38 protein-coding genes and 1 tRNA gene are annotated in these 46,070 nt (G+C 37.1%); 15 read left to right on the top strand and 24 right to left on the bottom strand.

Translation table 11 applies throughout. The features are described from left to right. From F3G75_RS00750 to F3G75_RS00705, 10 genes are all read right to left on the bottom strand, one after another. Positions 1-383, bottom strand: a 383-nt coding sequence (locus F3G75_RS00750) for a P-loop NTPase fold protein (RefSeq protein WP_149716628.1), incomplete at its 3' end; no start/stop codon positions are given. Then, the gene (mshL, locus tag F3G75_RS00745; RefSeq protein WP_149716196.1) at positions 376-1,896 is read right to left on the bottom strand and encodes a pilus (MSHA type) biogenesis protein MshL; all 1,521 of its coding nucleotides are present in this window, start codon (positions 1,894-1,896) and stop codon (positions 376-378) included. The genes mshL and F3G75_RS00750, both read right to left, overlap by 8 nt. Next, positions 1,874-2,287: a hypothetical protein gene (locus tag F3G75_RS00740; protein WP_188115368.1), complete on the bottom strand. Its 414-nt coding sequence runs from the start codon at positions 2,285-2,287 to the stop codon at positions 1,874-1,876. Before F3G75_RS00740 ends, mshL begins: the two co-directional genes overlap by 23 nt. Then, on the bottom strand, positions 2,287-2,934 hold the full coding sequence (locus F3G75_RS00735) for a pilus assembly protein PilO (RefSeq protein ID WP_087585878.1): 648 nt from the start codon (positions 2,932-2,934) through the stop codon (positions 2,287-2,289). Before F3G75_RS00735 ends, F3G75_RS00740 begins: the two co-directional genes overlap by 1 nt. Continuing rightward, positions 2,931-4,451 carry a C4-dicarboxylate ABC transporter gene (locus F3G75_RS00730; RefSeq protein WP_149716195.1) on the bottom strand — a complete coding sequence of 507 codons (1,521 nt, stop codon included), beginning with the start codon at positions 4,449-4,451 and terminating at the stop codon, positions 2,931-2,933. Before F3G75_RS00730 ends, F3G75_RS00735 begins: the two co-directional genes overlap by 4 nt. 59 nt (positions 4,452-4,510) lie before the next feature. Continuing rightward, positions 4,511-5,380 carry a GTPase Era gene (gene era, locus F3G75_RS00725; protein ID WP_149716194.1) on the bottom strand — a complete coding sequence of 290 codons (870 nt, stop codon included), beginning with the start codon at positions 5,378-5,380 and terminating at the stop codon, positions 4,511-4,513. Further along, entirely contained in the window at positions 5,377-6,699 is a 1,323-nt protein-coding gene (gene hslU, locus F3G75_RS00720; RefSeq protein WP_149716193.1) for an ATP-dependent protease ATPase subunit HslU, read from the bottom strand. The genes era and hslU overlap by 4 nt, the downstream gene beginning before the upstream one ends. 8 nt (positions 6,700-6,707) lie before the next feature. Beyond that, positions 6,708-7,241: an ATP-dependent protease subunit HslV gene (gene hslV / locus F3G75_RS00715; protein WP_002940451.1), complete on the bottom strand. Its 534-nt coding sequence runs from the start codon at positions 7,239-7,241 to the stop codon at positions 6,708-6,710. Further along, positions 7,242-7,688, bottom strand: coding sequence for a 50S ribosomal protein L9 (gene rplI, locus F3G75_RS00710; protein ID WP_103618499.1), 447 nt, complete (start codon positions 7,686-7,688; stop codon positions 7,242-7,244). A gap of 24 nt (positions 7,689-7,712) precedes the next feature. Beyond that, complete coding sequence (locus F3G75_RS00705) at positions 7,713-8,936, bottom strand: argininosuccinate synthase (protein ID WP_149716192.1); 1,224 nt, start codon at positions 8,934-8,936, stop codon at positions 7,713-7,715. Between the two features lie 201 nt (positions 8,937-9,137). Between F3G75_RS00705 and F3G75_RS00700 the strand changes: the two genes are divergently transcribed. The 6 genes from F3G75_RS00700 to F3G75_RS00675 are packed head-to-tail and all read left to right on the top strand — an operon-like array spanning position 9,138 to position 14,713. Next, positions 9,138-11,240: a TonB-dependent receptor domain-containing protein gene (locus F3G75_RS00700; protein WP_223154398.1), complete on the top strand. Its 2,103-nt coding sequence runs from the start codon at positions 9,138-9,140 to the stop codon at positions 11,238-11,240. Further along, on the top strand, positions 11,234-12,061 hold the full coding sequence (locus tag F3G75_RS00695; RefSeq protein WP_149716190.1) for an alpha/beta hydrolase: 828 nt from the start codon (positions 11,234-11,236) through the stop codon (positions 12,059-12,061). The genes F3G75_RS00700 and F3G75_RS00695 overlap by 7 nt, the downstream gene beginning before the upstream one ends. A gap of 33 nt (positions 12,062-12,094) precedes the next feature. After that, positions 12,095-12,340: an RNA-binding S4 domain-containing protein gene (locus F3G75_RS00690; RefSeq protein ID WP_149716189.1), complete on the top strand. Its 246-nt coding sequence runs from the start codon at positions 12,095-12,097 to the stop codon at positions 12,338-12,340. Next, positions 12,340-12,738: a tRNA (adenosine(37)-N6)-threonylcarbamoyltransferase complex ATPase subunit type 1 TsaE gene (gene tsaE, locus F3G75_RS00685; RefSeq protein ID WP_149716188.1), complete on the top strand. Its 399-nt coding sequence runs from the start codon at positions 12,340-12,342 to the stop codon at positions 12,736-12,738. The genes F3G75_RS00690 and tsaE overlap by 1 nt, the downstream gene beginning before the upstream one ends. Then, entirely contained in the window at positions 12,731-13,459 is a 729-nt protein-coding gene (gene lptB, locus F3G75_RS00680; RefSeq protein ID WP_002940487.1) for an LPS export ABC transporter ATP-binding protein, read from the top strand. Before tsaE ends, lptB begins: the two co-directional genes overlap by 8 nt. 3 nt (positions 13,460-13,462) lie before the next feature. Then, positions 13,463-14,713, top strand: coding sequence for an RNA polymerase factor sigma-54 (locus F3G75_RS00675; protein ID WP_223154403.1), 1,251 nt, complete (start codon positions 13,463-13,465; stop codon positions 14,711-14,713). A gap of 7 nt (positions 14,714-14,720) precedes the next feature. On the opposite strand, the gene F3G75_RS00670 is transcribed toward F3G75_RS00675, so the two are convergent. Genes F3G75_RS00670 through F3G75_RS00660 form a run of 3 tightly spaced genes read right to left on the bottom strand, consistent with a single transcriptional unit; the run spans position 14,721 to position 16,560 of the window. Then, a complete protein-coding gene (locus F3G75_RS00670) occupies positions 14,721-15,455 on the bottom strand; it encodes a hypothetical protein (RefSeq protein ID WP_149716186.1) in 735 nt (244 codons plus the stop codon). Positions 15,456-15,493: 38 nt separating this feature from the next. Further along, positions 15,494-16,324, bottom strand: a complete 831-nt coding sequence (locus F3G75_RS00665) for an adenylosuccinate lyase (RefSeq protein ID WP_149716185.1) — start codon at positions 16,322-16,324, stop codon at positions 15,494-15,496. A gap of 50 nt (positions 16,325-16,374) precedes the next feature. Next, a complete protein-coding gene (locus F3G75_RS00660; RefSeq protein ID WP_149716184.1) occupies positions 16,375-16,560 on the bottom strand; it encodes a hypothetical protein in 186 nt (61 codons plus the stop codon). A gap of 110 nt (positions 16,561-16,670) precedes the next feature. Here F3G75_RS00660 and F3G75_RS00655 point away from each other — a divergent pair. The 3 genes from F3G75_RS00655 (at position 16,671) to F3G75_RS00645 (ending at position 19,441) form a co-directional block, all read left to right on the top strand. Next, positions 16,671-16,747: transfer RNA gene (locus F3G75_RS00655), tRNA-Arg, on the top strand. 316 nt (positions 16,748-17,063) lie between these two features. Next, the gene (locus tag F3G75_RS00650) at positions 17,064-18,452 is read left to right on the top strand and encodes an ATP-binding protein (RefSeq protein ID WP_149716183.1); all 1,389 of its coding nucleotides are present in this window, start codon (positions 17,064-17,066) and stop codon (positions 18,450-18,452) included. After that, entirely contained in the window at positions 18,449-19,441 is a 993-nt protein-coding gene (locus tag F3G75_RS00645; RefSeq protein WP_149716182.1) for an O-methyltransferase, read from the top strand. Before F3G75_RS00650 ends, F3G75_RS00645 begins: the two co-directional genes overlap by 4 nt. Here the strand turns inward: F3G75_RS00645 and F3G75_RS00640 are convergent. Then, positions 19,423-20,466 carry a DNA cytosine methyltransferase gene (locus tag F3G75_RS00640; protein ID WP_149716181.1) on the bottom strand — a complete coding sequence of 348 codons (1,044 nt, stop codon included), beginning with the start codon at positions 20,464-20,466 and terminating at the stop codon, positions 19,423-19,425. The genes F3G75_RS00645 and F3G75_RS00640 overlap by 19 nt on opposite strands. A 581-nt stretch (positions 20,467-21,047) precedes the next feature. Here F3G75_RS00640 and F3G75_RS00635 point away from each other — a divergent pair. Further along, positions 21,048-21,782: a hypothetical protein gene (locus F3G75_RS00635; protein WP_021091403.1), complete on the top strand. Its 735-nt coding sequence runs from the start codon at positions 21,048-21,050 to the stop codon at positions 21,780-21,782. Here F3G75_RS00635 and murG read toward each other — a convergent pair. Together murG and F3G75_RS00625 are read right to left on the bottom strand one after the other, a co-directional pair. Next, positions 21,774-22,796: an undecaprenyldiphospho-muramoylpentapeptide beta-N-acetylglucosaminyltransferase gene (gene murG / locus F3G75_RS00630; RefSeq protein ID WP_149716180.1), complete on the bottom strand. Its 1,023-nt coding sequence runs from the start codon at positions 22,794-22,796 to the stop codon at positions 21,774-21,776. The two genes, F3G75_RS00635 and murG, sit on opposite strands and share 9 nt — an antisense overlap. Beyond that, positions 22,793-23,953 carry an FtsW/RodA/SpoVE family cell cycle protein gene (locus F3G75_RS00625; RefSeq protein WP_149716179.1) on the bottom strand — a complete coding sequence of 387 codons (1,161 nt, stop codon included), beginning with the start codon at positions 23,951-23,953 and terminating at the stop codon, positions 22,793-22,795. Before F3G75_RS00625 ends, murG begins: the two co-directional genes overlap by 4 nt. Before the next feature lie 92 nt (positions 23,954-24,045). On the opposite strand from F3G75_RS00625, the gene murI reads away from it, so the two are divergent. Then, positions 24,046-24,834: a glutamate racemase gene (gene murI, locus F3G75_RS00620; RefSeq protein ID WP_149716178.1), complete on the top strand. Its 789-nt coding sequence runs from the start codon at positions 24,046-24,048 to the stop codon at positions 24,832-24,834. 72 nt (positions 24,835-24,906) lie between these two features. Here murI and F3G75_RS00615 read toward each other — a convergent pair whose 3' ends face one another. From F3G75_RS00615 to pbpC, 8 genes are all read right to left on the bottom strand, one after another. After that, positions 24,907-25,497: a DedA family protein gene (locus F3G75_RS00615; protein ID WP_149716177.1), complete on the bottom strand. Its 591-nt coding sequence runs from the start codon at positions 25,495-25,497 to the stop codon at positions 24,907-24,909. Between the two features lie 127 nt (positions 25,498-25,624). Continuing rightward, a complete protein-coding gene (locus F3G75_RS00610; RefSeq protein ID WP_107788926.1) occupies positions 25,625-26,404 on the bottom strand; it encodes a MetQ/NlpA family ABC transporter substrate-binding protein in 780 nt (259 codons plus the stop codon). 75 nt (positions 26,405-26,479) lie between these two features. Beyond that, positions 26,480-27,262, bottom strand: a complete 783-nt coding sequence (locus F3G75_RS00605; RefSeq protein ID WP_107788927.1) for a MetQ/NlpA family ABC transporter substrate-binding protein — start codon at positions 27,260-27,262, stop codon at positions 26,480-26,482. Positions 27,263-27,521: 259 nt separating this feature from the next. Beyond that, positions 27,522-28,196, bottom strand: a complete 675-nt coding sequence (locus F3G75_RS00600; RefSeq protein WP_021086223.1) for a methionine ABC transporter permease — start codon at positions 28,194-28,196, stop codon at positions 27,522-27,524. After that, on the bottom strand, positions 28,196-29,152 hold the full coding sequence (locus F3G75_RS00595) for a methionine ABC transporter ATP-binding protein (RefSeq protein ID WP_103628210.1): 957 nt from the start codon (positions 29,150-29,152) through the stop codon (positions 28,196-28,198). The genes F3G75_RS00600 and F3G75_RS00595 overlap by 1 nt, the downstream gene beginning before the upstream one ends. After that, positions 29,152-31,776, bottom strand: a complete 2,625-nt coding sequence (locus tag F3G75_RS00590; protein WP_149716176.1) for a valine--tRNA ligase — start codon at positions 31,774-31,776, stop codon at positions 29,152-29,154. Before F3G75_RS00590 ends, F3G75_RS00595 begins: the two co-directional genes overlap by 1 nt. A 120-nt stretch (positions 31,777-31,896) precedes the next feature. After that, entirely contained in the window at positions 31,897-37,017 is a 5,121-nt protein-coding gene (locus F3G75_RS00585) for an alpha-2-macroglobulin family protein (RefSeq protein WP_149716175.1), read from the bottom strand. Between the two features lies 1 nt (position 37,018). Continuing rightward, complete coding sequence (gene pbpC / locus F3G75_RS00580) at positions 37,019-39,187, bottom strand: penicillin-binding protein 1C (RefSeq protein ID WP_149716174.1); 2,169 nt, start codon at positions 39,185-39,187, stop codon at positions 37,019-37,021. A 65-nt stretch (positions 39,188-39,252) separates the two neighbouring features. On the opposite strand from pbpC, the gene F3G75_RS00575 reads away from it, so the two are divergent. The 4 genes from F3G75_RS00575 to F3G75_RS00560 are packed head-to-tail and all read left to right on the top strand — an operon-like array spanning position 39,253 to position 45,811. Further along, positions 39,253-41,286, top strand: a complete 2,034-nt coding sequence (locus tag F3G75_RS00575; RefSeq protein ID WP_149716173.1) for an ATP-dependent helicase — start codon at positions 39,253-39,255, stop codon at positions 41,284-41,286. A 54-nt stretch (positions 41,287-41,340) separates the two neighbouring features. After that, entirely contained in the window at positions 41,341-42,534 is a 1,194-nt protein-coding gene (locus F3G75_RS00570) for an efflux RND transporter periplasmic adaptor subunit (RefSeq protein WP_149716172.1), read from the top strand. Continuing rightward, positions 42,535-44,463 (top strand): MacB family efflux pump subunit, encoded by a 1,929-nt coding sequence (locus tag F3G75_RS00565; protein ID WP_149716171.1) that lies wholly within the window; start codon positions 42,535-42,537, stop codon positions 44,461-44,463. 1 nt (position 44,464) lies between these two features. Next, positions 44,465-45,811: a TolC family protein gene (locus F3G75_RS00560; protein WP_149716170.1), complete on the top strand. Its 1,347-nt coding sequence runs from the start codon at positions 44,465-44,467 to the stop codon at positions 45,809-45,811. Positions 45,812-46,070 lie beyond the last annotated feature (259 nt).

Below are 46,070 nucleotides of genomic sequence, written 5' to 3'. Positions count from 1 at the left end.
ATTTGGTTTTGTAAAATTTCATCTTTATTTTTAAATTCTTTTGAGTAGTATGCGACAAAACTTTCAAAATTATTTATATTATCAAGTTTATTTCCGTATATATCTTCACAAAGAGCTTCTATAAATGTAGCCTCGCTAAAAAAAGGATGCGGGAAAAAAATTAATTTTTTATCCTTTTGAAGATCAGAGGCTATCTTGTTTAACAAAAAGGTCTTTCCACTACCAGGCTTGCCATAAAAAAGTATAAGCTTTAATGGCTTTTTTAGAGCCGAGACGATCTTATTGTAACAAGTGATTGAGTTATCTAGATTAACAAAATCAGCTACTTCATCTTCGTTGATAAAGATATCTTTTATATCTGTATAAATATTCTTGTTATTCATAGATCGTTTTAGAAAAACCTAAGTCTTTTAATGATTGATTAAGTGGCTTTTTTTTATCAAAATCAACTACATGAGGAGTGATGACAAAGATAAGTTCTGTTGTTTTTATATTGTCTCTTGTGCTTTTAAAGACACCACCTATAAGTGGGATGTCAGAAAGAAGAGGCACAGAAGTATTATTTTTACCCTTTGTCTGGCCTATTAATCCACCAAGAATAATAGTGTCACCGCTATCAACTTGAACAACAGTTGATAGCTTCTTTTGCACCGTATCTGGAGCAATCTCTCTTAACGCATTTTGTCTTGTGTCGTCTTCAGCGTATTTAAAGTTACTAAGCGATGGATTGATTCGAAGCATGATTTTGTTATTATCAGAGACTTCTGGTAATAAATTTAATAATATGCCTATAAAAACAGAGTATTGTTTGTAGGTAGTTGTTAGTCTATCACTATTGCTGTTTCCATTGTCAGTTTTTTGTTGAACACGGTAGTTTATGTTATCACCAACTGAGATTAGTGCTTGCTGATTATTAAGTGTTGTTACTTTTGGACTTGATATAACCTTTGTCTTTCCATTTGTTTCAAGAAAATTTATCATTCCATCAAGGCTAAAATTTAAATTAGCTGCGATATTTAATGTACGTCCAAATCCATCGCTTAGGCTATTGCCTTTATTTGTCCAAGTAGTACTTGAGCTTGGATTGTTTCTTGAATTGCCAATGTATGTATTAAATCCAAGTTCAAATTTACTCCAGTCAACGCCTTGCTTGTATTCATTATTTAATTCAACTGAGATAATAGAAACATCAATAATTACTTGTTTTTTTAGTCTTTTTTGCATTTCATCTATATATTTTTCGACTCGCTTAAGTTGAGAAGGGGTAGCTGTAACAGTGATAAGGCCTGCGTTTTGATTTATGATAGGATCAGGCGCTGTGATATGTTCGCTACTATTATTTAAAATAGCTTTAAGCTCAGCATCTAGTTTTTCCCAAAAGTCAAACCTTTCAGTAGTTTTTATAAGGTTGCTTGAGCCTTGAGAACTATCATCTTGGGAATTATCGCTACTACTTGAACCACTAGAGATTTCAGATGGAGTAGCATCCACTGAAGCTTGGGTGACAGCAGTTCCTTCTCTAATAGAAGTTATATAGTCTAGTTTAAAAATTTGAGTTTTTAAAGATGAAATTTTTAATACATTATTTGAAAACTCGTAGCTTAAATTTTTCTCACTTAAAAGCAGGTCAAAAACTTCGCTAAGACTCATATTTCTGATATTAACGCCAAAAACTTTATCTTTTAGCTCTGTTTTGCTATAAGTGTCCTTTGCAACAATACTAAAGTTACACATCTCTGAAAGCTGATTTAACACATCTACTAGTGCAACATCATCTGAAATTTTCATATTAAAATTCTTGCTTAAACAACTACTCTCATTAGCACTAGCATAATTCATATTCAAGCAAATGAGTGCACCCATTATTAATATTTTATTTAATCTTAATCTCAACATTTTTACTTCCATTTTTTAAAATTAGCTCTTGTTTTTCATCGCCTTTTACTAAAAAAACGCTATTTTTAGTAATGTTAGCTATTTTGTAGCCATCAACAATATCACCGACAGCATACCACTTGGAATCAATATTTGCTTTATTTAATAAAATTGCTTTTAAACTAAGCCCTTTTGAAGCCTGAGGGGCAATTGATGAATTTTGATCTGTTACCGTCTTGATAGGTTCTTGTTTAAAAGGATTTTTTATGCTCGAAAGCTCAATATCGCTAAGACCGCTTCTTTTTTCCTTTATTTTTTCAAAAATTTTATCATAAGAGTCCATTTCCTCTTGAAGCTGATTAGCAAAAGCAATATTTAAAAATAAAAAAGCCAATAAAATTTTTATTTTCATTAGTATTTCATCCCCCAAACAGATATTGAGATCTTAGCGCCAAGCTCTTTTTGGGTAGAATTTACATCCATTTTATGAAGATCAACTACTAGCTTTGATTCTTCAAGGCCATTTATATATGAAAGCATATCTTTAAAACCTCCCAAAAATGTCAAGTCAATATTTAAAATTTGCTCAATCTTTTGGAAATTTGGCTCTTTTATATCGCTTTTTAACTCTAAAATTTTTATATTATTTTGCTTTGCTAAAGATACGATGTTGTCTAAAAAATTTGCCCAATTTTGATCGTTAAATAATAAAAATGATAGTTCTTTTAGCTTTGAATCAAAATGAGCATTAAATTTTAAAACGCTAGAATATTTGCCTTTTAGCGCTTCAAGTATTTTGGACTCTTCATTTATTTTAAAATTTTTATCCCCGCTAGGTGAGCTGGTTGATCTTAAATAATCTCTTGTTCTTGAAAGATCATTGCTAATTTTAGTATGCGAATTAAATCTTTCATCATAAAAATCTTGCGACGGATCAAAGCAAAGCATATAAACAATATAAATAATAATTAAGGCTGAACCCAAAAAAATTATATTTGTTTCGCTTTGTTTTTTTGCGTCAAAATACTTATCTATTTTACTTAAAACGTCTTGTCTCATTGTCTAATCTCTATACTTATATTACTTTCATACTCGTTGTTTTGCCTATCTTCTTTAATTTTTTTTGTATTTACTGAATATTTAGGCATCTTGCTAATATCTTTTATTAGCTGCGTAATCCTTTTTTCATTATCGCTAACAACCGTTACAGTTAAATTTTTATCGTTATTTTTAATATTTGTTATAAAAACGCTATTATTGTTTATCATATCGGTAATTTCAAAAAGATTTAAACCTTTCATTACGTAATGATCTTTTTTGTTTTCAATTTCTTGAAGCAATCCTTTTCTAAAATTTAACTTTTCTTCCTCTTTATCAGTTAATCCTTTTATATCGTTTTGCTCTTTTTTTAGTCTTTCAAGAGTACTTCTTATTTGTGCTGCTTGCGCATTAAGCACATCAAGCTCATCGCTTAGTCTTTGCGAATCTCCTTCTAAAATACTACCAGCTATATAATTATAAAGCGGGTAGGACATGCTTAGGCAAAAAGCAGCGGCACATGTCAGTATAAATTTACCACTTTTTCTTTTTGTAAACGGATCAGGTCTAAGCAAATTTGAGAAGTTAAAATCAGCATTAAAGGCCTCTTTTTTGTAAAAATTTGCATACAAAGCCATCATGTTATATCGTTCACTAATGGCTAAATTTTTAGAATTTATTACAGTGCTTGTATTTAATTTCGTAGCATTTGTGCCGAGCTTTGTATTGATAAATTTTTCAAAACGCTCTATTTTATAGTCGCAGTCAATATAGATATTTTTTATATTTATGCTATAGATTCTATTGACAACATTTATCGTGTCATTTACGTAAAATATATAGTCCTCAAAAACAGTATTTAGATCGTAGCTAAAGCCTTCTTCATTGCTATCTAAAAGTCCTCTTGTCTTTAGGATGTCTAAAAAGCTTTCTAGGCTTACTCTTTCGCCGCTTTGCTCTATAAATTTATCTTTTAGATAATTTAGTGTGTATCTTAAACCTCTTGATGTAAGGTATTCTCCATTTACATAAATGCTTATAAATGCTTCATCGGCCCTAAATGTCAAAAAACAATCACTCTGAGTACTAGGAAGTAAGCCTTTTTTATATATAGCACTATATAAAAGTGGCTCTACAACAACATAATCTATAAAAGGTACTCTTTTAGAAATATTTTTAAAAATTTTATTTATCGTTTCATTTGTAGCAATAAAAACATTAAAAATTCTATCTTCTTTTTCAACATTACTTTCAAAATAAACTATTTTATAGTCAATCGCAGGATCAAGAGAGAGCTCTTCGTAAATTTTTATTGAGATATTATTTTCAATATCCTCATCATCTATTGTTCTTGATATATTTATGGTAGCTGTTATTATATCTTTGTACTCGATGTAAGATATAAAAAAGTCTCGCTTTAGAATATTCTTTGAAAGACTTAGCGTATCGACATTGCTATTAGAAAATCTAAAACCTTCATATTCATAAGGGTCTAGTGTAACGATTGGATTATCGTTAATTTTTCTAAGCTTTAACATAAAAATTTACCTCATAATGCTCTAATTGGGCTGTATTTTAATATTTTTACAATAAAAAATCAATATCCAATTATTTTATTAAGGCTCTTTTCTTCTTTACTCCAGCCTTTTTTAACGACTACATCGAGCTTTAAAAAGACCTTTGATCCGGTTAAATTTTGTATTAACTTTCTTGCAAAAATTCCTATTCGTTTTATTGTTTCACCATTTTTGCCGATGATCATACTTTTATGAATTTCACGCTCCGTGATGATACTTGCATAAATTTCAGTAATACCTGGTTTTTCTTTGACGCTTTTTATGATCGCATCACTAAGATATGGGATCTCGTCGCTTAAATTTTCATAGATCGCTTCAAGTATAAATTCTCTAAAAATTTCTTTCTCATTTGTCGGCGTAAGAAATTCTGGATCGTAAAAGTACTCATGCTCTGGCAAAAGTTTGCAAATTTCATCAAGTAGTGGTTTTTTATATGTAGGCTGCTTGGTACTAAAAGTAAGCAAAGATGCAAATTTATCTTGAAATTTCTGATATTGAGTGATCTTTTCTAATACTTTTGCGTTTGAGCTTTCATCTACTTTTGTTAGCACTAGTATGTGTGGTTTTTCAGGTTTTAGAGCTAAAAATTTTTCATAGTCCTCTGTGTCATCATGGATGGGCGCTAAAAATACGATGAGATCGCAGTCTCCCATCGATTTTATAGCTTGGCTAATTAGCAGTTGATTTATTGCCTTGTTGCTCTCATGAAGTCCTGGCGTGTCGGTGAAGATGATCTGATCTTCACCATTCATCACGATGCCATTTATCTTTCTGCGAGTTGCATTTTGCTTGTGTGAAACGATGGCAATCTTTTCGTTTAGTAGCGCATTTAAAAATGAGCTTTTGCCAGCATTTGTGCGTCCTATGATGCTAACAAAGCCTGATTTCAAAGTATATACCTCGCTAGATCTTGATCCTCAACCACGTCTTTTAGGCGCTCTTTTACAAGCTCTTTTGTCACATTTATCTTCTCGCCGCTCTTTTCGCTAGCCTCAAAGCTGATATCTTCTATCACGTGCTCGATCACCGTATGAAGGCGTCTAGCACCGATATCTTCCATCTTTTCATTTGCAGCATGAGCGATCCTGGCTATCTCTTTTATCGCTTCATCGTCAAATTCTAGCTCGACATTTTCAGTTGAAAGAAGTGCGATGTATTGCTTTAAAAGCGAATTTTTTGGCTGAGTTAAAATTTGATAAAGCGCGTCCTCATCAAGGCTATCAAGCTCGACTCTTAGTGGGAAACGACCTTGAAGCTCTGGGATGAGATCGCTTGGTTTGCTTATATGAAAGGCGCCAGCTGCGATAAACAAAATGTGATCTGTCTTTAAATTTCCAAATTTAGTATTTACATTTGAGCCCTCAACGATCGGTAGTAAATCTCTTTGTACGCCTTCTTTACTAGGATCTTGCCTGTTTGAGCTACCTGAGCCAACGGCCACTTTATCGACCTCGTCTATAAAGATGATACCTTCGTTTTCAGCTCTTCTTAAAGCCTCAGTTTTTATGCTCTCAAGGTCTAAAATTTTATCATTTGCTTCGCTTTGAAGAGCTTTTTTAGCGTCTTTTACCTTCATCTCTTTTTTGATATTTTTGCCACCGATGCCAATTATCTTTATAAAGCTCTCTTGCATCTGCGCCATGTCAGGTGGCACATTTGAGCCAGCTTCAAGTGGGTTTTGCTGTACCTCGATCTCGATGCTTAGCTCGTCAAGCTCGCCGTTTCTTAGCCTATTTAGCATCTTTTCATAGCTCTTTGCGTACTCTGCTTGCTTCTCCTCGCTTGCTCCTTTTGGCAATGGTGGCAGTAGCTTTGAGACGATCTTTTCTTCGATGTAGGCGTTGATTTTATCTTGATTTTTTTCACTTTGCTCGTTTTTTACGAGATTATATGATGCCATAGCAAGATCTCTTACCATACTCTCAACATCACGGCCAACAAAGCCAACCTCGGTATATTTGCTAGCCTCGACCTTGATAAATGGTAGTCCCATCATCTTTGAAAGACGCCTTGCGATCTCAGTTTTACCAACGCCAGTTGAGCCGATCATCAAGATATTTTTTGGCATGATGTCATCTTGCAAGCTCTTTTCAAGCTTCATGCGGCGGTAGCGGTTGCGAAGTGCGATCGCTATGATCTTTTTGGCGTCCTTTTGGCCGATCACATAGTCATCTAAAAATTTAACAATTTCTCTTGGTGTTAAGTTCATTTTCTCTCTTATTCTAAAACATAAGTTTTGATGTTTGTATTTGTATAGATGCAAATTTCTCCGGCGATCTTAAGGCTCTCTTTGACTAGCTCCTCTTCGTCGATATCGGCAAATTTATCTAAGGCACGAGCCGCCGAAAGTGCGTAGTTGCCACCACTTCCGATAGCTGCTATCTTGCCATCTTCTGGCTCTACAACATCCCCAGTGCCACTAAGTAAGAAAATTTTATCCCTATCAAGCACAAGCATCATCGCTTCAAGCTTTCTTAGATACTTGTCTTTGCGCCACTCTTTGCTAAATTCTATCACCGCCTTTAGCAAATCACCCTTCGTATGCTCCAAATTTTTCTCAAACATATCAAAAAGATTAAACGCATCAGCAGTGCTACCAGCAAAGCCAGCTAGAACTTTGCCGTTGTGAATTTTGCGAATTTTTACGGCATTGCCTTTTAAGACGGTGTTGCCAAAGCTCACTTGTCCGTCGCCGCCGATGACCGCTTTATTTTTGCCTTTGTAGGCTAAGATAGTTGTCGCATGAAACATCTACTCTCCTTGCACATCAACCTTCAAGCTCGCATTTATCGAGTGTCCAAGCTTTACATGAACGTCATAAAGGCCAACTGCTTTTAGGTGAGCGTCCATATCGATCGCTTTTTTCTCAACAACTAAATGATGCGTTTTCTCAAGCTCTGCCGCGATCTCCTCTTTTGAAACTGAGCCAAAAAGCGAGCCATTTGCGCCAAGAGTTTTTTTGATGACAACTGTCACTTTTTCAAGCTCTTCTTTAAGCTTTTCTAAATTTGCGATCTCGTATTTTAGCTCTTCAGCCTTTCTTTTTTGAGCTGCTTCATATTGGCGAAGAACGTCTGGAGTAGCTGCTTTTGCAAAGCCTTTGCCGATTAAGAAGTTATTGCCATAGCCGTCTTTTACCTCTTTTATCTCGCCAGCTTTACCAAGCGCCTTTACATCTTTTATTAATAATACTTTCATTTTTATCCTTTTAAATTTTATTTCTTAGTCAAATTTTCGCCCATTTTTGCGTGCGATGATGAAGCGAAGCGCGTTTAGTTTGATAAATCCAGCTGCATCTTTTTGATCATAAACGCTATCTTCTTCAAATGTGCAGTATGCCTCGCTAAATAGATTATCATTTTTACTGCTTCTGCCAAGGATAGTCACATTGCCTTTATAAAGCTCAACTTTAACTGAGCCATTTACGTGTTCTTGGCTCTTGTCAATGAGAGCTTGAAGCATATTTCGCTCAGGTGACCACCAGTAGCCGTTGTAAATTAGCTCGGCGTATTTTGGCATGATCTCATCTTTTAAGTGAGCTGCACCGCGGTCAAGCGTGATGCTCTCTATCGCTCTGTGAGCTTTTAGCATTATCGTGCCACCAGGTGTTTCGTAGCAGCCGCGGCTCTTCATACCAACAGAGCGGTTTTCTACTATGTCAAGTCTGCCGATGCCGTGTTTTGCCCCAAGGCGGTTTAGTTCGGTTAAAATTTCAGCTGGGCTCATTTTTTTGCCATTTATACTAACCGGATCGCCTTTTTCATAGCCGATCTTGATGATTTCGCTCTTATCTGGGGCATTTTTAGGGTCAACGCTCCATCTCCACATATCATCTTCTGGTGCGTGGCTCGGGTCTTCAAGTACTAGGCCTTCATAGCTTATGTGAAGTAAATTTGCGTCCATTGAGTATGGGCTCTTGCCTGGTTTTTTGGTTATATCTATGCCGTTTTTCTCAGCGTATGCCAAAAGTTTTTCACGGCTATTTAGATCCCACTCGCGCCATGGGGCGATGATAGTTAGGTTGTCGCCGAGTGCGTAGTATCCAAGCTCAAAGCGAACTTGGTCGTTGCCTTTGCCTGTTGCTCCGTGGCTCACGCCATCAGCGCCAACAAGCCTTGCGATCTCGCTTTGGCGTTTTGCTATTAGCGGGCGCGCTATCGATGTGCCAAGCAGATACTCGCCCTCGTAGACTGCATTGGCTCTAAACATTGGAAATACATAATCACGTACAAATTCTTCTCTTAAATCTTCAATAAAAATATTTTCAGGCTTCACGCCAAGTGCTAAGGCTTTTTTGCGTGCAGGCTCTAGCTCTTCGCCTTGTCCGATATCAGCTGTAAATGTGACTACTTCGCAGTTATATTCATCTTGAAGCCATTTTAAAATGATACTTGTATCAAGTCCGCCAGAGTATGCTAAAACCACTTTTTTTACGCCTTTTTTCATAGCTCTTCCTTTTATTAAAATGGTCGTATTTTAGCCTAAATTGATTAATTTTTAATAAATTAATTTAATGAATAATGTAAGTTTTTTCTTAGAAAATTTTATAAAAAAGATTACTATTTAAAATTATGATAATTAATATTGTTTTAAAAGATACTTTGTTAAATTTCAAACCTTTTCAAATTAAATTTTAAAAGGATAGTCGTGAGAAAAACAAAATTTATTGCCATCTGCCTTAGTATTTGTGTGGCAAATTCTCTCTTTGCAGCAGAGCATAAAGATAATAACGAAACAAAACTTGATGGCATTGTAGTAAGTGCTAGTGGCTTTTCGCAGCAGATCAAAGAGGCTCCTGCGAGCATAAGCGTGATAAGCGGCGATGAGCTTACAAAAGATAGCTTTACTTCGCTCCACTCTATCGCTCAAAAGGTGCCAGGCGTAAATGTCGTTGGCGGTGAGGATGGTCCGGCTAGCGGTATCTCGATACGCGGTATGGAAAGCTCTCAAACACTAGTTTTAATTGATGGTAAAAGAGTAAATTCAAGTAGCGCCAACCCAAAGGGCGGAGCAGGGGATATGAACTCAAATTTCATCCCGCCAGCCGAGGCGATCGAGCGTATAGAGGTCATCCGTGGCCCTATGAGCTCGCTTTATGGTAGCGACGCGGTTGGAGGCGTTATCAATATCATTACCAAAAAGGACTTTTCAAAATTTAGCGGCAACGTCGGCATCTCAACCACGATAAACACTCACAAAGGCATAGGAGATGGTAGGCAAGGCGACTTTTATCTAAATTTACCTCTTTATAAAGAGCTTTTCGCACTTCAGCTTTGGGGATATAAAAAGCTAAGAGATGAAGATGGTTACATCGGTGGCTATCAAAAGAGCGATAAGAGAAATTTAAGCGCAAAACTTTGGATCACGCCAGATGAACATAATAAATTTTACATCCTTGGCTCAAACGAAAGGCATGATTACTCACGCACCATTGGCAAGTCAGCCGATCCAGATATAAGAAAAAAAGCTTTAAACGCATATGATTATGAGAAAAAGAGCTATGGTGTGGGTTATCTTGGCGAATTTGATAGCCTAAACGCCGATCTTAGCTACATCTATGATCAGACACAAAGAACGAGCCTTTTTGATAAATTCATACCTGCAAAAGCTAAAAATCATAACTTTAACTCTAAATTTACAACGTTTTTTGGTGCGCATACACTCACTTTTGGCTATGATTTTAGCAAGCAAAATGTCGGCACGACCTTCATCGTCTCAAACGCCTCAAAAAATGGCCTTGAAAGCCCAAAAAGCTACTCAATGAGCGAGCATGCAGGATTTATCGAGGATGAGTGGCAAATTTTAGAAGAGAAGCTATTTTTAACGCTTGGCTCAAGGCTTACGCACAACGAATTTTTTGGCAACCACCTCTCGCCAAGAGTCTACCTAGTCTATAACGCCACAGATACGCTAAGTTTAAAAGGTGGCGTAGCAACTGGCTATAAAACGCCAAATGTAAATCAAATTTCTCCTGTGGTCGGCACTATCCAAGGCGGCTGGAAAATAGTTGATTTTGGAAACAAAGATCTAAAGCCAGAAAAAAGCATAACTTATGAAGTTGGTGTATATTATGACAATCAGGCTGATTTTAGAGGCTCGGTAATGTTTTTTAAAAATGAATTTAAAGACAAGATCCTAGATACCGACGGCAGTAATGTAAATAGAATTTCAGCCTTTGGTACTTGCTCAGGTGCGCCAAGTGTTAATTGCCCTGGCTGGGGAACTTACTTTAACATTGAGGGTGCGACCGTTTGGGGAGTGGAGCTAAGTGGCGACTATGACATCCTTTCAAATCTAAATCTAAGCTCAAACTACACCTATAATAAGTCAAAGATAAAAACTGGCAACCCAACGATAAATACGCCAAGAGGCCCTATGAAATTTAGTGAGACAAATCTTGGCAGACTTGATGCAAAAAGCCTTACAGCAACGCCAGAGCACGCATTTCATGCAACACTTGCTTATAAGCCAATTAAGAGCGTAAAAACATTCTTCACCACAAACTATGAGAGTAAGCTTACTAGCGTGAAATTTGGCCCTGGCAACAAAGTGAGTGAAAATGACAAAAATTTACTCACATTTGATACAGGTGTAAGCTGGGATGCAAATAAACACCTAACACTTAGCCTAAATGCCTACAATATCTTTGATAAAGTAAGATACGATGAGGCGCTAGCAGACGACGGCAACTACTACTGGTATCCGCAAGAGGGCAGGAGATTTTGGTTTAAGGTCGCTGCAAAATGGTAAGAGCCTTTAAATTTTTGCTTTTTACGCTTGGTGTGACTCAAATTTTGCACGCAGGGCCTAGTCAAACGCCAGAGCCATTAAGCGAGATGGCTGCTCGTAAATTTGAAATTTCAAGCTTTAAAATGAGCGCAAATGGTGAAATTTATAAAATTTTCACAGCCAAGCTAAAGGGGCAAGATGAGTTTAAAAACGTGCTTTTCTTGCTTGACGCAAACGCCCAGTTTAACATGCTTTTAAACGAATTTGATGGCAAGGCTGCCCCGCTAATAATAGGCATAGGATATGACACGAACAAAAGCTACGAGGTAGAAAAACGCACGAGAGACCTCACCCCAAAGGCAGAGGGTGAGGAGTTTAGCAAAGGTGGTGGCGCAGATGCGTTTTACCACTTTTTAACTAGAAATTTAGTGCCGTTAATTGATGAGAAATTTAACGTGCAAAATAGCCAAAAAAGCCTTTATGGACACTCTTTTGGCGGCCTTTTTACGCTCTATGCGATGCTTAAAAATGAGGGCATATTTTCAAATTTCTTTATCGCTTCACCATCTCTTTGGTGGGGTGGGTCTGAAATTTTAAAGCAAAATGTGAGTGGGGATAAATTTAAAGAGAAACTAAAGGCTAAATTCGTCTTTCTTAGCGTTGGCGAGCTTGAAAAGAGAAAGGGCAAAACTGACAAAGCTGGCATTTTAAAGGCGAGCGATCTAGCCCAAATTTTAAAGCAAAGTGGCATAAATTCTCACTTTGAGCTTTTTAAAAATGAAACCCATGGCAGCGTCATACCTCTAAATTTAAAAGAGCTTTTAAAATATCTAAAGGATTAAAAATTTAAGGCTATTTTTGTTAAAATCCGCCGCATGAGAGTAGATAAATTTTTAAACGTAGTAAATATCACCAAAAGGCGTGCCGTTAGCGAAGATATGTGTAAAAGCGGCGTTGTGAGCATAAACGGCATGCAGGCAAAAGCAGCAAAAGATGTTAAGATAGGCGACGTGGTTAGCATCAAATTTCTAGCTCGTGAGGCGAGATATGAGGTGCTGGCGATCCCAACTACAAAAAGCATACCAAAAAGCGCCCAGAGCGAATATGTAAAAGAGCTTTGATGGTTTTTGAGCTTTTAGAAAATGAGCTTGACCGGCTTGTGCAGGTGCTTCCAAAAAGTGGCGTGGTGCTACTAAGTGGCGATCTAGCAAGTGGTAAAACGACGCTTGTAAAGGCGATCATCAAGGCTCACGGTATAGAAGATAGCGTGACGTCGCCGACATTTTCTTTGATGCAAATTTATGGTAAAGATATCTACCACTACGACATCTATCAGATCGGATTTGATGGAATGGCTAAAAATGGCCTTTTTGAAAATTTGTTTGAAGAGGGGCTTCATCTAGTAGAGTGGGGCGATGAAAATTTAGAAAAAGCTCTAAAGAAAAACGGCGAGAGCTATACATTAGTAAAAATTTCTCCTAGCAAAAATGGCAGAAAATACGAGGTTATAAGTGCATAAACTAGAAGTAAAAGATCTAAAAAAGACGATAAAAAAAAGTGAGATCATAAAAGGTATATCTTTAGAGGTAAATAGTGGCGAAGTGGTGGGGCTTCTTGGGCCAAATGGCGCTGGAAAGACGACCACTTTTTATATGATCTGCGGGCTCATCTCGCCAACTAGCGGAGATGTTTTTTTAAACGACGAAAAGATCACAAATGTCCCGCTTCATAAAAGAGCACACCTTGGTATTGGCTATTTGCCGCAAGAGTCAAGCATATTTAAAGAGCTAAGCGTAGAAGAAAATTTGCTCCTTGGCGCTGAAATTCTAAATCAAAGCAAAGAAGATATCTCTAAAAGAGTAAATGAGATGCTTAATATGCTAAACATTGAGCCTATTCGCCTAAGAAAGGGTGTTAGTCTAAGTGGTGGCGAGCGCAGACGCTGTGAGATCGCTAGAAGTCTCATCATAAAGCCAAAATTTTTACTGCTCGATGAGCCATTTGCAGGCGTCGATCCTATCGCAGTTAGCGACATCCAAAGTATCGTTAGAGACCTTAAAAAGCTAGGCATCGGCGTTTTGATAACAGATCACAACGTCCGTGAGACACTAGCTATTTGCGACAGAGCTTACGTTATCAAGGACGGTTCGCTACTAGCAAGTGGCAGTGCGAGCGAAGTAGCAAACAATAAGCTCGTAAGAACGCACTATCTTGGCGAAGAATTTAAGCTACTTGAGTAGATGATGCTAAGGCAAAAGCAAACTTTAGCGCCAAAGATCAAACTAAACCAAACGCTAAGAAGTTGGCTTCCCATCCTTCAAAGCGGGCTTGATGAGCTAAAAGAGACGCTCGAGCCTTTTATAAAAGACAATCCTTTTGCCACGATCGAACATAAAAATTTAGAAAAAAGTGAAAAAAAGCGAAATTTTTTTGAACACGTTAGTAGAAATTCGGTCAGTGAGAGCATCGAGGCTTTAAGCATTTATAAAGAAAGCCTCTATGAAAAGCTAATTAGTCAGATCAATCCACCACTTTTTCCCACACAAAAGTCACAAGATATCGCATATAAGATCATTGAGTGTTTAGATGACGAGGGATATTTTTCTTATGATGATGAATTTTTTGCGGGTTTTAATGAAGGTGAAGTGGAGCGGGTTAGGGCGAGATTTGCCTACCTTGAGCCATGTGGCGTGGGCGCAAAGGATGTGAAAGAGAGCTTTTTGTTTCAGCTTGGCGAGGCAGAGTCAAGCGAAGAGATCATAGAGTGCGCAAGAAAGATCATCTTAAATTTTGAAAATATAGAAAAACTTAGAAAGCTTAAATTCTATGACGACGCGCTAAAGATCATAAAAAAATTTAAAAATCCCCCAGCTATCGAGTATCTAGAAGAGGCGAGCCAAAAGGTGCCTGATATCTTCGTACTAAGCACAAGTAGTGGCATAAGCGTGCAGATAAATGATGAGTATTATCCTAAAATTTTGGTTGATACTGAGGGATTAGACGAGAAAGAGGCTTTTGTAAGCTCGCGCATAAAAGAGGCTAGCGAGCTCATAGATGCCCTTGAGATGAGAAAAGCGACGCTTTATAAGATAGGGCTCATGATAGTTGAGTATCAGTATGACTACTTTTTGGGTGGTGACATAAAACCCATGAAGCTAAAAGACCTAGCAGATGAGCTTGGGCGTAATCCATCAACCATATCAAGGGCGATCGCAAACAAATATCTAAGCTGTTCAAGAGGCACGGTCGCACTTAAAAATTTCTTTTCAACTGGCTTTGACGAAGAGACTTCAAACGCCGCGATAAAAGAATTTTTACTAGAGCTCATTAAAGACGAAGATCACAAAAAGCCACTTTCTGATCTAAAAATTCAAGAGCTAATCCAAGCTAAATTTAACATCCAAATCGTTCGCCGAACTATCACAAAATACCGCAAAATTCTAAACATCGGCAGCTCAAGCCAGCGAAAAAGAGTCTATCAGATAAACGGCTAGCTACCACTCATACAGCAAAAAGTATGGCCTTACGCATCTGTGTAAAAAGCTCACTACTAAGCTCATCATACTCTTTAGCACGTTTTTTATGCCGTGCCAAGCCTGCTGCGTCGTCATTCCAAGAGCCCATACCGCCAAATACATCAGCTAAGCTTGCCGCAGCAAAAAGGGCTAAATTTTTCTTTGGCATAAGCGGTGCATTAAATATCTTTTGATCATCATTGCTTGAAGATCTAAGTGATTTTAATGCCCTGCGAAAACACTCACCAAAATTCTCACACTCTATCTCATCTGCAAAGGCTGCTATCTTGGTAAGTGTGTCCACAAAAGCCTCTGTGTTGTCACTGAAATTTTCTAAATTTACATCTTTTTCAAGACCAAATTCTTTATATATTATGTCCCAGCCTCTTTGATCTTTGTTGTATTTCCAGTAGGGTGCGAAGCGGCTTATGTGCTCTTTAAAAATGCAAATGATCGATTTTGCGGTAGAGTTTGAAAAGCTAAGCAATAAACGTTCATCTGATGAGCCAGTTAAATTTGCAACAAGTCTTACATCGCTTAATCCAAGTTTTAATGCGTGCTCAAACCACTTATTTACGCCATTTGCCCTATGGCCTGAGAGAAAGTAAAAATTTATACTATTTTCGTAGCTAGTGCCATTATATAGGATAGGAGAATTTGACTTTATGGCCTGCTTTGCGGCAACAATAATGGCGCAAATATTAAACATTTCACCATTCATTTTTGCTCTCTTTAATAGCCATTGTGGTAAGCCGTGTTCTAGCCAACCATTACAAAATTTTCTTGATTTTTAAAGTATGGTTTTAGGCTCTCATAAGCAGATTGAATATTTTTAAATTTCTTTGCGTATTCTTCTTGTATGAGAGGATTTTTGTTGGCGTGCCTATCTGGGTGATAGATATTTACGAGCGAAAGGTAGCTTTGTCTGATGGTTTCAAAGTCATCATCTTTTTTGCAACCCAAAATCTCAAAATTTTCCTCAAGCAAATTTGCAAGCACAGAAAATCTGCTTACAAATTTACTTGAGCTTTTTATTTTTATACCTTGTTTAAAGGCTTTGTAGTCTTTTTCATCATAGATAAAATTTACGCTAAATTTTGGATAGCTTCTTTTGTAGAGCAGTTTGTTTAATGTGTTTATGTCGTTGTCATTTGAGATGGTGATGTTTAAAAAATTATCATTTTTGCTAAAAGTAACATTGCTTTTTACCAGACTCTCGCTGATGTAGCTAGCAAAATCTCTGCAAAGTGCATCTTTTAGTTCAAACTTGACTTCATTTTTTAAAAATTTTACGTTTAGGCTAATGACTGGAGTTAGGGTATTTTTTTGAACAAAGCCAAGCTTTATGGTTTTATAGTTTGCAAAACGAATATCAAGCTTATCATCACTTTGCTTTTCATAAAGTTTTTTTATAAATTTTAAAAAGCACTTGCGTTGTGGGATCTCGCTCTCTTCATAAAACGAAATAACCTTATTTTTATTAGATAAAATTTTTGTAAAATTTCTGCTTATCATATCTCTAAGCTCACGAAACAAAGTGTCATTATCGGTTAAAATGCTTAGAGATTCTAATGTTTGCGTAACTTTCATTGCCTACTCCACATAAAATATTACATGTTTTAGCAATAAGCATTCCAAATTTATATTTTTCTTATATCTTGATCTTTAATGTACTCTGCAAATTCGTTTTTTAGTTTATTCTCTTTATACGAGATCGCCTCTTCTTTTGTATGAGAAACGGCTTCTTTTTGAGTTTTTTTGATCTCACCTTGCTCTTTAGTAAGTTCTTTTTTTATCTCTTTTAAACTATCGAAAAAATCATTCATCTTTGCTCCTTTTGTTTTTATCAGATTTTACTAAAACAGTTATAAAATTAAAATGAATACAATTTTTCTTTAAGGAAAGTTTGGCTAATATCTCGACTTAACTTTCTTGTGCGCTCGTAGCTCAGCTGGATAGAGCATTTGATTGCGGTTCAAAAGGTCAGAGATTCGAATTCTCTCGGGCGCACCATCTTCCTGTTTTTTAAATTTCTTTTTATTTTTTTTCATCATTAAAATAGTATTTTTATTGTCTTTTGTTTATAATTTTGCTTAACTTTAATTTTTTTGGTTTTTAAGAACTTGTTATGAATAATAACTTATATAAAACTTGTTTTAAAAAAAATAGTGGAACGTGCAAGCTAGTGTGGAATATAAAAATAGCCTATATTCCAGCTTATGTGAATAAAGATTTAAGCAAAATATTTTAAAGAGTCGGGAACTTTTAGAGACTTTCGAAAAATTTAAGAGATATAAATATAAAATAAGGCAGCAAAAAGGAGCAAAAGATGATAGATAATAAAACAATAAACGGCTCTCCGGCTAAGAGTTTTTTCGTTCACATGCTTACTAGAGATATAGACCTAGACGATGCGGTTTTAGATCTGATAGACAACTCTTTAGACGGGTTGCTTAGAGTAACGGGCGGAGACGTCTCGCAGTATCGCGAATACAGCGTAAGTATAAGCATAAAAGAGGATGAATTTATAATAGAAGACGACTGCGGGGGCATACCTACGGAGGTCGCTAAAAAATACGCCTTTAGGATGGGCAGACCCGGCGAGCTTAGCGGCGGAGAGAAGCTGCCTACGGTCGGACTATACGGTATAGGCATGAAAAGATCCGTTTTTAAAATGGGAAAAGATATAAAAATAACCACGAAAAACGATAAGGATACTTTTTGCGTAAAGATAGATAAAAAATGGCTAGAAAACGACGACGCGTGGGATCTTACGATGTCGGAAGCCGAAGAAAAAATAGAGGAAAGAGGGACTAGGATAGTCGTAAAAGATATAAACCCGGGCGTTTCGACTCTATTTAGCAGTTCGTCGTTTGCTAGTTCTTTATTGAAAAAAATATCGGTGTATTACGCTTTCGCTCTAAAAAACGGTTTTAAAATAGTGCTAAACGACGTCGAAGCAAAAGGCAAGGATATAAAATTTTTATTCGGTAAAGAAGATAGTTTAAATATGAAGCCGTATTTTTACCAAAAAGAAGAAGACGGGCTAAAAACGACTATAATATGCGGATTAATAGGACAGCCGGACGAATACGATCCGACTAAGGATATCCCGGAGGGGCCGCAGGGGGATAGGATAGACGCGGGATGGACGATAGCTTGCAACAATAGGGTCGTGGTGTATGCCGACAAGACGATGCTTACCGGATGGGGAGACGGTCTGCCTAAGTTTCACTATCAATTTAACTCTATAGTAGGAATAGTAAATTTCGAGAGCGACGATCCGTCTAAGCTACCGATGACGACTACGAAAAAGGGCGTCGATACGACGTCGGATCTGTTTTTTGAAGTTAGGCAAAAAATGATAGAGGGGGCTAGGTATTTTAAAGACTATACTAATAAATGGAAAAACGATAGAAGCGCCGAGCGTAAAGAGGTTATCGAGCAAAGCGAATATATAGACATAGAGAAAGTCATACCGCTCATGATAAAAGACCCCAAGCGGAACGGCACGACGTATAAACCTATGAGCTTGCCGATCCCCGAATCCAAAAAGAAAGACGATAGTAAAACGACGATAAAATTCGAGGCCGATAAAAAAATGATAAAGGAGGTCGCCGCGTCTTTTACGGATTCGGACGAATACGACAAGAACGAAATAGGGCTAAAGTGTTTTGAGAGCGTATATAAGAGAATAAAACGCGGGTTAAGCGTATGAGCTCGGGAAGCAGCCTGCCGTATCACCTTAGGATACGAAAAGAGATAGAAAGATACCTTTTTATCGAACAGATACGTTTGATACTGCTTTATCTAAAGGAAAAACCTAGCGAATACTCTTACGTAAGTATGGCCGGGCCTTTTTCTTGGGATTTTAAAAAGATGTACGAATATTTCGATTTTAAGTATTTTATATCGTACGAGACGGAGGAAGAAACCTTTAAGAGACAAAAATTTAACGCGCCTTTTTCAAAAATAGTATATAAAAACGAGGGTATAGAGAATTTTATAAACAGCTACCCCGATTTTGAGAAAAAGCGCGGAGGATATCGAGAGAGGCTCGGTAAAGTCGTCGCGTGGCTAGACTATACGGATTTTAAAGAACACTGCATTAAAACGTTTAAAGAGGCCGTAGAAAAAGTCGACGTAGGCAGTATCGTAAAAATTACGGTAAACGCCAATCCTGCGGATATAGCGAAAGGCGGCCGCGACGACGTTAACGACAAAAGACTAGAGGTGCTTCAAAAAAGATTAGGCGGCTCGTTTAACGAATTTATATACAAAAAAGAGGTTTTTACGCATAAAGAATATCCTAAGGCGGTACTAAGGCATCTGTTAACGATAGCCGAAGAGGCGTCGCCCAGAGGAAGCGATAAGAAGTTTTTGCCCACGTCTTCGTACATATATCAAGACAACGCGCTTATGCTTACTTTGACGGGAACTATAATAAAAAAAGACGACGAAAAAGCATTTTTAAAAAGCCCCGAATTTTCAAAATGGGATTTTAGAATAAAAAAAGTAGAAGGCGAATACGCTTATGAAGAAATTAACGTACCTTTTTTGTCTCAAAAAGAGGTTTTAAAATTAAACCCTAAACTACCAAGAAATAACAAGAGTGGGAAAATCGCCCTAGACGGCATAAGTGAAGACGAGATGGAAAAATACGTTAGATTTCATAAATTTTATCCGATTTATTTAAAGACGTTGTAGGTTTTTAAATGAGCTTTGATGCTACGGCCTATGTGCTCGCCTAGCTTAGGGGGGACGGCGTTGCCTATATATCTCGCTAGCTTCTTTATAGAGACGTCTTTTTCGTCTTTAAAAAATACGTAATTTTTAGGGAAAGACTGCAGTAGGGCGCCTTCTCTTAAAGATATGGCTCTATTTTGCTCGGGATGCCCGAATCTACCGGTCCCGTAGCTATAAAACTGCGTAGTGAGAGTGGGAGCTACGTCGTTCCATGCCATCCGCCCGTAAACCGATTTATAACTTTTCCCGGTAGGTTTTTTATAGCATTGCGGCAATATATCGGCATCCCAATCTTCCCACGTGCCGCCGGGCTTGGATTGCTTTATCCTTTCGACGTTTACGGGAGAAAGGGCGGAAGATATATGTAGCGGATCGTCGCGGTTTTCCGTCGCGCCGGCTCGGATCCGCGGCAAATCGCCTATAACGTCTTTTATAAAAATTTTTTCTTTTTTAGACTCCGCAAATTTAATCTCTCCGAGTTTCGACGCTAGCAGCAGCAGCCTTAATCTTCTTTGCGGCACGCCGTAATCCGAAGCGTCGTGTACTTTATAGGTTACGTTATAGCCCATATCGGACAAATCTTTTACGAAGTCTAAAAAAACTTTTTCTTTTTTTAACGACGGCACGTTTTCCATCGATACTATTTGGGGTGCCGTTTGTCTGATTAATCTAGAAAATTCGTATAAAAGCCCCCAGTCTCTATGAGAGCTCCTGTCTTTTTTGTTTTTTTGGTGGCTAGAAAACGGCTGGCACGGGGCGCATCCAACCAATATCTTAACGTCGCAGTCGCCGAAAATATTATTTAATTCGCTTCCGTCAACGTCTTTAACGCTTTTATATATAAAATCCGTTCGGTTATTCGTTTCGTAGATGAATTTACAGCTAGCGTCTAAATCTATTCCGGCTTTTACTTTGATACCGGACGACTGGAGACCGTATGTCAGTCCGCCCACTCCACAAAAAAGATCAATTGCCGAAATTCTCATTTTTTACTTTCACCCTCTAAAAATACTTTTGCAATTCTACAACAAAATACCTAAAAATAGTAAAAGAACATAAAATATTTAGATAGCGGCGTCATACAAAAATATACGTTTTTTAGGAAACTTATAGTCTAAACTATCGTCAAAAAACGAAGAGAGGATTTGAATGGATAATAGATAAATTTAAACAAAAAACCTTTAGAAGTCCTGAAAACCGTAAAGAAAGATTTTTAAAATACAAATAAGAATACATCTACTACGGGTGGTATCAATTGATATACCATGTAAAAATTCATAAAGGAAAATATAAGGGCTGTACCTTAGGCTCAAAGGTAAGTAGAATCTAGGAGATGCATAGGCAAAGGAGTTAAAGAACTTTATTGATAAAATTTGAATCTACAGTTTCACTTTAGGTATTTGTATAAACATAATATATAGTATAGAGATTGCGGAATATATAATCTCAAAAGAACAATTACTTGCAAAAGAGGTAGTGAAATTATGAGCGACCCATCTTTTTAATTCTTAATGACAAACTTCATAATTTTTATAGTAAAATAAGCAAAAAAATTAAAAGAGAAAAAATGGATTTTCAAAATATTCAAAAACAAATTTCGGTACTAAAAGAAAGTTTGACAGCATTAGAACAAAATAGTGAGCACGAGATCGGCTTGGCAGTTGGAGTTGTTGAGTTTAATAAAAATGCTGATGAACTTAAAAAAAAGCTTACAAATTTAAAAGGTGAAAGCGATTTCTTTAAAAGTGTCTTCAATACAGAGGACTATTATGAAAACATTAGTACTTATTTGGAGCAGATAAAGAGAAGCTTAAATTATAAAATTGAGAAAAACGGTGTGAGCTTTAAGGCAAATGAAAATTTACAAGAAAGCTATGTCGCCATTTTAAATATAATAGAAATTTTGGTAGCAGAGTATCAAATACAAAACAAAAATAAAGCAAAAAATCTCTTTTCTAGGACAACAGATACTACTCAAATAAAATCACTACTTGCGGAGCTAAATACTCTACAAGAGCGTATACATAATGTTTTGCATATTCATTCTAGGATAGTTTCAAATGTTATTTTGCAAAATTTTAAGATAATTTATACGTTCTTTTATAATTGTATTAAGGCTGCGAAGCAACGCAAAGATGAGCTTTTGTTGGTGGAGATCGCGGGCATAACTGACAAGATAATAACTATGATAAAACCAGTCTTTAGTGCAAAAATTTTAAACACAAATGAGCTTATTTATCACTACTTAATCTTTGAGCTAAAAGAACTAAAAGCTTGTGCGATAGGCGAGGAGCTAGTTTAAAATTTTATCAATTATCTCTTTTGCTCCATTTGGCAAAAGGATCTCTTTTAGAGCTTTACTGCTTTTGTTTAGATCAAAATTTTCTATCATTCTTATAACTTCATCTTTGTCTAAATTTTCTCCATTTTGCAAGCAAATTTCAACAATGCCCTTATCTTTTAAAAATTTAGCGTTATAAAGCTGATGATTACCAGCAGCATAAGGAAATGGCACAAAGATAGATGGAAGGGCGTTTGCACAAAGCTCCCAAAGCGAGCTAGCTCCAGCCCTTGATATGGCAAGGTCAGCCTTGCTCATCTTATTTTCTATCTCTTTACTAAATTCAAAAATTTCTAAATTCGTTTCATTAAAGCCAAGTTCATCATATCTTTTTTTAAGTTCATCAAAGCCGTTTTTACCACATTGATGAATTATATTTATGCCCTTTTCTTTAAGATATGGAGCTAAATTTATAGCTAGTTCATTTATCGCTTTTGCGCCTTGCGAGCCGCCCAAAAACAAAATAGTCTTTAGCTCCTCTCTCACTCTTGCACTATCGAAAAATTTCTTTGCCACAGGGTAAGGGTAGGGCGAAACTTCATCATAAGAGCTAAAAAAGCCTTTCGCGTAGGGCTTTAAAATTTTATTTAATTTGCCCATTACAGCATTTTGTTCGTGGATAAAAAGTGGTACTTTTGAGATAATGGCTGCAATAGCCGCTGGAGCTGCTGAATAGCCACCAACGCTAATGACTGCCTTAACGCCATTTTGCTTAAAAATTTTCCTACATTTTAGAGCAAGATTTACGATATTTGTTAGTGATTTTAGTTTAGCAAAGCCTCTCTTATTTACAACGCCACTACTTGGTAAGAAAAATTTTTGTAAAAAATTCTCGTCATTTTCAAACCAAAATTTATCCTGACCACTAGTTGAACCAATAAAAATAGGCTTAATGCCACGAGCATTAAGCTCCTCACAAAAGCTTCTTGCGATCGCTAAATGCCCACCAGTGCCTCCACCGCAAATAATAATCATAATTTTGCCCTTTTGCTAACCATCAAAACCATGCCGATACCGATACAAATCGCAAGCACGGAGCTACCACCGTAACTAAGGAATGGTACAGCAATACCTTTGATAGGCGTGATCGATGTGATGCCATAGCTATTCATTAAAAATGAAAACGATAAGATAAGCCCGACACCAAGCGTAAATAAATGATAGACCTTATTTTCGCTTCTAGCTGAAATTCTAAAAATTCTATAAAGTAGCGTTATAAATATAGCTACGATACACAAAATACCAAATACACCGACCTCTTCAGCGATACCAGCTAGCACAAAGTCAGTATGGACCTCACTTAAAAAGCCGAGCTTAAAGATACCAGCGCCAAGCCCTTCGCCAAAAAATTCGCCATGCTTTATAGCGTTTAATGAGTGAGAAATTTGATATGGCTCTGGCGCATCAGCCACTCTTAATACATCTGCAACGCTGTCAGGCAAGAAAGAAAGTACCATATTTTGTATCGTGCCCCACCATGACTTTATACGTAAAATTCTATGCTCAGAGCTGATTATCGCTACTGTCATAACAAAAGCAGCTCCTAAGATACCTATACTAAAAAGTCTTGCACTTGCTCCTGCGAAAAGTGCCATCGTTACAAATGTAAGTGCCAGCACAACCACTTGACCAAGGTCATTTTGCATAACAGCGATAAGAAAGATGGCAACACCAAAAAGAATAATATAAGGCATAAGTATCTTAATCTCATCTAGCAAGGTTCTTTTGCCTTCACTAAATTTTCTAGTAAAACTCCAAGCCAAGAAGTAGACAAAACCGATTTTAAAAAACTCAACTGGAGCTAGCGAAAAGCCAGGTAGCCTAATCCAACGCCTAGCACCACCAGCGTCAGTTACCATTGAAGCTGGCAATGCATGCATTAGCCCCATGGCGATACCGCAAGATATAAGAAGGCCAAACCCTATCCAAACAAGCGTCTTTTCGGGATTGAGCCTAGAGAGCCACCACATAATGAAAATTCCGATACAACCAACAATAAGCTGGCGGATGAAAAAGTGAAACTCGTCGTAATTAAAAAATAAAACCGTAAAAACTGGCAAAGATAGTGAAAAAATAATGCTTATAGCGATCAAAGTCGAACAAAGATAGAAAATGATCTTATCAACTGCCAAAATTTAACTCCAAGTTTAAAAAGTGCCAAAGTATAATAAAAAACGGCTTACAAAGATATTATTTGCTATAATTGCAGGCTTTAAGGATGGGCATGAAGATAGGTATATTTGACTCGGGGCTTGGCGGACTGAGTGTCTTAAATGAAGCTTTAAGCAAGCTTAGCGAGCATGAATTTTTATATTACGCAGACGTTAAAAATGTCCCATACGGACAAAAGAGCAGGGATGAGATCTTAAAATTTAGCTTTGATGCGGTGAAATCTCTCACAGAAAATGGCGCAAACGCCGTTGTAGTAGCTTGTAATACGGCAACAAGCGTGGCGATAAAAGAGCTTAGAGCAAATTTAAATGTACCCATAATCGGCATGGAGCCAGCTGTAAAAAAAGCTCATGACTTAAGCCATAATGATGCCTTAAAGACGCTTGTCATAGCCACTCCGGTCACCGTAAATGGTGCAAAACTAAAAGAGCTGATCGCAAATTTACACGCAAAAGATAAAACTGAGCTGCTCGCTCTACCACGCCTTGTAAATTTTGCTGAAAATGGGGAATTTGACACCGAGAATGTAAAATCATATCTAAAAGAAGAGTTAGCTAAATTTGATCTAAGCAAATTTAGCTTTTTGGTGCTTGGCTGCACGCACTTTAACTATTTTAAAGATAGTCTAAGAGAAATTTTGCCGCCAAATATAAGCATAATTGATGGCAACGAAGGGACAATAAACCGCCTTATAAGTGAGCTTGGAATAAAAATTTCTACTTTAAATAAAGCCCCAAAAGTTAGATTTTTCTATTCTGGTGATGAAGTATTCAGTAAATTTGAGCTAGATAAAATTTCAAGAAATTTAGCTAGATTAGAGAAGATGAGGGCGATCTGCTAGGTTAAATCTAACTAAATATCACAAGTAAAAATTTTATAAAATACATTAAATTTTACATAATTTTATATGTATTTAGCCTTTTCTTTGCTTTATTATATAGATGGCACTTATTACTGCAACAACAGCTAAAAGAGCGATCGTGATTATTAAAAGTGTTTGTTTGCTAGGATTTGAACCTAGAAAATAGCCAACTCCAAGCAAAACAGCACACCAAATCCCAGCTCCAAGTGTGGTAAATAGACAAAATCTAAATATATTCATCTTGGCAAGTCCAGCTGGTAGGCTGATGTATTGGCGAATGCCAGGAATCAGACGTGAGTTAAATGTAGAAATTTCGCCGTGTTTATTGAAAAATGCTTCAAATTTATCCATTTTTTCGTGAGTGATTCCCACAAATTTGCCGTATTTTAAAACGATTTCACGCCCCAAAAAGTAGCAAAGATAGTAGTTAAAAATAGCTCCAAGCAGGCTTCCAAGCGTACCTGCAAGAAAGGCCAAAATTAAACTCATTTCACCTTTATGCGCCAAATAACCAGCTGGTATCATCGCTACCTCACTTGGAAATGGAAAAAATGAGCTTTCTAAAAACATCATCACAAATATGCCAGCATAACCCCAGCTACTTACACTAGCAACTATAAAATCAATAACATCATGCAGCATTTAAATTCCTGAAAAATTTTAAAGTGAGCCATTTTAGCAAAGCATAGCTTAAGCTTTTTGACAAAAATAAAGAGAGTTAAAACAAGATGAAAGTAGAAACAAAATAGGGCGAAAGCTCGCCCTATTTTTAAAATGCAGGTATAACCTCGCCTTTGTAGCGAGTAATGATGAAATTTTTAGTATCAGGGCTAAGCACCGCATCAATCAAAGCTTTGATCTTAGGATTGTTTTCATTGCCAGCCTTTGTGACGATGATGTTAGCGTAAGGACTATTAGCGTCTTCAAGCAAAAGTGCATCTTTTGCCACGCTCATACCAAGATCAAGGACGAAATTTGTACTAATGGCAGCGATATCGACATCATCAAGCGTTCTTGGTATCTGAGCACCTTCAAGCTCTACAAATTGTAAATTTTTAGAATTTTTAGTTATGTCATTTATAGTTGCAACTTTTACGTTTTTATCGATCTCGATAAGGCCAGCTTTTTCTAAAATTCTAAGCGCTCTGTTGCCATTTGATGGATCATAAGCGATCGCAACTTTTGCACCATCTTTTAACTCTTTTATGTTTTTTATCTTTTTAGAGTAAAAGCCAAGTGGCTCGACATGGACATTTGCAACACTTACAAGATGCAAGCCTCTAGCCTTGTTTTGCTCCTCAAGATATGGTAAATGCTGAAAGAAATTTGCATCCAAGCTGCCATCTTCTGTGGCGACATTTGGGATAGAGTAGTCTGAAATTTCAGAGATAACAAGGTCGTAGCCTTTATCTTTTAGCTTTGGCTTTACAAATTCTAAAATTTCAGCGTGTGGTACTGGCGAGACGCCGACTACGATAGTGTGGTCCTTGTCGGCTGCGTGAAGGCTTAGAGCAACTAAAGATGCGATTAAAAGTTTGATAAATTTCATTGTTTTTCCTTTTTTGTTTGGTTTAAGCGACGCTAAAAAGGTAAAAGCTTTTACGTCGCTTATTTAAAATTTTAATTAAAATGCTGGAAGAATAGCGCCGTTATATTTTATCTCGATAAATTTCTTAACTTCTGATGAGTTTATTGCTTTATCAAGAGCCTTTATTTTAGGGCTATTTTCGTTACCAGACTTTACTACAACGTAGTTTACATACGGGCTATTTTTGCTTTCAAGCACAAGCGCGTCTTTTACCGGATTAAGATTAGCATTTAGAGCATAGTTTGTGTTAATAACCGCGATAGTAACGTCATCAAGCGTTCTTGGCACTTGAGCAGTCTCGATCTCTTCAAATTTAAGCTTTTTAGGGTTATCAACTATATCAAGCGGAGTTTTTAGTGGATTATCGTTTAGCTTAATAAGTCCAGCATTTGCAAGGATATCTAAAGCACGGCTTTCATTCGTCGGATCATTTGGGATAGATACGGTCGAACCATCTTTTAGATCTTTGATGTCTTTTATCTTTTTAGAATAAACGCCCATTGGCTCGAGGTGCACGCCAACTGTTTTTACAAGGTGAGTGCCTTTGTTTTTGTTAAATTCGTCCAAATATGGAAGGTGTTGAAAGAAATTTGCATCTAAATCGCCATCTTCTGTTGCAAGATTTGGCGTGGTGTAGTCGTTAAATTCTTTAATCTCAAGCGTATAGCCATCTTTTGCCAAAATAGGCTTTACAACCTCTAAAATTTCAGCATGAGGGATAGGTGTAGCACCAACGATTATTGTTTTTGATTTATCAGCTGCATTTGCACTTACACTAAGACCAAAAGCAACTAAAGAGGTAAGAAGTAGTTTTTTCATTTATTATCCTTTTTTAAAATTTGCCAAGCACCAAAAAAGGATAAATTTAAGCTAGAGGATTAAATTTCTTTTTAAGCGCTTAAGCTAGTTCTAAGCACTTAAAAAGAAATTTTGTGCTTAGAGATTAGTCTTTCGACAACGCGTTTTTTACTAGGCGGCACATGTGGCACATATCTGATTTCATCTTTTATCCTTTCAGCTAAAAATTAATTCGGGCAATTTTAAGGAAAAAAGCTTAAAATCAGATAAAAACAAAGGCCTATTTTTTAGAAATTTTATATAAGTAGTTACCTAAAACTTGAAAAATTTGAACCATAATGATAAGAATAACCACGGTGTAGAGCATGATATCTGGACGAAATCTTTGATATCCGTAGTTTATAGCAACAGATCCTAGTCCGCCACCGCCAACCGCACCAGCCATCGCTGAAAAGCCGATATTTACAATAAGCGTTAGCGTAAATGCCGAGATAATGCCAGGAAGTGCTTCTACAAACATGACTCGAAATATGATCTGAAATTTCGAGCTTCCAAAGCTTTGGGCAGCTTCAATTATGCCTTTATCAACCTCTTTTAGAGCATTTTCAATGAGCCTTGCTACAAACGGAGCTGCGCCAATAGTTAGCGGAACGATCGCAGCCGTAGTGCCGATACTTGTGCCTACGATCATTTTTGTGACAGGAAAGAGCACGATGATTAAAATGATAAACGGAAAGCTTCTAAGCACGTTTATAACGATATCTAGTACAAAATAAAGCTGTTTGTTTGGCTTTAGTCCATCTTTATCTGAAAGTATGAGCAAAACCGCAGGTATTAGGCCTATGGCAAAGGCGAGTAGGGTGGAGACTATGCTCATATATAACGTCTCGCCGATAGCTGGCAAAAGTATCCTAGAAAATACATCTGGAAATTTAGAAAAATCAATACCAAACATCAAGCAACCTCCCATAAAACGCCACTTTGCTTGATGTAGTTAAGTACGTTTTCTTTATCTTTTTCATCTATGTTTATGACAAGCGAGCCAAGAACATTTTCGTTTAGCTTCTCAAGTTTGCCCCAGACTATGTTAAAGTCGATATTTAGGCTTCTTGCCATGTGTGTGATCACGCTGTTTTGAGCCACTTCTTTTGGGAAAAATAGCCTGATATTTGTGCCAGTGCTTGGCAAAATTTCAACTTCACCCAAAAACTCTTTCATCTTCTCATCTGGCTTTAAAAATAACTCTTCAATGCTTCCAGAGCCTATGATCTTGCCACCTTCAAGTAAAATGGCACGTTTTGCGATCGATTTTACCACTTCCATCTCGTGCGTGACGATGACGACGCTGATGTCTAGCTCTTTGTTTATCTTTTCAAGCAGCTCTAAAATTTGATTTGTCGTGTTTGGATCAAGAGCCGACGTCGCCTCGTCGCTTAGTAAAATTTTAGGATTTAAAGCAAGCGCTCTAGCGATAGCAACACGCTGTTTTTGGCCGCCACTTAACTCGCTTGGATAGCTTTTTGCCTTGCTTTCAAGACCGACTAAATTTAAAAGCTCTCTTACTCTTTTTTCAGTTTCGTCACTTTTATAGCCCCAAAATTTAAGCGGAGTAGCGACGTTTTCAAAGACGTTTTTTCTAGCCATCAGGGCAAAATGCTGAAATATCATCCCAACATCTCGCCTTAAATGTCTCTGCTGCGTCTCATCTAAATTTTTTATCTCTTTATCAAAGACTTTTAAGCTGCCACCTTGATAGCTTTCAAGCCCGTTTATGCACCTTAAAAGCGTTGATTTACCAGCACCACTATGTCCCACGATAGCAAAAATTTCACCCTTTTTAACCTCTAAATTTACATCAAAAAGGATCTGTGTATCACCATAAAACTTGCTTAATTTCTCTATTTTTATCACTATTTTTCTCCAAGAGCTTCTAATTCTTCACATACTTTTTTAAATTTAGCCTCAGCGCTTTGCAAAGCCTCTTTGTTTGTCTCTATAACTTCTTTTGGTGCGTTTGCCACGAAATTTTGATTATTTAACATACCTGAGAGCTTAGCTATCTCTTTTTCAAGCTTTGTCTTTTGAGACCTTAGCCTTATGATGATACCGCTCATATCAAGCCCTTCAAGTGGGACAAATGCCTCTAAATTTTCGCTCACATCTCTTATTGAGTTTTCGATCTTTTCATTTACAAAGCCTATCTCTTCGCATTTTGCAAGCAGTTTGATATACTCTTTGACCTCGTCAAGATCTATTTTTTCATTAAATTTAACAAAAGCTTTTGCTATCTTTGAGTTGCCAAGATCGATGGTAGCTTTTGCACGACGAATAGCAATGATCGCCTCAATAACTAGCTCAAATTTCTTCTCAACATCTAAATTTCGCTCTTTTACCTCTGGATAGCTCATCACCATTATTGATTTTGCGTTTTCAAGTTGTGTGCCGCTAAGCTCTTGAAATAGATACTCCGAGAGAAACGGCATGAAAGGATTTAGTAGTTTCATCGCCTCTTTAAATATGCTTCCAAGCTCTTTTACGCTCGCTTTATCGGCCTTGCTTAGCTCGATGCCCCAGTCACAAAACTCATCCCAAAAGAATTTATAAAGTGTGTTTGCTGCGTCATTGAAGCGGTAGGCGTCGATATTTTCACGTACCTCTCTTACGCACTCGTTAAAGCGGCTATTCATATAAATTCCAAGCTTTGTTTGAAGCTTGATATCTTCTAAATTCTCAAATTTGCTCTCATTTAGCATGAGATATTTGCTTGCGTTATAAAGCTTGTTGGTAAAATTTCTTACCTGCTTCATCTTGGCGTCACTTAGCTTGATATCGCGTCCTTGAACGGCTAGAAGCGTTAGCGTAAAGCGCAATATATCGGCGCTATACTCATTTATGCTATCAAGCGGATCGATGACGTTGCCAAGGCTTTTACTCATCTTTCTACCAAACTCATCCTTTACAAGCGCGTGCAGGTAGATATCATCAAACGGCAGTTTACCTAGGGCATTTTCACCCTGAAACATCATCCTAGCAACCCAGAAAAATAATATATCAAAGCCAGTGATTAGCAGGTTGTTTGGATAAAACTCAGCCAAGTCGCCTTCAAACCACTTTTCGTTTTTTAACTCATTATCATTGCCCCAGCCAAGCGTGCTAAATGGCCAAAGACCAGAGCTAAACCATGTATCTAACACGTCTGGGTCTTGGTAAAAATTTTTACTTTTACACTTTTTACACTCGTATGGCTCATCCTCATCGGCCCACATATGACCGCAATCATCGCAGTAAAATACTGGAATTTGATGTCCCCACCAAAGCTGGCGTGAGATACACCAATCTCTTAGCTCTCTCATCCATGCGTTAAAGCTGTTTATCCAGTGTGGCGGATAAAATTTAGCAAGGCCCTCTGAGACCTTTTGTATCGCCTCATCTGCGATCTCTTTTTTGACAAACCACTGCTTTGAGATATATGGCTCGACGACGTTTTTGCAGCGGTAGCAGTAACCTACTTGGTTTTCGTAGTCTTCTATCTTTTCAACATTGCCAAGTTTTTCAAGCTCAGCTACGACGATATCTCTAGCCTCAAGCCTTTCAAGACCTGCAAATTTATCGCACTTGTCGTTTAAAATACCCTTTTCATCAAATACAGTGATAAACTCAAGGTCGTGCCTTTTACCAACTTCGTAGTCGTTTTGATCATGCGCAGGCGTGACCTTAACAAGGCCCGTTCCAAATTCCATATCAACATGCTCGTCTGCGATGATCTCGATCTCTCTATTTATGATAGGTAGAACAACCTTTTTGCCGATTAAATTTTTATAGCGCTCGTCATTTGGATTTACCATTACGGCGGTGTCACCAAAGTAAGTTTCTGGACGGGTTGTAGCCACAACAACAAATTCGCTTGGCTTATCTGCGAAGTAATATCTCAAATGATAAAGCTTGCCTTTGTTCTCCTTGTGCTCGACCTCGATGTCAGAAAGCGCACCATCATGCGTACACCAGTTTATCATGTAGTTTTTCTGGACTATTAGTCCTTTGTCGTATAAATTTACAAAGGCTTTTTTTACAGCTTTTCTTAAGCCCTCATCCATGGTAAATCTCTGGCGTGACCAAGCCGGAGTGATGCCAAGCTTACGCATCTGATGCACGATCATGCCACCGCTTTTTTCTTTCCACTCCCACACTTTTTCTACAAATTTCTCGCGTCCAAGCTCCTCTTTTTTGATGCCTTGAGCTAAAAGCTGCTTTTCAACGACGTTTTGAGTAGCGATACCAGCGTGGTCAAGCCCTGGCTGCCAAAGTGTCTTGTAGCCGTCCATCCTTTTGTAGCGAGTCATGATATCTTGGAGTGTGAAGGTTAGGGCGTGTCCGATGTGAAGCGAGCCAGTCACGTTTGGAGGTGGCATCATAATGCAAAATTTACGTCCATCTTTTTGGATATCTTTATTTGCGTCTATCTCAAAGTATCCGCGTTCTTCCCAAATTTTATAAAATTTGTCTTCTATCTCTTTTGCATTGTAAAATTCTGCCACTTTTGTCTCCTCAGTTTTGTTTAAAAAATGCTTAATACTATCTAAAATTTGTTTAAAAAAATCTTTGCAAAAGTGGGAAATATGGGCTTGGGGCGTTTACCGCCCCTGAGTTTAAATAGTCTATTTGATGTTAAAGCTTCGCTGAGCTAGGTCGTAGTCGTTTTGCCTTTCGTTATACATATTTTCAGTTGTGACTGCCCCAAGCGAACATTTGCCGCCAAGTCTTACACGATAAGGTGTGTAAAGCACAGCCTCTCTCTTGTCACTATCTAATGTATAAAAACTTAAAACGCGATCATCTTTTATGCTCTGGTATTCAAGCTCAATGCTATCTTTAAGACTCTTATTAAAGCCACTTAAATTTTCATTTATTGGCTCAAAGCAGCTGCTTACGATCTCGTTTATTGCACCATTTTTAACCATAGCTTTAGAATTTATCACTATTTTTGAATAGACAACATCATTTACTCTTAGGCTATTTAGATCGATCTCTTTTCCTTTTTCGTCCACAAATGTTCGGTAGATATCAAGCTCTTTTGGCTCTATTTTATGCTTAATCTCAAGCGGCACATAAGCGTAGCTTAAAATAGTGGCATATAGCTTGTTTTCACCAAGTGGTGTGATGGTAAAATTTCCATCTTTTGCTGTAAATGATACGCTTAAAAGGCCATCAAATTCTTTACTTTCGCCATTGTAGCTAAGCTTAAATTTATTATTTTTCTCACCAACATCTTTGCCAAAGTAGGCATTTAGCGCTCTAAGGGTAAATGCACGCTCCTGCGTTGAGCTTAGCTCATTTAAATTTGTAATCAAGAAATTTGCAAGATCATCTGAGTAGTCGTTTTTCTCAAAATATTTTGCGTGTAGATACAAGATAAATGCATTGTCTCTCATCTTTGAGCCAAAGCTAGAATAATCCCTGCTGTAATCAGCTACCTGAGCTTTTTTGATATCTTTTAGCGCCACCTTTGCTTCGTCATTTAAGCCGTTTAGCTTTAGGGCTGCTGCCATTAGATATTTATTAAGTGCAGTCGTATTGTAAGCCTTGTGGTCATAAATTTTATTTAGCACTGATTTATCAGCAACATTTGCGCGGGAGCTTACATAAATAGCATATAGGGCTTCAATATCTGTATTTGTATATTTTAAGAGCGAATTTAATGCTCTTTGCTTTACATTTTTATTTAGCTCATATCCAGCCTCTTCAAGATCAAGCAGCACATCAGTTGCATAGATCGAAGCAAATGCATTAGTACTACTTAGATCGCTCCAGTAGCCAAAGCTACCATCTGGTTTTTGCATCTTAATTAGCTCGCTCATTCCGCTTGTAATAAATCTCTTTTGATCATTTTTTTCAAGCTCATCTTTTGGCTTTAAATTTAAAAGCGCAAGCAGTCTTGAGCTCCTTTGCTCCGCACATCCGTAAGGGTACTCGACTAAATTTTTAGAAGCTGCTAATAGCACGCTTGAGACCGAGCTTGACGCATCTATACTAACATTGTGAAAGCCTTTTGGAAGCGAGATCATGCTCTCTTTGTCAAAGACGCTACTTCTTGCATAGGTGCTAATCGTATAAGGATTAACTACATCAAGTAAATTTTGAGCTGTTTTTGAGCTGTTTTTGTCGCTTATTGTTATATTGTATTCGCCAGCTCCAGCTTCAAGAGCTGAAATTTTAAATGTAAAGGCTTTATTTTCAAGCGGCTTTAAATTCGCATTTTCTTTTGTTTTGATGCTTAAATTTTTACTGCTAGCCACTTTTATGGTTAAATTTTTATCCTCATTTGTTGTGTTTATGAGCCTTAAGTTTGCATTTAGCTCATCGCCTTTTAACAGATAAACTAACGCACTTGGCTTAATAATCACATCATCTTTTACTAAAATTTCTTTATTTACCGCGTTCATACTATTTTCATTATTTGCCACGACATCTACTCTAATGGCAGAGTTAAAGCCATTTGGTGTTTTAAACTCGTATGAAATTTCACCATTATCGTCAGCTTGAAGGCTTACTAAATTTGCATATGTTTTTACTTTTTTACTATCGACCGGGCTAGCATGTTTTGCCATTTTTGCCTCCATGGCAAGTGCCGCCATATCGCCACCAAAGCTTAAAGTTTTGCCCTCGACCTTATAGTTTGTGAGCATATTATAAATGTCATAGTCAAAGACGCCATCTGGTAAAATTTTGTCAAAAAATTTAAGTGGATCGGCTGGCTTTTGTGACGTTATATCAAGCACGCCAACATCTGTGATAAATAAATTTACATAAGCTTTTGGCTTTGTTTTTAGTGAAATTTTTATATTTTCATCGCTTTTTGCTGTATTTGGCGCATCAAGGCTTAGATCAAGTATCCTTGATGACTTATCGGCCTTAGCATAAACCTTACCGTAAGTCCTAAATGGAGTTAATCCACCGTCTGTCATGCGGTAGATATTTGCACTCACGTAAAGTCCGCTAAAATCAAAATCAAGTTTAAATTTCACATTTGCTGAGTTATTTTTTATCTTAACAACCTTGTAAGCTTTCACGCCACCATCTTCAAGTGTAACAAGAGCAATGCCTTCTTTTATAGCTGAGCTTATATCAGCACTTAGTTCATCGCCTTTTTTGTAGATATTTTTATTTAGTTTGATTTGAGATTTGCTAAGCTCTTTTGTAGGCGCTAGAGTTGAGTAGTTGTAGCCACTTACGTCCATATCAAGGCTTGTGCTTGCTCCACTTACTAGATTTGTAGCGATGATCACATATGAGCCACTTTGTGTAAATTTGTAGCTAAACTCGCCATTATCTTTATAAAAATTATCCACATCTTCTAGCGTTTGAAACCACTTTATATAGCCATTTGTATCTCTTTGGTATTGCCAAGTGACACGTTTTATATCAAATTTTAAATTTGATTTTACGGCCTTTTGACTTGACATATCTACTACAACCGTTCTTATTTTTACATCTTCGTTTGGCTCAGCAAATGTCGTACTTGCTGCGATACCGACCATATCCTTGTAAGGATAGAGCGTAAAGCTTTTTGTATCGCTTACGTTTTTGCCATCATCATTTACATTGAAATTTATAACGCCTGTTATGATAGAAGAGGCATTTTTAGTGCTAAAGCTAAGATCTATCATTTGGCTTGATTTACCATCTTTTGAAAGAGTGAGATCATTCTCAAAAGATGGATAAGCACTTGGTTTTAGCGTATTGTTTTTAAATTTATAATCTTTAAACTCGCTATTTTTATATTCATCATCAAAAAAGCTCACCTGCATGCTGCCATCAAGCTCGCTAGCAGCGCCACCAAAGAGATAGTTACTAGCTAGATTTGCTCTAATAAGCTCATTTGCGAAAAATTTATCCCTCTCAAGCGTTATCTCATTTTTTATCCTATTTGGCATAAAACTCTCAACAAAAAATGGCACATTTGAGATCACTTTGCTTGCGTAAATTACTTGCATATTAAATCTACCACTAAGATCACTTAGTATCTCTTTTTCAAAATTTACCATGCCAACGTCATTTGTATTTTTTGAAATTTCAGCGCTACTTTTACCTTGTGGATCGAAAAATTTTATCTTTACAGGCATATTTTTTAAAGGATTAAAATCTCTATCTCTTAGATAGATTGCACCCTTTAAACTCTCATTTGGTCTTATGATATTTGAAGCAAAATGAACATACGCATCGATGCTCTCACTGGTATTTTGGCTCATAAATTTCGCTTCATTTAGCGCTTCATCTTCTTTTAAAATAAGAAAATTTTGCTCTTTTCCAAGAGAGACAACTACTGAAGAGATATCTTTGTAAATATCTTTTTTGTTAAATTTAAAAACGCCTATATCATTTGTCGCACCAACTGCGATTTCTTCGTTCTTTTTGCCATAAATTTTCACATTTGCATTTGGCAGCATTGTATTTTCGCCAAGACGATTTGCAAATACAAAAATTTCATCCTTGCCAAGCTTTGCATTTACGGCGATATCACTTAGGTAGACTACTTTTGAGACGCTCTTATCCTTGCCGTAGTTTAAATTTATTTTATAAACGCCGTCTCCAGCTCCAGCAAAGTCAAGTTTGATTTTATTTAGTGAAATTTCATTTAATGCGCCATCAAGCCTATAGCTTTTGCTTGCTACTTTTGTGCTGAAGTTGCTTAACTCTTCGTTATTGTCATTAAAATTTAAGAAATATCTAAAATTTTGATCGCTTAGCTTTTCAATGCTTACATTTAACTCAGGCAAATTTGCACTTCTGATACCGATTTCACCGACACTTGAGATATATGGTTCATTATTTATAAAATTTGCAAACGGAGTGAAATTGCCAGCTACTACTTCATAGCTACTTTCTTCTCTTACTACATTTCTATCGTCGCCAAAACCGGGTTTAATGGTGATTTCATAACTATTTTGTGGCTTAAAATCGTCACTTGTAATATCAATGTAGTAATAATATTCGCTAAGTTCTGAGTTTTCTTCATAGTTGTCACTATATTTAACGTCACTAATGCTAAAGTTTTTTACACCTTTAATGTTTATAAATTTTTTTAAGTTAATGTCGCCATCAAGCCAATTTTTTAGATAAATTCTAAAGCCCAAGATGCCATTATCAAGGCTCACTGGATAAATTTCAGGTATCTCAAGACTCTTTGCATTATCATTTATATTTACGCTTTCTTCGCTTATTTCATCGGCAAAATTTACTATCGTTTCACCTGAAAGCGTTGCGCCAAATTTGCTCTCAAATTTTTCACCAAAATCAAAAACTGGATTGCTTAAATTTTTATCAAGATTAAGCTCAAAGCTATTGTTAGAAAGCTCAATTGCTTTAAATTTCGCATCTTTTACGGCAATATTTTTGATAGCTTCAATATTTACTTCATCATTAAATTTAAGTATATATTTACTATCGCTTATTTTTTCTATCTTTGTTAGCTCAAATTCTTTCGTGGCAAAACTAGCAGTGCTTCCATTTTCAAGCTTGCAGCTATAATCCAAACCAGCATGCATATCTTTTGTAAAAAGCAGCAAGCTTTGACTATTAAATCTAACCGTACCATTTAATGCTGGTTGGCACAAAAGTAGCTTTTTATCACTTAGCATACCAACAAAATTTTTATCGACTTTATCTTCTAGTCCAAACTCTACGCTTAGGGGCGATTTTATCTGCGCAGTGCCATTTAGGCTCAAAGCATATAAATTTGTCATTCCCAAAAGTGCTAGAAGTGCTACTTTTTGCCACATTTTATCTCCTTATTTTTATTGTTATTTCACTTTGATTTGAGTTTTGATCAAGGCATTTTATATTGTGCTCGCCAAGAGTTAGATCAAACTTTTTTTCGCTTGCATTTTCTATCTTAGAAAAGTTCAAATCATCTATTTTTAGGTAAATTTCATCGCCTAAAAACGCGTAGCATTTTACCATAACTTGTGTAATATTTTCATCTGTCACTATCTCTTCATTGTCATATGGGTAGGCAAAAACTGGCTTTTTATCTTTAAAAATTTCAGCACAAGGACTTTTTTGTATCTCTTCTTTATCCAAAAGCTCATTCTTAACCAAAAAATCAAGCTCTTCGCCTCTTAAGCTTTCGCACTTATCCTTTAAATCTACACCCTTTATCCTATCATCAAGCGCCATTTTCTTACACTTTTCATAGTTAAAGGCATCGAGGCAGGTTGGTAGCTTTTCTATGCCATCTGGCTCACTCATAAATCTTAACTTCTCTTTTTGAGCGATTATCTTAAACATATCAAAAAGACTCTTTGATACGTCATTTAGTCCTGTTAATTTATCAGTTTTGCTGGCATTAAAATTTCCAATCCAAATAGCAATTGTGTAATTTTCATCAACGCCTATGGCATAAAGATCACGTGAGTTTGCACTTGTGCCAGTTTTAAAAGCGATCTTTGGCGTATTTTGGGCGTACTGCCAAGCATTTTTTAGATATGATCTTGAGGCTTCGCTTAGCATTTTAGCGGTCAAATAGGCACTTTGAGGTGAAATGAGAGTTACATTTTTCTCTTCATTTTTGTAGTTTTTGCCAGCAAACTCAAGAGGCCTATAAATGCCGTCATTTGCATAAATAGTATAAAGATGAGCAAGATCAAGCAGGCTCATTTCAGCACTTCCAAGCGTTATAGAAGCTCCATAATACTCCTTATTTTCATCTACTAAATTTACCTTTTCAAGTAGTTCGTAAAGCGAATTGTCTTTTAGTTTTAAGTTTAAATTTATAACTGGGATATTTAGGCTGAAATTTAGAGCATCTTTTGCGCTTACGATACCTAAAAAATCATTACTAAAATTCTTTGGGGCATACTCTTTTATATAAATTTGCGTGTCTATTAACTGCGAATTTGGCGTTATAAGCCCGCTATCAAGCGCAAGTGAGTAGATAAAAGGCTTTAATGTGCTGCCGGTGTTTCGCTTCATATTTAGAGCTGAGTTTTTGCCATCACGCGCGCGCTCATCGTGCGAACCAATGAAGGCTACGACACTCATTTTTTTATTATCAATGACCACAGCTGCTGCGTTATTTGCATTTTTAGCCTTTAGCGAAAACATCGCATCCTTTAAAATTTTAAGCATATCTTTTTGCAAATTTAGATCCAAGCTAGCCTTTGAAATTTGGTTTTTAAAAGCGACATTTGCGTAGTCGCCTACGTTTACGACGGCTCTTATTCTTACATTTTTAAATGGCTCAGCCTGAGCTCTTTTAAACGCACTAAGATCGATCAATTTTGCTTTATAAAGCATCTTTATGACTCTGTTTTTTAGAGCATTTATATTTGAGACGCGGTCAAGTCTGTTTTTATTTGGATTTTTAGGGATCGTGCTTAAAAGTGCGGCCTGAGCGTAGCTAAGCTCGTTTAGCTCTTTTCCAAAATAAAAAAAGCTAGCCGCCTTTGCACCCTCGATATTTCCGCCATAAGGGGCTAAATTTAGATAAAAATTTAAAATTTCATCCTTGCTAAAGTGAAACTCAAGCTGAAATGCTCTAAAAATTTCTCTTATCTTGTTTTTATAGCTTCGCTCATCAGGCTCAAGCATCCTGGCTACTTGCATCGTGATAGTACTCGCGCCTATGCGGTTGTCGCTTCGTAGGTTGTGGAAAAATGCTCTAAAAATGGAGGCAAAATTTACGCCAAAATGGTAGTAAAAGTATCTATCCTCAAACAGCACGACGCTTTGTTTTAGCGAGTTTGGAAAATTTTGCTCGTGAAATCTCCAAATTCCATCACTACTAAGCTTCATATTTATAATGTTGCCATTTTTATCAAGCAAAATTTTGGCTTCATCTTTTTTTAATGCATCTAAATTTAGTGGGTAAATTTGATCCAGTATCAAAAAAATAGCAACCATTAGAGCCAAAAATAGGGCAAGAAATTTTAGAAATTTAAGCTTTTTCATTTGCGTGATTATAGCTGTTAAAGTTTAAGTAGCTATAATTAGGCCTTTTTAAAAAAGAGGAAGACATGCCCTTATCTAGGTTAAACAAAGAACAATACACCGCCGCAACTGCGCCATTTGGACACAATCTCATCATCGCTTCAGCTGGCACTGGCAAAACCAGTACCATTGTCGCACGCATCGCTCATTTACTAAATTTAGGCGTAAAACCAGAGAAAATTTTGCTGCTAACTTTCACTAATAAAGCAGCCAGCGAGATGATCGAGCGCTTAAATAGATATTTTGACAAATCAATCACCTCTAAAATCACCGCAGGCACCTTCCACTCGGTATCATTTTCGCTTCTAAAAAGCCTTGATAAAGGCGTCACGCTAAAGCAGCCAAGCGAGTTAAAGACGCTTTTAAAAAGTCTTGTTGAGAGGCGTAAATTTTACCACTTAAGCGACGTCAAGCCTTATGGCGGAGCCTATCTATATGATCTTTACTCGCTATTTCAAAACAGCGAGCAAGGCACCACCTTTGGCAAGTGGATAAGCGATAAGAGCGAAGAGCAGGGCGTTTATGCTGAAATTTATGAAGATGTTTTAGAGGAGTTTGAGGCCGAAAAGGCCAAATTTTCTTACGCTGACTTTAATGACCTTCTCATAAAAATGCGCGACGAGCTAAAAAAAGGGGCAAATTTGGCTTATGATGAAATTTTGATCGACGAGTATCAAGACACCAATACACTTCAAGGCAGCCTCATAGACGCATTTGCTACAAAGAGCCTATTTTGCGTAGGCGATTTTGATCAGAGTATTTACGCATTTAATGGCGCGAATATCGAGATCATTGGCTCATTTAAAGATCGCTTCCCAAACGCAAATATCTACGCTTTAAATGTAAATTACCGCTCAAGCTCAAGCATCCTAGCCCTTGCAAATAAGGTCATAAATAACAATCCAAGGCTTTATGAAAAGCACCTCACAGTTAGTCGCGAGGGAAATTTCAAGTCTCCAAGGCTACTTGTCTATAACGAGCTTTTTGATCAGTATCAAAATATCGCCGATATCATCTCTCTTTCGCCATTTAATAGAGAAAATATCGCCATAATTTTTAGAAATAACTCATCAGCTGATGGTATCGAGGTCGCGCTAAAAGAGCGAGGCATCGGCTCAAAGCGAAAGGGTGGGGTGAGTTTTTTTGAGAGTCGCGAGATCAAGGCACTCATCGACATCATGGGAATTTATGTCAATCCAAAAGATATAATGGCATTTATCCACATCTGCGAATACGCAAAGGGCGTTGGTAGCGCAGTTAGCAAAGAAATTTTTGACGCACTGCTTAAGCTTGGGCATGGAAATTTGATAAAAGGGATAGTTGAGCCAGATGAGAGTGTAAATATCTCATCAAATAAAAGGCGAAACTACCAGCTGGGACTTTTTGATGATCTTGACGAATTTGCCGAGATTTCAAGGTTTTCTAAGCTTGGCCTTAGCGATAAATTCCTAGGCCACCCTGTGTTAAAACTACAAAAGCTAAGCGAGAGTGGGGCGCAGTTTTTATATGAAATTTACAACTTTTTAAAGGGCATGAGAAATATCTCAAAGCCAGCCACAATGATAAATGAGATAAAAACTAGCAAAATTTACTCGTTAATCGTCGAAAACATCAGCACAAAAAGGGCAACTCTAAAAAATGGCAATGTCAATCTGGCACTTAAAGAAGAGGTCAAAGAGCGCATAATGGCAAAGAGCGTGGTGCTAAGCGAGCTAGCTAAAAAATATCAAGATATCAGTAAATTTTACAATTTCCTAGCCCTTGGTAGCAACGAGATGAGCGAAGGGCAGGGCGTTAGCCTACTTAGCGTGCATGCGAGCAAGGGGCTTGAGTTTGACCAAGTTTTCATAGTCGATCTCGCACAAAACCGCTTTCCAAATTTAAAGCTAATGAGCATGGGCGGCAGCTTAGAAGAAGAGAGACGGCTCTTTTACGTAGCCGTAACTCGTGCAAAAGACGAACTATACCTTAGCTACGCAAAATACGATAAGATAAAGAAGGTGACCTACCAACCAAGTAGGTTTTTGATAGAGGCTGGTATGGCAAAAGAGGAAGCTTAAAGAGAATTTTAATCTTATTAAGTAAAATTGACCAATTTTTTACAAAGAGAAGCAATGAAAAAATCTAAAATTTTAATAATCCTGCTTATTCTAGGCGTCGGTGGATATTTTATCTATGATAATTTTTTTAAGATAAAAGATGAAAAGGTGGAATTTATCACCAAAAAGGCAAAGAAAGGTTCATTTAGCAAAAAAGTCGATGCCACTGGAGAAATTTTCGCCACAGAGCTAGTTGATGTGGGTGCTCAGGTGAGCGGCCAGATAAAAAAGCTCTACGTTAAGCTTGGAGATCAGGTCAAAAAAGGCGATATGATCGCAAGTATCGATAGCTCGACCCAGCAAAATAACATCGATAATAAAGAGGCGCAACTAGCTATCTACAAAGCTCAACTTGAAAGTGCAAAAGTGGCTCTAAACATTGCAAAAACGCAGTTTGAAAGAGAAAATGCACTTTTTGCCAAAAACGCCACTTCAAAACAAGAATTTGAAAGCGCAAAAAATACTTATAGCGCAAATAGTGCCAAGATAAAGGAGCTCGAGGCTCAGATAAAGCAGACAAATATTGAGCTAAGTACGGCCAAGATAAATTTAGGCTACACAAAGATCACCGCTCCAAGAGATGGCATAATAGTAAGCGTACAGGTCGAAGAGGGACAGACTGTAAATGCTAATCAAACTACGCCAACTATCGTAAAGATCGCAGATCTTAGCTATGTTAAGATGAAGATGCAAATAGCTGAGGGCGACATCACAAAGATAAAGGTTGGCACACCAGTTGAATACTCGATACTCTCTGAGCCAACAAAAAAATTTCAAACGACGGTTAGCTCGATTGACCCTGGCTTAACGACATTAAGCGATGGTAGCTATGGTTCTAGCAGTAGTAGCAAATCCACAAGCTCAAGCACTTCAAGCAACTCAGCTGTTTATTATTACGCGCAAAGCATAGTTGAAAATAAAGATAAAATTTTAAGAATAGGTATGACAACACAAAATGAGCTTTTAATAGCAAATGTAAAGGACGCTATCATCGTACCAAGCATCGGCATCAAAAGAGATGAAAACGGCACATTTGTCTATATTTTAAAAGACGGCAAAGCTGTAAAAACATCGGTAAAAACTGGTATAAAAGACAACCTCGATACGCAAATAATTAGTGGCGTAAATGAGGGTGATGAGATCATCACATCACAAGGCTCAGCAAGCGAGATAGCCAAGATGATCGAAAAAGAAAATAAGAAGTTTTAAGTGATAAGTCTAAAAAATATCACAAAAAGCTTTAAGCTTGGCGATAATGAGATAGAAATTCTTCATGGCATAAATTTAGAGATAAAAAAGGGCGAATTTATAGCCATTATCGGTCAGTCTGGCTCTGGTAAATCAACTCTGATGAACATCCTTGGCTGCCTTGATAGCCCAAGTGGTGGGCAGTACCTGCTAGATGGCAAAGATATATCAAAATTTGATAGCGACGCACTTGCTAAGCTTAGACGAGATAAATTTGGCTTTATCTTTCAAAGATATAATCTGCTTAGCACAATGAATGCTCTTGAAAACGTCGCACTTCCTAGCATTTATGCAGGTGCAAATAAGAGCGACCGAGAAAAAAGAGGGATGGAGATTTTAGACTCACTTGGCCTTAGCGAAAAAGCAAAAAATTTACCAAATAAACTCTCAGGCGGACAACAGCAAAGGGTCTCCATAGCAAGGGCGCTGATGAATGGTGGCGAGATCATCTTGGCTGATGAGCCAACAGGCGCGCTTGATAGCAAAAGTGGTCTAAGAGTGATGGAAATTTTAGTTGATCTTTACAAAAAAGGTCACACCATCATCATCGTCACGCACGACCCAAAAATCGCAGAGTATGCGAGTAGGGTGATAGAGATAAAAGATGGCAACATCGTAAGTGATAATATAAAAAATAGTGAAATTTTTGAGGCCAAAAAGCAAACTCAGCCAGAAAAAAGTAAATTTACCTATTATAAAGATCAGCTAATTGAAAGCTTTAAAATGTCGGTAAATGCAATGCTAGCTCATAAATTAAGATCGCTTTTAACGATGCTTGGTATTATCATTGGCATCACGGCAGTCATTAGCGTCGTAGCTCTTGGCAAAGGCTCACAGGAGCAAATTTTAGCTGGCATCAGAAAAATCGGCACAAATACGATTGACATAATGCCAGGAAAAGGCTTTGGCGATATGCTCTCAGGTAGGGTAAAAACGCTCTCTATAAGTGACGCAAATATGCTCTCAAAACAGTCGTTTCTTGACTCAGTCACTCCAAACACAAGCACTTCAGGCGTACTAACATATGAAAATATCTCCTTAACAGCGACACTAAAGGGCGGTGGTGTAGGAAGCTTTGATGTAAATGGGTTAAAACTAGAAAAAGGAAGAATTTACGATGAGGACGAGGTTTTAAACTCAGATTCTGTCACATTAATAGATCAAAATACCAAAAACAGTATATTTAAAAACGAAGATCCTATTGGCAAGATCATACTTTTTAATAAAAAGCCACTTCGCATTATAGGCGTTTTGCAAAAAGATGAGTTTAAAGTCGGTGATGCTAGCTCACTTAAAATTTATGCTCCATATACGACCGTGATAAACAAGATAACGGGCGATAAATTTATTAGCTCAATAACCGTAAAAGTAAATGAAAGCGTAAATGCTCAAATCGCAGAAAAGAGCCTAACTGATCTTTTAACGATAAAACACGGCAAAAAAGACTTCTTTACAAGAAATTCTGATAGTATCAAGCAGACTATCGAAGAGACGATCTCAACCATGCGCCTTCTCATCTCAAGCATAGCCGTAGTTTCACTAGTAGTTGGTGGTATAGGCGTGATGAATATCATGCTAGTCTCAGTCACTGAGCGCACCAAAGAGATAGGCATCAAAATGGCGATCGGAGCTAGGCAGAGCAACATCTTGCAGCAGTTTTTGATAGAGGCGGTGCTACTTTGCTTAATTGGCGGAGCTATTGGTATAGCCTTTTCCTACGCTATTGGCTACATTTTCAACAACTTTTTAGATGGTTTTAGCATGATCTTTTCAAACGGCTCGATAGTACTTGCACTTGTCACGTCGATGGCCATTGGCATCATCTTTGGCTATATGCCTGCCAAAAATGCCTCAAAACTAAATCCAATAGATGCGCTTTCAAGGGAGTAATATGAAATTTCTAAGCTTAGCTTTAGTACTTGTTTTAAGCGGCTGCGCTGTTAAAAATATAGATGAAAACTACAAGCAAATTTTACTTGAAGATAACGCCAGTAGAGAGCTTGGTGTGGATACTTCTTGGTGGAAAGAGTATCATCAAAGCTACCTTGATGAGCTTGTAGAGCTTGCGCTTAAAAACAACACCGACCTTGCAAAAGCTGCGATAAATGTAAATAAAGCACTCGCTCAAGCTGGAATTTTGGAGGCAAATTTAATCCCAAGCTTTAACGCTGGCATTGAGGTATCAAGCAATAAAAATATAAAAGAGGGTGGTGCTTCTAGTAGAAGTTTTGGTTCAAGCATAGGGCTTAGCTACGAGCTTGACCTTTGGCAAAAGCTAGCAAATAGCAAAGATGCAGCGATGTTTGAAGCAAGGGCGACTAAATTTGATCTGGAAGCTAGCAAACTAAGCGCAATAAACTCCGTAGTAGACGTCTATTTTCAGATCTTATATCTAAATGAGAGTATAAAAACTTATGAGCAAATTTTAGAAATTTATAACAAGCTAAATGAGATAGTCGGGCTTAAATTTGAGCTTGGCAAAGAGGAAGCGTTAAGCCTAAAACAGATAAACTCGCAGCTTTTAAGCGCTCAAAATAAGATAGAAAGTGCCAAAAAAGAGCTAGTGAGCGCTAAAAAAACGCTTAGGATTTTGCTAAATGAGAGGCCAGAATTTGAGCTTAGATTTGAAGGCCTCACGCTAAGTCCCGTTAAAAGAGCGGGCGTTGATCTAAATGTTCCAACAAGCGCCATAGCAAACCGACCTGATCTAAGAGCAGCTATTTACCGCATAGAAGAGGGCATCTTAAACTACAAAGCGAGCCAAAAAGAGTTTTATCCAAGTATCACGCTAGGAGCAAGCCTCAAAAGTAGTTCAAACACAAAAGAGGGCGCATTTAGCCTTAAATTTCTAAATGGTAACATCGCTTTAAATTTACCATTTTTAAACTACTCTAAACTAAAATCAAATTTAAAAGTAAGTGAGGCAAATTTCGAGCTTGCAAAAATAAACTACATAAGCACTCTAAATAGCGCATTAAACGAAATAGACGTATTTTACAAAGGCTACTTAAACGACGAAGCACTACTTACAAACTACCAAGAGCAGATAAAAAACTACGAGGAAATTTCAAAAATTTACGAGCTAAAATACTCCTATGGCAAGGTCGAGCTAAAGCAGTTTTTAGAAGCCAAAAATAGCGAATTAGAAGCCAAAATAGGGCTATTAAAAGCAAAATACACGCTTTTACAAGACGAGCTAAATATCTACAAAGCCATGGCAGGCAAATTTAATAGGTAAATTATGGGCTTAGCTTGGAGTTATTAGACTAACGAGTGTAGCGCAGATCGTTATATGAGTATAAAACTAAAACAAGTAAAAAAGATAGGTTAGCTAAATTTTCTACCACAATCGCTTAAATTTTTAAACTACAACGAAATATGTTATTTTTGAAAATTATAAAATTTTAACTGATTTTTTACAAATGTTTTTACATCAAATTTAATGGATAAATTAAAATCATACAAAAGATAAAATCCAAAATAAGCCTATAAATCAA

Source organism: Campylobacter concisus (assembly GCF_902460705.1).
Taxonomy (GTDB): Bacteria; Campylobacterota; Campylobacteria; order Campylobacterales; family Campylobacteraceae; genus Campylobacter_A; species Campylobacter_A concisus_Z.
This window is presented reverse-complemented; position numbering and strand designations above follow the sequence as displayed.

What these genes read in the sequence shown, in the direction of transcription:
- mshL (WP_149716196.1), bottom strand. Translation starts at nt 1,896, where the DNA reads ATGTTGAGATTAAGATTAAATAAAATATTAATAATGGGTGCACTCATT.
- F3G75_RS00740 (WP_188115368.1), bottom strand. Translation starts at nt 2,287, where the DNA reads ATGAAAATAAAAATTTTATTGGCTTTTTTATTTTTAAATATTGCTTTT.
- F3G75_RS00735 (WP_087585878.1), bottom strand. Translation starts at nt 2,934, where the DNA reads ATGAGACAAGACGTTTTAAGTAAAATAGATAAGTATTTTGACGCAAAA.
- F3G75_RS00730 (WP_149716195.1), bottom strand. Translation starts at nt 4,451, where the DNA reads ATGTTAAAGCTTAGAAAAATTAACGATAATCCAATCGTTACACTAGAC.
- hslU (WP_149716193.1), bottom strand. Translation starts at nt 6,699, where the DNA reads ATGAACTTAACACCAAGAGAAATTGTTAAATTTTTAGATGACTATGTG.
- hslV (WP_002940451.1), bottom strand. Translation starts at nt 7,241, where the DNA reads ATGTTTCATGCGACAACTATCTTAGCCTACAAAGGCAAAAATAAAGCG.
- rplI (WP_103618499.1), bottom strand. Translation starts at nt 7,688, where the DNA reads ATGAAAGTATTATTAATAAAAGATGTAAAGGCGCTTGGTAAAGCTGGC.
- F3G75_RS00705 (WP_149716192.1), bottom strand. Translation starts at nt 8,936, where the DNA reads ATGAAAAAAGGCGTAAAAAAAGTGGTTTTAGCATACTCTGGCGGACTT.
- F3G75_RS00695 (WP_149716190.1), top strand. Translation starts at nt 11,234, where the DNA reads ATGGTAAGAGCCTTTAAATTTTTGCTTTTTACGCTTGGTGTGACTCAA.
- F3G75_RS00690 (WP_149716189.1), top strand. Translation starts at nt 12,095, where the DNA reads ATGAGAGTAGATAAATTTTTAAACGTAGTAAATATCACCAAAAGGCGT.
- tsaE (WP_149716188.1), top strand. Translation starts at nt 12,340, where the DNA reads ATGGTTTTTGAGCTTTTAGAAAATGAGCTTGACCGGCTTGTGCAGGTG.
- F3G75_RS00675 (WP_223154403.1), top strand. Translation starts at nt 13,463, where the DNA reads ATGCTAAGGCAAAAGCAAACTTTAGCGCCAAAGATCAAACTAAACCAA.
- F3G75_RS00670 (WP_149716186.1), bottom strand. Translation starts at nt 15,455, where the DNA reads ATGAATGGTGAAATGTTTAATATTTGCGCCATTATTGTTGCCGCAAAG.
- F3G75_RS00665 (WP_149716185.1), bottom strand. Translation starts at nt 16,324, where the DNA reads ATGAAAGTTACGCAAACATTAGAATCTCTAAGCATTTTAACCGATAAT.
- F3G75_RS00660 (WP_149716184.1), bottom strand. Translation starts at nt 16,560, where the DNA reads ATGAATGATTTTTTCGATAGTTTAAAAGAGATAAAAAAAGAACTTACT.
- F3G75_RS00650 (WP_149716183.1), top strand. Translation starts at nt 17,064, where the DNA reads ATGATAGATAATAAAACAATAAACGGCTCTCCGGCTAAGAGTTTTTTC.
- F3G75_RS00645 (WP_149716182.1), top strand. Translation starts at nt 18,449, where the DNA reads ATGAGCTCGGGAAGCAGCCTGCCGTATCACCTTAGGATACGAAAAGAG.
- F3G75_RS00640 (WP_149716181.1), bottom strand. Translation starts at nt 20,466, where the DNA reads ATGAGAATTTCGGCAATTGATCTTTTTTGTGGAGTGGGCGGACTGACA.
- F3G75_RS00635 (WP_021091403.1), top strand. Translation starts at nt 21,048, where the DNA reads ATGGATTTTCAAAATATTCAAAAACAAATTTCGGTACTAAAAGAAAGT.
- murG (WP_149716180.1), bottom strand. Translation starts at nt 22,796, where the DNA reads ATGATTATTATTTGCGGTGGAGGCACTGGTGGGCATTTAGCGATCGCA.
- murI (WP_149716178.1), top strand. Translation starts at nt 24,046, where the DNA reads ATGAAGATAGGTATATTTGACTCGGGGCTTGGCGGACTGAGTGTCTTA.
- F3G75_RS00615 (WP_149716177.1), bottom strand. Translation starts at nt 25,497, where the DNA reads ATGCTGCATGATGTTATTGATTTTATAGTTGCTAGTGTAAGTAGCTGG.
- F3G75_RS00610 (WP_107788926.1), bottom strand. Translation starts at nt 26,404, where the DNA reads ATGAAATTTATCAAACTTTTAATCGCATCTTTAGTTGCTCTAAGCCTT.
- F3G75_RS00605 (WP_107788927.1), bottom strand. Translation starts at nt 27,262, where the DNA reads ATGAAAAAACTACTTCTTACCTCTTTAGTTGCTTTTGGTCTTAGTGTA.
- F3G75_RS00600 (WP_021086223.1), bottom strand. Translation starts at nt 28,196, where the DNA reads ATGTTTGGTATTGATTTTTCTAAATTTCCAGATGTATTTTCTAGGATA.
- F3G75_RS00585 (WP_149716175.1), bottom strand. Translation starts at nt 37,017, where the DNA reads ATGTGGCAAAAAGTAGCACTTCTAGCACTTTTGGGAATGACAAATTTA.
- pbpC (WP_149716174.1), bottom strand. Translation starts at nt 39,187, where the DNA reads ATGAAAAAGCTTAAATTTCTAAAATTTCTTGCCCTATTTTTGGCTCTA.
- F3G75_RS00575 (WP_149716173.1), top strand. Translation starts at nt 39,253, where the DNA reads ATGCCCTTATCTAGGTTAAACAAAGAACAATACACCGCCGCAACTGCG.
- F3G75_RS00570 (WP_149716172.1), top strand. Translation starts at nt 41,341, where the DNA reads ATGAAAAAATCTAAAATTTTAATAATCCTGCTTATTCTAGGCGTCGGT.
- F3G75_RS00560 (WP_149716170.1), top strand. Translation starts at nt 44,465, where the DNA reads ATGAAATTTCTAAGCTTAGCTTTAGTACTTGTTTTAAGCGGCTGCGCT.